We start from the raw sequence: 56,427 nt of genomic DNA, 5'->3' as shown, positions 1-56,427 counted from the left end.
GTTACGCCGGCTTCCGCGTGCTTTACCCGATCAACAAGGCCGACAAGCAGGACGAAATCATGACCCTGCTCGGGGCCAGCTACTTCCGCGTGGTCGGCAAGGGCCATGTGTACGGCCTGTCGGCCCGTGGCCTGGCGATCGACACCGCGCTGCCATCGGGCGAAGAGTTCCCGCGCTTCACCGAGTTCTGGGTCGAGAAACCCAAGCCGGCCGACAAGCACCTGGTGATCTACGCCCTGCTGGACTCGCCACGCTCCACCGGCGCCTACAAGCTGATCCTGCGCCCGGGCAGCGACACCGTGGTCGACGTGCAGTCGCGGGTGTTCCTGCGTGATCAGGTCAGCCGCCTGGGCATCGCCCCGCTGACCAGCATGTTCCTGTTCGGCCCCAACCAGCCGTCCAAGGTGCTGAACTATCGCCCGGCCCTGCATGACTCCGAAGGCCTGTCGATCCACGCCGGTAACGGCGAGTGGCTGTGGCGCCCGCTGAACAACCCGAAACACCTGGCCGTGAGCAACTTCAGTGTCGAGAACCCGCGTGGTTTCGGCCTGATGCAGCGTCAGCGCGCCTTCAGCGACTTCGAAGACCTCGACGACAACTACCAGAAGCGCCCGAGCGCCTGGATCGAGCCGAAAGGTGACTGGGGCAAGGGTACTGTCGACCTGGTGGAAATCCCGACCGCCGACGAAACCAACGACAACATCGTTGCCTTCTGGAGCCCGGAGAAGCTGCCTGAGCCAGGCAAGCCGTTCGAATACGCCTACCGCCTGCACTGGACCATCGACGAGCAGCAGTTCCAGGCCCCTGACCTGGGCTCGGTCAAGCAGACCCTGCGCTCCACCGGTGACGTCAAGCAGTCCAACCTGATCCGCCAGCCAGACGGCAGCGTCGCCTTCCTGGTCGACTTTGCCGGCCCGGCCCTTGCCGCCCTGCCGGAAGACACCCCGGTGCGCAGCCAGATCAGCGTTGGCGACAACGCCGAGGTGGTCGAGAACAACCTGCGCTATAACCCGGAGACCAAGGGCTGGCGCCTGACCCTGCGGCTGAAGGTCAAGGAAGCCAACAAGTCCACCGAAATGCGCGCTGCGCTGGTGCGTGACGTACCGGTCGAACCGGCCAAGCCTGCCGCTGAAGCCAAGCAGGAAAAGGCTGCGGCCAAGCACGCCAAGCATGAGAAGACCGCCAAGGCGGAACCAGCCAAGGCCGAACAACCTGCCGCCGATGCGGCGCCCACCAACGGGACCCCGGCCACCACTGAAAAAGTGCTGACCGAGACCTGGAGCTATCAGTTGCCTGCCGATGAGTAACTCAAGCGCAAGGCCAGAATCGCTTGGCGAATACCTGGCCCACCTCCCACTGAGCGATGAGCAGCGCGCGGAACTCGCCAGCTGCACCTCGTTCAGTGAGCTGCACCAACGCCTGGCGGCCAACCCGGCCGCCAACGCCACCGAGGCCGTGCAGGCCTCGGTCGGCCCGCGCCTGACCGTGGGCAGCGCCGCCGAACTGGAAGACGCCGAGATGCTCGGTGTCGACGGCAGCGGCCGCCTGTGCCTGAAGATCGCACCGCCGATCAAGCGCACCAAGGTCGTGCCCGAGCCATGGCGCACCAACGTGCTGATCCGCCTGTGGCGGCGCATGACGGGCCGCACCAACGCGCCGCAGCCACCCAAGCGCGAGCTGCCCGCAGCGCGCTGGCGCACGGTCGGTTCGATCCGCCGCTACATCCTGCTCGCCCTGATGATCGGCCAGACCATCGTCGCCGGCTTCTACATGAAAGGCATCCTGCCGTACCAGGGCTGGTCGTTCGTCGACCTCGACGAAGTGATCAGGCAGCCGCTGTGGGACACCGTGGTGCAGGTCTGGCCGTATGCCTTGCAGACGTCCATCCTGGTGCTGTTCGGCATCCTCTTCTGCTGGGTCTCGGCGGGCTTCTGGACCGCGCTGATGGGCTTCCTCGAGCTGCTCACCGGGCGAGACAAATACAAGATTTCGGGTAGCAGTGCAGGCAACGAGCCGATTGCGCCCGAGGCGCGTACCGCGCTGGTGATGCCGATCTGCAACGAAGACGTGCCGCGTGTGTTCGCAGGCCTCAGGGCGACCTTCGAGTCGGTGGCTGCCAGCGGCAACCTCGACCGCTTCGACTTCTTCGTGCTCAGCGACACCAACGACACCGACATCGCCGTGGCCGAGCAACAGGCCTGGCTGGACGTGTGCCGCGAGACCAAGGGCTTCGGCCGCATCTTCTACCGCCGTCGCCGCCGCCGCGTGAAGCGCAAGAGCGGCAACCTCGACGACTTCTGCCGCCGCTGGGGTGGCGAGTACAAGTACATGGTCGTGCTCGACGCCGACAGCGTCATGAGCGGCGAGTGCCTGAGCAGCCTGGTGCGCCTGATGGAGGCCAACCCGGACGCCGGCATCATCCAGACCGGGCCGAAAGCCTCGGGCATGGACACCCTGTATGCGCGCATGCAGCAGTTCGCTACCCGCGTGTACGGCCCGCTGTTCACCGCCGGCCTGCACTTCTGGCAGCTGGGCGAGTCGCACTACTGGGGCCACAACGCGATCATCCGCATGAAGCCGTTCATCGAGCACTGCGCGCTGGCGCCTTTGCCGGGCAAGGGGGCGTTCGCCGGGGCCATTCTCTCCCACGACTTCGTCGAAGCCGCGCTGATGCGCCGCGCCGGCTGGGGTGTGTGGATTGCCTACGACCTGCCGGGCAGCTACGAAGAGTTGCCGCCGAACCTGCTCGACGAGCTCAAGCGCGACCGCCGCTGGTGCCACGGCAACCTGATGAACTTCCGCCTGTTCCTGGTCAAGGGCATGCACCCGGTGCACCGTGCGGTGTTCCTCACCGGCGTGATGTCGTACCTGTCGGCACCGCTGTGGTTCCTGTTCCTGGTGCTGTCGACCGCACTGCTGGCGACCAACACGCTGATGGAGCCGCAGTACTTCATCGAGCCGTACCAGCTCTACCCGTTGTGGCCGCAGTGGCACCCGGAGAAGGCCGTGGCGCTGTTCTCCACCACCATCGTGCTGCTGTTCCTGCCCAAGCTGCTCAGTGTCATCCTGATCTGGGCCAAAGGCGCCGTCGAGTTCGGCGGGCGTATCAAGGTCACCCTGTCGATGCTGATGGAGATGCTGTTCTCCATGCTGCTGGCGCCGGTACGGATGATCTTCCACACCCGCTTCGTGCTGGCCGCGTTCCTCGGCTGGGCAGCGACCTGGAACTCGCCGCAGCGTGACGACGACTCCACCCCGTGGAGCGAAGCAGTGCGCCGCCATGGTCCACAAACCCTGCTGGGCTTCGCCTGGGCCGGGCTGGTGGCATGGCTGAACCCGGCGTTCCTGTGGTGGCTGGCGCCGATCGTTGGCTCGCTGGTGCTGTCGATCCCGGTCTCGGTGATTTCCAGCCGCACGCGCCTGGGCCTGGCGGCCAAGGACGAGAAGCTGTTCCTCATCCCCGAGGAATACGCCACCCCGCAAGAGCTGTTGGCGACCGACCAGTACACCCACGAGAACCGCTGGCATGCCCTGCATGACGGCTTCGTGCGTGCAGTGGTCGACCCGCGGCAGAATGCCCTGGCCTGCGCCATGGCCACTGCCCGTCACGGCCAGGCCGCGCCGATCGAGGCGCTGCGTGCCGAGCGCGTGGCCAAGGCGATCGAAGTCGGGCCGAAAGGGCTGGACCTCAATACCCGCCTGGCCCTGCTCAGCGACCCGGTGGCCTTGAGCCGCCTGCACGAGCAGGTCTGGGCCGAGCACAATGCGGCGTGGATCGATGTGTGGCGTGCTTCGATCAAGAACGACCCGCATTCGCCGCTGCTGCCACTGCATCCGGAGAATGAAGGCCAGCCGGCACTCGTCGGCGCCTGACAGGGCCTCTTCGCGGGCACGTCGGATCGCCGCACCGCCGCTCCCACAGGTACAGCGCATGCCTCAAAGGCTGTGCAGTACCTGTGGGAGCGGCGGTGCGGCGATCCGACGTGCCCGCGAAGCTTTTTAGGGCCCAGGCCGATTTTGGCCAACAAAGTCCCCCCCGGCTCTAGGTCCGAGCGCCGCCATGCGTTAGCATCCCTCTCCGATAATCCGCATCGGCCGGCACGGCCGTGCCAAGACAATAAGATTCGCTTCTTTACTTGCTAGGGGACGTGGTGATGATCAAGAAATACCTTTCGCGACTGCTGGTCGGTGTCACCGCCCTGGTCGCCGTAACAGCGGCCCAGGCCGGCGCCATCGATGACGCGGTCAAGCGCGGCACCCTGCGGGTGGGCATGGACCCAACCTACATGCCGTTCCAGATGACCAACAAGCGCGGCGAGATCATCGGTTTCGAGGTCGATATCCTCAAAGCCATGGCCAAATCCATGGGCGTCAAGTTCGAGGCTGTTTCCACCGCGTATGACGGTATCATCCCGGCCCTGCTGACCGACAAGTTCGACATGATCGGCAGCGGCATGACCCTGACCCAGGAACGCAACCTGCGCCTGAACTTCAGCGAGCCCTTCATCGTGGTTGGCCAGACCCTGCTGATCCGCAAGGAGCTGGCTGGCGAGATCAAGTCGTACAAGGACCTGAACAACGAGAAGTACCGCCTGACTTCCAAGCTCGGTACCACCGGCGAGATGGTTTCCAAGAAGCTGATCGGCAAAGCCAAGTACCACGGCTACGACAACGAGCAGGAAGCGGTGATGGACGTGGTCAATGGCAAGGCTGACGCCTTCGTCTACGACGCGCCGTACAACGTGGTGGCGGTGGAGAAGGCCGGTGCTGGCAAGCTGCTGTTCCTCGAAGAACCCTTCACCTACGAGCCGCTGGCCTTCGGCCTGAAGAAAGGCGACTACGACAGCATCAACTTCATCAACAACTTCCTGCACCAGATCAAGCATGACGGGACCTACGATCGTATTCACGACAAGTGGTTCAAGAACAAGGACTGGCTGAAGGAAATGGAATAAGGCCCAGGCCACAAGCCCGGCTTTTGACCCCGACGCGCAGGCAAACCCTGCGCGTTCGCATTTACGGAAGTACCCCACGTGATCAAACACAAGAAAGCCCAGTGGCCCTGGCACGGGTTGACCGCCCTGGTCCTGGTGGGCCTGGCGTTCAGCCTGTACATGGCCACCTCGATGATTTCCTACGAGTGGCGCTGGAACCGCGTACCGCAGTACTTCGCCTACAAGGCCGAGGAAGTTCAGCGCGCCGCCGGTTACGGCACCGTGCAGGAAATCGTCGTTTCCGGTGACACCGCGCGTGTCACGCTCAAGGACGAGAACGGCGAACAGCAAGTGCTCGACGTGGCCAAGGACAGCCTGCAACTGAGCCGCGGCGACGATGTTGCCGAAGGCGACCAGATTGGCGTGACCCGTCACTGGGCCGCGGGCCCGCTGGCCTGGGGCCTGTGGACTACCTTGTGGATCTCGGTGGTGTCCGGCGCGCTGGGCCTGGTGATCGGCCTGTTCGCTGGCCTGTGCCGGTTGTCGAACAACCCGACCCTGCGTGACCTGTCGACCGTTTATGTCGAGCTGGTGCGCGGTACACCGCTGCTGGTGCAGATCTTCATCTTCTACTTCTTCATCGGCACCGTGCTCAACCTGTCCCGCGAGTTTGCCGGGGTGGCGGCGCTGGCGCTGTTCACCGGCGCCTATGTTGCGGAAATCGTCCGGGCCGGCGTGCAATCCATCGCCAAGGGGCAGAACGAGGCGGCGCGCTCGCTGGGCCTGAACGCCGGCCAGTCGATGCGCCACGTGATCCTGCCACAGGCCTTCAAGCGCGTGCTGCCACCGCTGGCCGGGCAGTTCATCAGCCTGGTCAAGGACACTTCGCTGGTGTCGGTCATCGCCATTACCGAACTGACCAAGAGCGGCCGTGAGGCCATCACCACGTCGTTCTCGACCTTCGAGATCTGGTTCTGCGTGGCAGGCCTGTACCTGCTGATCAACCTGCCGCTGTCGCACATTGCCAGCCGGCTCGAGCGGAGGCTTGCACAAAGTGATTGAAGTCCGTGACCTGCTGAAAGTCTTCGACACCCGTGGCCATGTGGTACGGGCTGTGGATAACGTCACCACGCAAGTTGCCAAGGGCGAAGTGGTGGTAGTGCTCGGCCCGTCGGGTTCGGGCAAGTCGACCTTCCTGCGCTGTCTCAATGGCCTGGAGCATTTCGACGAAGGTCATGTGGCCATCGACGGCCTGCAACTGGCTGACCCGAAGACCGACATCAACGCCTACCGCCGCGAAGTCGGCATGGTGTTCCAGCACTTCAACCTGTTCCCGCACATGACGGTGCTGGAGAACCTGTGCCTGGCGCAGAAGGTGGTGCGCAAGCGCAACAAGGCCGAGCGCGAAGCCAAGGCCCGGGCGTTGCTGGAGAAGGTGGGCATTGCGCAGAAGGCCAACGAATACCCGTCGCGCCTCTCGGGCGGCCAGCAGCAGCGGGTGGCGATCGCCCGCGCCCTGGCCATGGACCCGAAGGTGATGCTGTTCGACGAGCCGACCTCGGCGCTCGACCCGGAAATGGTCGGCGAGGTGCTGGACGTGATGAAGACCCTGGCCCAGGAAGGCATGACCATGGTCTGTGTTACCCACGAAATGGGCTTTGCCCGCGAAGTGGCAGACCGCGTGCTGTTCTTCGACCACGGCAAACTGCTGGAAGATTCGGCACCGGCCGCGTTCTTCGCAGCGCCCAAGGACCCGCGCGCGCAGGCCTTCCTGCGCCAGGTGCTGTAACCACGCCGTCCTCTTCGCGGGCAAGCCCGCTCCCACAAGTCCTGCACCGCTCTCAAGGCTGGTGATTGACCTGTGGGAGCGGGCTTGCCCGCGAAGAGGGCGACTCGGTCTCAAAGGCTGAAGCGCCCCACCATCCCTCGCAATTGCCGCCCCAACTGCTCCAGCTCCCCGCTCGACGCCGCCGTCTGCTCACTGGCCGCACTGGTCTGGTCCGACACATCCCGCACACTGATCACGCTACGGTTGATCTGCTCGGCCACCACGCTCTGTTGCTCGCTGGCCGTGGCAATCTGCTGGTTCATCCCCTGAATGATCGATACCGTGTCGGTGATCTGCGCCAAGGCATGCCCGGCCCTGCGGCTCAGCTCCACACTCTGCTCGGTCAGGTTCTTGCTGTTGTCCAGCAAGCGGTTCACTTCGTCGGTACCGTTGTGCAGGCTGTCGATCAGTTGGCCAATCTCCTCGGTCGCCGTCGAGGTGCGTTGTGCCAGCCCGCGCACCTCATCGGCCACCACGGCAAAACCGCGCCCGGCTTCACCGGCACGTGCCGCCTCGATCGCCGCGTTAAGGGCCAGCAGGTTGGTCTGCTCCGACACTGATTTGATGACATCGAGAATGCTGCCGATGCGCAGGCTTTCGCCGGCCAGGTGCTGCATGGCGGCCAGGCAATGGTCCATCTGCCGCGCCAGCTGTTCGATACGGCCGATGGCTTCGGCCACCACCTGATCACCCAGTTGCGCTTGCTGGTCGGCGTTGGTGGCCGCCACAGAGGCTTGTTCAGCATTCTGCGCAACCTCTTGCACCGTGGCGCTCATCTGGTTCATGGCAGTGGCCACCTGGTCGGTTTCCTCGCGCTGCTGGTTGATGCGCAGCTTGGTGTCCTCGCTGCTGGCTGCCAGCTGTGATGCGGCCTGTGACAGCTGGCCGACACCGTGGTCGATGCCGCCGATCAGCTCGCGCAGGCTCACGGTCATTTCGCCCATGCGGGTCTGCAACTGGCCCATCTCGTCGCGGCGCTGCACGAGGTCGAGCTGGCTCAGGTCGCCTTTGGCGATGCGTGCGGCCAATGCCAGGGTCTGGCGCAGGGGTTGGGTGATCTGCTGGGTGATCAGCCAGCCGGCGACGATGCCGACGACCAGGGCCAGCAGCGCCACGCTGGTGAGCAAGGAGCGGGCGGCAACAGCCTCGCTGTCGCGTTGTGCCACCTTCCGTTCACCCAGCTCCAGGCTGGCCGCCCGGAGCTCGTTGCCCATCTGCTCCATTTCATTCTGCAGCTGTTCGACCTGCAGTGCCGTGCGGCGATACTGGTCCAGGCTGGTGCGGTACTTGCCCAGCTCGATGCCGGGCTGTTCGGTCAGCGTGCGTGGCAGGCCTAGCGGGGCGAGCCCCTGGAGCAGCTGGCCGAGGCTGGTATCGGCTGCGTTCAGCGCGGTATCACCGACCTTGGCGAAGTCCTCGAGGGGCGAGAACGTGTACGCCGGCACCAGGCTCTGCTGGTTGGCGGTGTCGACCTGGCGGCTCAGGGTGTCCATCATGCCCAGCACGCCCCCTTGGCTGTCAGCCGGCATCTTCAGCAGGGCCTGGGTCTGCAGTTCGTCGATGACGTCGTTCAGCTTCTGTTCCTGCGCCTGCATGCCTGCGCGCAGTGCGCGACGGGCAGCGACACTGCGCTGCAGGGTGATGAAGTTCTCGCGCAGGCGCTGCAGCAGTTGCAGCTTCTGGGTCAGCATCTGGCGTGAATCATCGACGCTGCTGCGCTGTTGCAGGGTGGTCAGCATGGCATCCAGCTGCTGCAGAATGCCGGCGATCTGTGCCTTGCTGGCGTCGTCCGCCAGCACCCGGTAGGTGATGCGCTCGGCGCGCAGGTCTTTGACCAGATCATTGATCCGGCCGATTTCGCTGAGTTGTTCCGAGCGGCTGATGGCACCGTCCAGGGCGCGCCAGCCAGTGACCGTGGTGGCCAGGGTGAGCGCGAGGACCACGGCGAAGCCGAGGGCGAGCTTGGCGCCGACACTGATATTGCCGAGCCTGTGATTGAGGTAGCCGAACATGGCAGGTCTCCGTCCTGTGGGTAGGGATGGGTGCTGGCGTGATGCCGGCATCCCATCCCTGCCCATCGGCTCAGGGCCTGTAGGACTTGACCTGAAAACTATGTAGGAAAATTCAGCACATGAAGTGAACTGTCAGAGCCGGAACCGCCCAACCAACCCTTGCAGGTGGGTGCCCAGGCGAGCCAGTTCGACGCTGGAGCTGGCAGTCTCCTCGCTCGCCGCCGAGGTCTGGTCGGAGATATCGCGCACGTTCATCACGCTGCGATTGATCTCTTCGGCCGTGGCACTCTGCTGCTCGGCGGCCGTGGCGATCTGCTGGTTCATGGCCTGGATCGACGACACCGTGTGGGTGATGGTTTCCAGCGAGTTGCCGGCGCGGCGGGTCAGTTCGACGCTGCTGTCGGTCAGCTGGCGGCTGGCGTCCATCACGCTGGCCACCCGCTGGGTACCGCTCTGCAGGCCTGCGATCAGCTCTTCGATTTCTTCGGTGGATTGCTGGGTGCGCTGGGCCAGGCTGCGCACTTCGTCGGCGACCACCGCAAAGCCTCGCCCTGCCTCACCGGCACGCGCCGCTTCGATGGCCGCATTGAGCGCCAGCAGGTTGGTCTGCTGGGCCACCGACTTGATCACGTCGAGCACGCTGCCGATCTTGTCGCTTTCGGCCTTGAGCTGGTTCATCGCTTCGCTGGAATTGACCACCTCGCTGGCCAGGCGCTCGATCTGCGCGACCGCCTCGCCAACCACACGGTCGCCCTCGCGTGCCTGTTGGTCGGCCATTGCCGCAGCTTCAGAGGCCTGCTCGGCATTGCGCGCCACTTCATGGACGGTGGCGGCCATCTCGTTCATCGCGGTCGCCACCTGGTCAGTCTCGACCTTCTGATTGTTGACTCCGGCGCTGGTCTGCTCGGTGACCGCAGAGAGTTCTTCGGCGGCGCTGGCGATCTGCGTCACGCCATCGCCGATACCCCCGATCAGCTCGCGCAGGCCCTGGGTCATGCGCTGCATGCTGGACTGTAGCTGGCCGAGTTCGTCGCGGCGGGTGGCATGCAAGTCCTGGCGCAGGTCGCCGTTGGCCACGCGTTCAGCGGCGGCCAGGGTCTGGCGCAGCGGGATGATGATCTGCCGGGTAATCGCCCAGGCGGCGAGCAGGCCCAGTACCAAGGCCAGGGCCGTGGCACCGCCGAGCATGACTTTGGCCTGGGCAGTGCCAGCATCGCGCACTTCGGTCTGCGAAACGGTCATCGCCTCACTGGTCTGCAACAGTACCGTGCCCTGGTCGGCCATGCGTTGCAGTGCCTGTTCGCTGGCGCTCTGGGCGGTGCCGAACTGGGTCACTGCATCACGGTAGGCGGCCAGTGCGGTGGCTGAATCATCAAGGCTGGCGGCGTATTCGGCGGGCAACCTGGCAGGCAGTGCCTTGAGCTCGGCCAGGGCCTGGTCGATGGCCGTCAGGGCTGTCTGCTGGTACTCGGCGTTGCCGCTGTAGGTGTAGCCACGCACCTGGAAGCGCGCCTGCTGCACCAGCGCGCTGACTGCCACGGCATTTTGGTACTGGCTGATATCGCCGCTTTGAAGCAGGCGCTGCTGCACCCGGCTGATCAGTTCGACGGCCTTGTCGGCGCTGTCGCCCAGTACGCCGCGAGCGGCCTCGCGGCGCTGGGCGGCTTGCTTGAGGTCGTTGAAGGCCTGCAGGTACTGGCTCACGGCCGCCTGTTGCTGTTGCAGGCGCTGCTGGTCGGTGGGTTGCTCGATCTGCCCGAGCATGAAGCTGATCTGGCGCTCGAGATTGCCCAGGGCCTTTTCCAGCTCGCCGATAGCCGCCTCGTTGCGGTCACGCTGGTAGTGCTGGCGGGCGATGCGCAGCTCCTGAGTGTACTGGTGGATCACCGAAATGTTGCCCAGCTTGTCGCCACGCGCGGTGACGCTGTCCAGGCCTTGCCAACCGGTGAAGGTGATGGCCAGGGTCAGCAGTAACACCAGGCCGAAGCCCAGTCCCAACTTGCGATTGACGCTTACATTCCCCAGCGATTGGGAAAACCATTGGTACATGTTCGACTCCCCGGCAACGTGGCAGCACGGATTATTGTAGTGTTGCCAACGCCATCGGCTTGCCGCGGGGAAACTTTATAGGAGGAACTTGACCCGCTCGTCAGAAAATCCTTGAGAGCAAGGCAGTTACAGCGGTTTCCACACGCAAGATGCGATCACCCAGCTGCACGGGTGCCAGGCCGGCCTTGCCGAGCAGGTCCACTTCATAGGGAATCCAGCCACCTTCCGGCCCGATCGCCAGGGTGACGGGCCCCTCGACGGCGCGTGGGCAGGCCGGGTAGGGGCCGGGGTGGCCGACCAGGCCGAGGGTGCCTTCGGCGAGGGCAGGCAGGCGGTCTTCGACGAACGGTTTGAAGCGCTTCTCGATGATCACCTCGGGCAGCACCGTGTCACGGGCCTGCTCCAGGCCGAGAATCAGGTTCTCGCGAATGGTTTCAGGGTTGAGAAAGGGCGTTTGCCAGAAGCTTTTCTCGACCTTGTAGCTGTTCACCAGGATCAGCCGCGGCACACCCAGGGTCGCCACGGTCTGGAACAGCCGGCGCAGCATCTTCGGTCGCGGCACGGCCAGCACCAGGGTCAGCGGCAGTTTTGCCGGGGGCTGCTGGTCGAAGGCGACCTGCAGCTCGGCTTCGTGCGCTTCCAGGCGCAGCACCGTGGCCTTGCCCATCAGGCCGTTGATGCGGCCCACGCGCAGCGTGTCGCCCACGGCGACCCGGTGGATGTCCTGCATGTGGGTGAAGCGCCGATCAGCGAGAACGACACGGTCGGCCGAAACGAAGTCGGCCTCTTCAAGGAGTAACAGGTTCACGGCTGGGTCGCTGGCGGCTGGTCGTTATGATCGTTGGTGGCTTCGTCTTCGGCATGGCTGCGCTTGCGGATCAGGCTGCCGCACAGCACGCCGATCTCGAACAGCAGCCACATGGGCACGGCCAGCAGCGTCTGCGAGAAGATGTCTGGCGGGGTGAGGATCATGCCGACCACGAAACAGCCGATGATCACGTACGGGCGAACCTTCTTCAGGTACTTCACGTCGACCACGCCGATCCACACCAGCAGCACCACGGCCACCGGGATCTCGAAGGCGACACCGAAGGCGAAGAACAGCGTCATGACGAAGTCGAGGTAGGCGGCGATGTCGGTCATCATCGCCACGCCTTCCGGTGTGGCCTTGGCGAAGAAGCTGAACATCAGCGGGAACACCAGGAAATAGGCGAAGGCCATGCCGGCGTAAAACAGCAGGATGCTCGACACCAGCAGCGGAATGGCGATGCGCTTTTCATGGCGGTACAGGCCTGGTGCGATGAAGCCCCAGATCTGCTGGAGGATGAACGGGATCGCCAGGAACAGCGAAACGATCATGGTCAGCTTGAACGGCGTCAGGAACGGCGAGGCCACGTCGGTGGCGATCATCGTCGCGTTGGCCGGCAGATGGTCACGCAGCGGCGCCGACACCAGGGTGTAGATCTGCTGGGCGAACGAGAACAGCCCGGCAAAGATCAGGAAAATGACCGCCACGCAGCGCAGCAGGCGGGTACGCAGTTCGGTCAGGTGCGAGACCAGCGGCATCGGCTGGTCGTGTTCCGGATTTTCGCTCATGGGGCTCGCGGCGGTTGAGGCTGTTCGGGCGGTGCAGGCGTGGCCGCCGGTGCTACCGGTGTTGCCGTCGGCGCAGCGGCAGGCTGGGTGGCGGTTGGCGACGGTGCAGGCGGTGTCTGCGGGTTGAGGATACGCTTGGCTTCCTCTTCCATCTGCAGGATGTGCTCGTTATGCAGCTGGCGACGGATATCGTCGGCGCCGATTTCGCGCTCGACCTCCATCTTGATCGCATTGAAGCTGCGTTTCAGCCGCCCGATCCACAGCCCCGCGGTACGCGCGGCACCCGGCAGGCGCTCGGGGCCGAGCACCAGCAGGGCGACCAGGCCGACGAGCAGCAGCTCGCTGAAGCTGATGCCGAACATGGCTCAGTCTTTCCGCTGCGGCTCTTGGACCGGCTGGGCCTGGCCCTCGATGGTGTGGCCTTGCTGCGGCTGGGCAGTGTTCTGCACCGGCGGCACTGGCTGGGCCGGTGGCGGGGTCTGCTCGGCCGGCTTGTTCTCTTCTTCGTTCATGGCCTTGCGGAAGCCCTTGATCGATTCGCCCAGGTCGCTGCCGAAGTTCTTCAGCTTCTTGGTGCCGAACACCAGGACGACGACGACCAGCAGGACGATCCAGTGTTTCCAGTCAAAAATACCCATTTCGTACTCCTGAAAAATGTGTGTTCAGCAAATCGTTCCGGCAACGCGGCCCCTGTGGAGGCGGGCCCAAAATACGTCAGGCCGAAGGCGTTCGCGCGGCCTTTTCATCGTGCCCGGAAAGCCCGAAACGGCGCTCCAGTTCATCCAGCACGGCTTGTGGATGCTGGCCCAGCGCGCTGAGCATGACCAGGCTATGGAACCACAGGTCTGCGGTTTCATAGATGACATCGCTGTAATCCTTGCTCACTGCGGCGTCTTTGGCCGCGATGATGGTCTCGACGGACTCTTCGCCGAGCTTTTCGAGGATCTTGTTCAGGCCCTTGTGGTACAGGCTGGCCACGTAGGAGCTGTCGGGCGCCGCTTGCTTGCGCGCTTCGAGCACTTCGGCCAGGCGGGTGAGGGTGTCGCTCATGTCAGTGTCCTGCGCTGTAGATGGCATCCGGGTCTTTCAGAACCGGGTCGACGGTGTTCCACTGGCCGTCTTCGTAGACGCGGTAGAAGCAGCTTTCACGGCCGGTATGGCAAGCGATATGGCCCAGTTGCTCGACCATCAGGATGATCACGTCGGCATCGCAGTCCAGGCGCATTTCATGCAGCTTTTGCACATGGCCGGACTCTTCGCCCTTGCGCCACAGCTTGCCACGGGAACGCGACCAGTAGATAGCGCGTTGCTCGGCGGCGGTCAGCGCCAGCGATTCGCGGTTCATCCAGGCCATCATCAGCACGCGTCCGGTCTTGTGGTCCTGGGCGATCGCCGGTACCAGGCCGTCGCTGTTCCACTTGATCTCGTCCAGCCAGTCTTTCATCGTCGACTCCAAAGCGGGCCCGCTCCTGTGCCGGGCCCTTTGCGCTAGTGTGCCAGCCAGCAGCGCGGCTGGCTATTGGCGCACGATCAGGTAAAGGCCAGCAGCCAGCATCAGCCATGCCGGCCAGGCGGCCGGAGCAGCCAGGCTGGCGGTTTCGGCGGCACCCGCGGCCAGCACCGCGCCGCCGCCCAGCAGGCCGGCGCCGAGCAGGCGCAGCGCCCAGCGGTCGCCCTGGCGACGGCGTTCCGGCAGTTGCGGGTCTTCCAGGTGCGGCTGCGACAAGCGCTCGAGCAGGTCGCGGGTCATGCCGGCCAGGTGGGGTAACTGTTCAGCCTGGCTGTACAGGTTGCCGATGACCGCCTTGGGGCTCATGCGCTCGCGCATCCAGCGCTCCAGGAACGGCTTGGCGGTGCTCCACAGGTCCAGGTCCGGGTACAGCTGGCGGCCCAGGCCTTCGATGTTGAGCAGGGTCTTCTGCAACAGCACCAGCTGCGGCTGGACTTCCATGTTGAAGCGCCGTGCGGTCTGGAACAGGCGCATCAGCACCTGGCCGAAGGAAATATCCTTTAACGGTTTTTCGAAGATCGGCTCGCACACGGTGCGGATTGCCGCTTCGAATTCATTGACCTTGGTGTGCGCCGGCACCCAGCCCGAGTCGATGTGCAACTGGGCAACGCGGCGGTAGTCGCGCTTGAAGAAGGCGATCAGGTTGCGCGCCAGGTAGTCCTGGTCCTCGGCGGTGAGGCTGCCGACGATGCCGCAGTCGATGGCGATGTACTGCGGGCTCCACGGCTTGACCGTGCTGACGAAGATGTTGCCCGGGTGCATGTCGGCGTGGAAGAAGCTGTCGCGGAACACCTGGGTGAAGAACACCTCCACGCCGCGCTCGGCCAGCATCTTCATGTCAGTACGCTGGTCGGCCAGGGTCGCCATGTCGGTCACCGGCACGCCGTAGATGCGCTCCATCACCAGTACCTTGGGGCGGCACAGGTCCCAGTACACCTGGGGCACGTACATCAGCTCGGAACCTTCGAAGTTGCGCCGCAGCTGGCTGGCGTTGGCCGCCTCGCGCAGCAGGTCGAGTTCGTCGTAAATGGTCTTTTCGTAGTCGCCGACGATTTCCACCGGGTGCAGGCGGCGGGCATCGGCCGAGGCGCGTTCGGCGGCCTTGGCGATCAGGAACAGCCAGGCCAGGTCCTGGGCGATCACTGGCTTGAGGCCCGGGCGAACCACCTTGACCACCACCTCTTCGCCAGTCTTGAGGCGGGCGGCATGCACCTGGGCCACCGAGGCCGAGGCCAGCGGCTCGACGTCGAAGCGGCTGAATACTTCGCCGACCTTGGCGCCGAGCTGATCTTCGATCATCGCCACGGCTTTTTGCGGATCGAACGGCGGTACGCGGTCCTGCAGCAGCATCAGCTCGTCGGCGATGTCGGTGGGCAGCAGGTCGCGGCGCGTGGACAGCAACTGGCCGAACTTGATGAAGATCGGCCCCAGGTCCTGCAGCGCCAGGCGCAGGCGCGCGCCACGGTTGAGCTCGGAAGGTTTGCGCGGCAGCCAGCGCCAGGGCATCAGCAGGCGCAGGCTGGCCAGCCACCAGGGCAGCAGGGGTTGATCGAACAACAGGTCATCGAGACGGTAGCGGATCACCACACGCTGGATGCGAAAAAGACGGCGGACGGCGAGCAGCTTCATGCGTTATCGCTGGTATCAAGGGATCGGGAGAGGCGCAGCAGGCGCGCCTCGAGGCGTTCGATATCGAGCTTGAGGGTGTCGAGCTCGCTGAAAGCGGCTTCGGCTTCGCGCTGGCCCACCAGGGTGCGTGATTCCTCGGCCAGGTACTCGGACAGGTTCTGGCTGAAACGTGCCAGGCCCTGACGGGTCCAGCGTGCACGCAGGCGGATATGGCCGGCGAGCATCGCCATGGCCACCGGCCCGAGCCAGCGCTGCAGTTCGTGTTCCCAGTCCAGCTCCAGGTCCTGCAGCACGCCGAACAGGTCCAGCAGTACGGCGCTGTCGCCATGCAGTTCGACCTGCGGGCTGTGCAGCACGGCGGTCTTGTCACTGGCCACGGCCAGTTGCACCAGGCTGCCAGCCGGGGCGCGCAGGCTGCAGTCGACCTCGCCCTCCCAGTGGGCGGCGAGCATCAGGCCTTCTTCATCGGGCAGGATGAACACCTGCAGGGCCGGTTGGCGGCAGTCGATCTCGATGACCTTGCCTTCCAGCGCGGCCAGCCGCGGCAAGGCCGTGCTGTCCATGCGCAGGACGCGGTTCAGGCCATGTTCGACACTGGCGAGCAGCCCGGCCAGCAGCATCAGGGCTTGATTCCCCGGTGCACGGCAACGATGCCGCTGGTCATGTTGTGGTAGGTGACGCGGTCGAAACCGGCCTCGACCATCATGCTCTTGAGGGTTTCCTGGTCCGGGTGCATGCGGATCGACTCGGCGAGGTAACGGTAGCTTTCCGAATCATTGGTGATCAGCTTGCCGGCCAGCGGCATGAAGGCGAACGAGTAGGCGTCGTAGGCCTTGGACATCAGCTTGTTGGTCGGCTTGGAGAACTCCAGGATCAACAGGCGCCCGCCCGGTTTGAGCACACGCAGCATCGAGCGGATGGCTTCGTCCTTGTGGGTGACGTTGCGCAGGCCGAAGGCGATGGTCACGCAGTCGAAGTGGTTGTCAGGGAACGGCAGCTTCTCGGCGTCGGCCTGGACGAATTCGATGTTGCCGGCCACGCCGCGGTCGAGCAGGCGGTCACGGCCGACCTTGAGCATCGAGTCGTTGATGTCGGCCAGCACCACCTGGCCCGTCGGGCCGACCAGGCGCGAGAACTTGGCGGCCAGGTCGCCGGTGCCACCGGCGATGTCCAGCACGCGGTTGCCGGCGCGCACGCCCGACAGCTCGATGGTGAACCGCTTCCACAGGCGGTGCATGCCGCCGGAGAGCACGTCGTTCATCAGGTCGTACTTGGCGGCCACCGAGTGGAATACTTCTGCGACTTTCTTCGCCTTCTGGCTTTCAGGGACGTCCTGGTAGCCGAAATGGGTGGTGGGTTCGGCGTGGTCGCCTTTGCGCTGGTCGTTCATATCGCTTCACCGGAAAAAATTACCGCCATTCTAGGGCGAACGGGCGGATTTGTCTTGGCGGGGTGTGCCATGGGGCAGGGGCGGGCATAATGCAGATTATGTCTACATACCCAGGAACGCCCGCATGACCCAGATCAGCGTCGAACGCAAACACTCCCTCGGCCGCGATGCCGCCCGCGCCAAGGCCGAAGCGCTGGTCGACAAGCTCAGCCGCGAATACGACCTCAAGGCCACCTGGAACGGTGACCGGGTCGACGTGGCGCGCAGCGGCGCCAACGGCAGCGTGCACATCTTTGACGACAGCATCCGCGTGGAGCTGAAGCTCGGCATGATGCTGTCGATGATGAGCAGCACCATCAAGGGCGAGATCGAGCGCGCCCTGGACAAGGCCCTGGCGTGAAGCGGCTGCCCTTGCCTTAGGGTGAGGATTCTAATTTTCCTCTTTACCTTGTGCTCAAGCCCAACCTCCATGGGCGCATCCTCCCTCCACTCATGAGCATGAGGTACAGAGCATGGCCAAAGTGACTGTGAAGAAAAAGGAAGACGCCCAGAGCACCCTGGGCGAGGTGCGCGGCTACGCGCGCAAGATCTGGCTGGCGGGCATCGGCGCCTATGCGCGTGTTGGCCAGGAAGGTTCCGACTACTTCCAGGAGCTGGTGAAAGCCGGTGAAGGCGTCGAGAAACGCGGCAAGAAGCGTATCGACAAAGAGCTCGATGCCGCCAACAACCAGATCGACGAAGCCACTCAGGAAGTCAGCCGCGTCCGCGGCAAGGTCGAAGTTCAACTCGACAAGATCGAAAAAGCTTTCGACGCACGGGTAGGTCGCGCCTTGAATCGCCTTGGCATTCCGTCTAAACATGACGTTGAGGCGTTGTCCATCAAGCTTGAACAGCTGCATGAGCTGCTCGAGCGCGTCGCGCACAAACCATAAGGAGAGCAGGATGGCTGGCAAGAAGAATTCCGACAAAGAAGGCAGCTCCTGGATCGGCGGGATCGAGAAGTACTCCCGCAAGATCTGGCTGGCGGGGCTGGGTATCTATTCGAAAGTCGACCAGGACGGTCCGAAGCTGTTCGACTCGCTGGTGAAGGATGGCGAGAAGGCCGAGAAGCAAGCCAAGAAGACCGCTGAAGACGTGGCAGAAAGCGCCAAGTCGTCGACCACTTCACGCGTTTCCGGCGTGAAGGACCGTGCCTTGGGCAAGTGGAGCGAACTCGAAGAAGCCTTCGACAAGCGCCTGAACAGCGCCATTTCGCGCCTGGGCGTACCGAGCCGCAACGAGATCAAGGCCCTGCACCAGCAGGTCGACAGCCTGACCAAGCAGATCGAGAAACTGACCGGCGCTTCGGTCACCCCGATCTCCTCGCGTGCTGCAGCGGCCAAGCCGGCAGCGAGCAAGGCGGCGGCCAAGCCATTGGCCAAGCCCGCGGCGAAAACGGCGGCGGCCAAACCGGCAGCAGCCAAACCGGCAGCAAAAACTGCCGCGGCCAAGCCTGCAGCCAAGACCGCAGCGGCCAAGCCAGCGGCAAAACCAGCTGCCAAGCCTGTTGCCGCCAAGCCTGCCGCTGCGAAGAAGCCAGCGGTGAAGAAGGCCCCTGCCAAGCCGGCAGCCGCCAAACCGGCAGCGCCAGCGGCCAGCGCCGCGCCGGCCGCTACCGCAGCGCCGGCACCTGCCGCTATCCCGGCCAGCAGCACCCCGTCGGCACCGGCGGGCACCGGTACCCTGATCTGATACCGGGTCGCCTTCTTCGGGGGCATGTCGGGGCGCCGAACCGCCGCTCCCACAGGTACAGCGCAGATCGGAAAGTCAGCGCGGGCCCTGTGGGAGCGGCGGTTCGGCGCCCCGACATGTCCGCGGAGGCCCCTGCGCCGAAGCAACAGGCCTACCCCTCCAGATACCGTACCGCCAACGCCTCGGCTGCCCCCCGTGCCTGCACCTCAAGATGCGGCGCCACCAGCATCATCACCTGATACACCACGATCCCCACGTCGCCTTCGCGCCCCAGCACCCGCTGGTAGTCCAGCGAGAACATCAAGGTCAGGGTGATCTGTTCCACCAGTTGCCCCAATGCTTCTGTCTCACTGACCACTTGCCCCTGGCCCTTGAGGCTGGCCAACAGTGCCGCCAGCGTGCGCTTGAGTGCATTGATCAGGCTGCGCATGCCCCGTGCCAGCTTGGGCAGGCGCCCGGTCAGGTTGGACAGGTCCTGGAACAGAAACCGGTACTGGGCCATGCGCTCGACGATCAGGTGCAGGAACAACCAGTAGTCCTCGGCCTCCAGGCGCACTTCCAGCGGTGGGTCGAGCAACGGCATCAGCGCTTCTTCGAAACGGTCGAACAGCCCGTGAATCAAGGGCTCCTTGCCGTGGAAGTGGTAGTACAGGTTGCCCGGGCTGATGCCCAGTTCGTTGGCGATCTCCAGTGTCGATACATTGGGTTCGCCCTGTGAGTTGAACAGCTGCAGGGCGCATTCGAGGATACGGTCGCGGGTCTTCATCCAGTCGTGGTGCTCATCGGGTCAGGACATAGGTGCCTGGCGCAGGGCCCAGCGGTGGATAGGTGGCGTTGCCCAGCTCCGTGCGTGGCGCCTTGAGCGGGCCGGAGCGCGGCGTGATCCACTCCAGCCATAGCGGCCACCAGCTGCCGTCGCGGCGCTGTGCGTCATGGAACCAGGCGCGTGGGTCACTCGAAAGCTTGGGGTTTTCCAGGTAGTAGGCCTTGGGGTTGCCGGGCGGGTTGATGATGCTCTGGATGTGCCCGCTGTTGGCCAGCACGAACTGCCGGTCGCCACCGAGCAGCAAGGCCGAGCGATACACCGCGTCCCATGGCGTGATGTGGTCGTTGCTGCCGGCCACGGTGAAGCTGTCGAGGTCGACCTGCTTGAGGTCGATCGGTGTGCCGCACACCTCAAGGCCAGCGGCATGGGTCAGCGGGTTGACCTTGAAGAAGTCCAGCAGGTCGCCATGCAGGGCGGCCGGCAGGCGGGTGCTGTCGGCATTCCAGTAAAGGATGTCGAAGGCCGGCGGGGTCTTGCCGAGCAGGTAGTTGTTGACCCAGTAGTTCCAGATCAGGTCGTTGGGCCGCATCCAGGCGAAGATCCGCGCCACTTCGCCACCGTCCAGCACGCCGCGCTGGTACGAACGGCGCTTGGCCGCCTCGATGGTCTGCTCGTCGGCGAACAGGCTGGCGGGGCTGTCGAACTTGCTGTCGAGCAGGCTGACCAGGTACGTGGCGCTGCGTACCCGGCGCAGCTGGTGCTTGGCCTGCAGGTGGCCCTGCAGCGCGGCCATGGTCAGCCCGCCGGCGCAGGCGCCCATCAGGTTGGGGTCGCGGTTGCCGCTGATGCTGCGGCAGGCGTTGAGCGCTTCTTCCAGCGCCTGTACATAACTCGACAGGCCCCACTCGCGGTGGCGTGGGTCGGGGTTGCGCCAGCTGACCATGAACACCTGCAAACCGTTCTTGAGCATGTACTGGACGAAGCTGTTGGTCGGCTGCAGGTCGAAGATGTAGTACTTGTTGATCTGCGGCGGCACCACCAGCACGGGTCGGGCGTGCTGCTTCTCGCTCATGGGCTTGTACTGGATAAGCTCCAGCTGATCGTTGCGGAACACTACCGCGCCGGGCGTGGCGGCCAGGTTGCCGCCGACTTCGAAGGCGCGCTCGTCCACCTGGCGCGGCAGGCCGTCGTTGTGGCGCAGATCATCGAGCAGGTGGGCGACACCGCGTACCAGGCTTTGCCCGCCAGTGTTGAACAGCTCCTTGACTGCCAGCGGGTTGAGCAGCGAATTGCTCGGGGCCAGGGCGTCGTTTATCAGGTTGAAGATGAAGTGCGCACGCGCCCGGTCGTCGTCGCTCAGGTGGCTTTCCTCGATCCACAGGCGGGTTTGTTTCTGCCAGGCCAGGTAGGCCTGCAGGCCGCGCCGGTAGAACGGGTTCTGGCTCCACGTCGGATCGCTGAAGCGTGTATCGCGCGCGCTCGGCTGATACGGCGTGTCGCCGAGCATCACCCGGCCCAGCTGGCCGCTCAAGGCCAGCAGGTGGCGGGCGGTGTGCAGCGGGTTGCGCAGGCCATGGCGCCCGACGCTGCGCAAGGTGGAAATCAGGTCGCGACCGCGCACGCCGAGGATGGCGTTCTGCACGTTCATGCTGGTGGCGGGGAGCGTTGACGTTCCTTTGGCCGGTTTTTCTGTCATGGCAACAACTCCCTTGTCAGGCCACGGTTGGGTTCATGCAACAGCAAGCAACCATTCAGCCACCAGAGGCTGGGCTGGGGTGCATGACCGCGCGCTGACGTTCTTGCTGGAGAAACTTCATGATGATGGGGGCGACGGCCTCGGCCCGGGTGATCAGGAACAGATGACCGTCGTCGATAATATGTAGCTGGGCATTGGGAATTCGCCAGGCCAGCAGGCGCATGTTGATCAGCGGGATCAACGGGTCGTCGTCGCCGGCCAGCACCAGGGTCGGCTGCTGGATCTTGTGCAGCCAGTGGATGCTGGTCCAGCCCAGCCCGGCGAACAGCTGCCAGTAGTAGCCCAGCTTGCCACCGGAGCGCACCTTGGCCGCGTGGTGCATGGCCAGGTCCGGGTCGCGGCGAAAACCGCCGCCATAGATCAGCGGCGCGATGCGGATGACATGCGATGGCTGCACGTAGCGCCGGGGGCTTGCCATCATCCACAGCACCTTGGGTTTGCCCGGCACCATCACCGCACCGGCAGCGGTGGCCGCCAGCACCAGCTTCTTGCAGCGCTCGGGGTAGTCGTGGGCGAACTGCTGGGCCAGGGCGCCACCCCAGGACACGCCGATGACATTGACCTGGCCGTAGTCCAGGTAGTCGAGCATGCGTGCGGTCAGCTTGGCCAGGCCGGGAAAGCGGTACGGGTGGCGCGGGGTGGACGAGCCCCCCACGCCGGGGACGTCGAAGGCGATGACTTCAAGGTCCGGGTCCAGTGCCTCGATGAACGGGAACACCAGCTCAAGGTTGGCGCCGATGCCGTTGAAGATCAGCAGCGGGGTCAGGTGCGGCTTGCCCGGGCGCACCGCAGTACGGATGGATTGGTCGTCCAGCTCGACGGTGCGGAATATGTAGGGTAGCGGCATGCGCGTGGCTCTGTGGCTTGAAAATGTACCGTGGCACGCTCCAAGCGGCCACGGCATTGCGACTCAACGCTCGTGGACGTACGTCCCCGGTGCCGCCTCGCCGGCGGCATAGGCACGGTTGCCCAGGCGCGTCGGGGCCTTTTTCAGCTCGCCGGCGCGCTCGCCCAGCCAGGTCTGCCAGTGCAGCCACCAGGAGTCGGCATGCTTTTCGGCGTTCTCCTGCCAGGCCACCGGGTCGCCCGGGCGGTCGGCGCCGGTCATGAAGCGGGCCTTGGGGTTGCCTGGCGGGTTGAGGATGCTCTGGATGTGGCCGCTGTTGGACAGCACGAACTCGATCTTGCCGCCGAACAGGTGCGCCGAGCGGTAGCACGACTGCCACGGGGTAATGTGGTCGGAGGTGCCGGCGACGCTGAAGATGTCGCACTGGACGTTCTTCAGGTCGATGGCAGTACCGCACACTTCCAGGGCATCCGGGCGGGTCAGCGGGTTGTTCTTGAACAGTTCGATCAGGTCGCCGTGGAAGGCCGCGGGCAAGCGCGTGGTGTCGTTGTTCCAGAACAGGATGTCGAACACCGGTGGCTCGTTGCCGAGCAGGTAGTTGTTGACCCAGTAGTTCCAGATCAGGTCGTTGGGGCGCATCCAGGCGAACACCTTGGCCATGTCACTGCCTTCGAGCACCCCGGACTGGTAGGAGTGGCGCTTGGCCGCTTCGAGCGTCTGTTCGTCGACGAACAACGCCACCTCGGTGTCCATCGTGGTGTCGAGCACGCTGACCAGCAGGGTCAGGGCGTTGACCTTCTGCTCGCCCAGCGCGGCGTAGTGGCCGACCAGGGCGGTGCAGGTGATGCCGCCGGAGCAGGCGCCGAGCATGTTCAGGTCTTTGCTGCCGGTGATCGCCAGTACCGCGTCGACCGCTTCCTTCAGCGCATCGATGTAGGTGGACAGGCCCCACTCGCGCTGGGCCTTGGTCGGGTTGCGCCAGCTGATGATGAAGGTCTGCTGTTGCGAGCGCAGGCAGAAGCGCGCCAGGCTCTTTTCCGGGCTCAGGTCGAAGACGTAGAACTTGTTGATCTGCGGGGGCACCACCAGCAGCGGGCGGGCATGCACCTGCTCGGTGATCGGGCTGTACTGGATCAACTCCAGCACATCGTTGCGGTAGACCACGGCGCCTTCGCTGGTGCCAAGGTTCTTGCCGACCTCGAACGCGTCCATGTTGACCTGGCTGGGCATGCCGCCGTTGTTGACCACGTCCTTGGCCAGGTTGGACAGGCCGTCCAGCAGGCTCTTGCCGCCGGTTTCGAAGAAGCGTTTGACCGCCGCCGGGTTGGACAGGGTGTTGGTCGGCGCCATGGCTTCGGTCATCAGGTTGATGACGAACTGGCCGCGGCTGATGTCCTGGGGCGACAGGTCGCTGCTGCCGATCCACTCCTGCAGCTCCTTGCGCCAGGCCAGGTAGGTCTGCAGGTAACGGCGGTACAGCGGGTTCTTGCTCCAGGCCGGGTCCTGGAAGCGACGGTCGTCACCTTCCGGGGCGAGGCTGGACTTGCCCAGCAGCACGTTCTTCAGCTCCACGCCGAAGTGCGCGACATGCTTGGCGCTGTGCAGCGGCTGGCGCACGGCCTGACGCAGCACGGTACGCGCAGAGCTCAGCAGGTCCTTGCGGCGGATGCCGATGACCGGGTTCAGCCCCAGGGTGTTTTCCGAGGCTTGCCGCTGCAACTCATCGTTGTTCTTGTTACTCATCTACGACGCTCCGTTGTCCTGAGACGAGTACCGGATTGCTGTGGCGCAACGCACAGCGGACAGCCCGGTACTGCTACTCGGGTGACCAGTGATAAGGAACAGCGGTGCTGCGGGCCGGATGCATTCGGCGATGAGCTGCGGGGGATTCTGCGTGTGAAGACAGCCTGCTTTCGCTCGCGACCTCTACATACCGGCCAGTGCCTGATTGCCCTCAAGGCAATGCAGGGAACTTGCCAGCTCCATTGGTTACCCGACTTTCATGTAATGCGCAAGACAACCGGTTGAAGAGTTGTCTGTAAGGCATTCAAACAGATGAGATTAGAAAATGCGCTCTAAAGCATGGAAGGCTTGAGTTAGAGCATGAGTTTGACCACCGATTCGGCCGGGTCGCGGGACTTGCCGGCCTTGTGCAGTTCATCGAGGTACTCGGCCCACAGCTGCTCCTGGCGCAGGCACAGCTGCTCGAGGTATTCCCAGGTGAACAGGCCGCTGTCATGGCCGTCGTCGAAGGTCAGTTTCAGTGCATATTGGCCGGCAGGTTCCAGGCCTGCGAGGCCGACGTTGATCTTGCCGAACTGCAGGATGGGGTTGCCGTGGCCCTGGACCTCGGCGGAAGGCGAGTGCACGCGCAGGAATTCGGCGGGCAGGTGATAGACCTCGCCGGGGGCGTAGGTGAGGCTGAGGGTCTTGGAGGCTTTGTGCAGGTTGATGGCGGTGGGCAGGCGGGCCATGGTCTGGAATCTCTCGGGAGCTGATGGTGCAAGCTTCCAGCTTCCTGAGAAGGTATTCAAGGGCCCATTCGCGGGCAAGCCCGCTCCCACAGGTGATCACATAACCTGTGGGAGCGGGCTTGCCCGCGAAGAAGACGACGCCGCTCTTACAGGATGTAGCGCGACAGGTCTTCGTTCTGTGCCAGTTCACCCAGGTGGCCATTCACATACGCCGCATCGATGAGGATCGGTGCTTCGTCGTGGGTGCTGGCCAGGTCACCGGCGCTGAACGATACCTCTTCGAGCAGGCGCTCGAGCAGGGTGTGCAGGCGGCGGGCACCGATGTTCTCGGTCTTTTCGTTGACCTGGTAGGCAATCTCGGCCAGGCGCTTGATGCCGTCGGCGGCGAACTCGATGTTCAGGCCTTCGGTCTTCAGCAGCGCACTGTACTGCTCGGTCAGCGAGGCGTGCGGCTCCTTCAGGATGCGCTCGAAGTCTTCCGGGGTCAGTGCCTTGAGTTCGACACGGATCGGCAGGCGGCCTTGCAGCTCCGGCACCAGGTCGCTCGGCTTGCTCAGGTGGAACGCACCGGAGGCAATGAACAGGATGTGGTCGGTCTTGACCATGCCCAGCTTGGTGTTGACGGTGCAGCCTTCGATCAGCGGCAGCAGGTCGCGCTGCACGCCTTCACGGGATACATCGGCACCGCCGACGTTGCCACGCTTGGCCACTTTGTCGATTTCGTCGATGAACACGATGCCGTGCTGCTCGACCGCTTCCAGGGCTTTGCCCTTGAGCTCTTCCTCGTTGACCAGGCGGCTGGCTTCCTCGTCGCGCACCATCTTCAGCGCTTCCTTGACCTTCAGCTTGCGCGTCTTGCGCTTGCCCTTGCCCATGTTGGCGAACAGGCTCTGCAGCTGGTTGGTCATTTCTTCCATGCCGGGTGGCGCGGCGATTTCGACGCCCATGTTCTCGGCCACTTCGATCTCGATTTCCTTGTCGTCCAGCTGGCCTTCGCGCAGGCGCTTGCGGAACAGCTGACGGGTGTTGGAATCGGTGCTGGTCTGTGCGGCCTCCTCGCTGAAGCTGCTGACCCGCGCCTGCGGCAGCAGGGCGTCGAGGATGCGGTCTTCGGCGGCGTCTTCGGCGCGGTGGCGCACGCGGACGATTTCCTGTTCGCGGAGCATTTTCAGCGCGGCATCGGCCAGGTCACGGATGATCGACTCGACGTCGCGGCCGACGTAACCCACTTCGGTGAACTTGGTCGCTTCGACCTTGAGGAACGGCGCGTTGGCCAGCTTGGCCAGGCGGCGGGCGATTTCGGTCTTGCCGACGCCGGTAGGGCCGATCATCAGGATGTTCTTCGGCGTCACTTCGGCACGCAGCTCGGCGGGGAGCTGCATGCGCCGCCAGCGGTTGCGCAGGGCGATGGCGACGGCGCGTTTGGCGTCGTCCTGGCCGATGATGTGGCGGTTGAGTTCGTGGACGATCTCGCGGGGGGTCATGGACATGATCAATACGGTCCTGAAGCAGAATGTGTCAGCGTGGAAAAGCCCCACCGCCGGGATGGGGCGCCAGAACAGCTGATCACTCGGCCAGGTCCTGCTCCTCGATGGTCAGGTTGTGGTTGGTGAACACGCAGATGTCACCGGCGATGTTCAGGGCAGCCTCGGTGATTTCCCGGGCCGACAGGTCGGTCTTGTTCAGCAGGGCGCGGGCTGCGGCCTGGGCATAGCCGCCACCGGAGCCCATGGCGATCAGGCCGTCTTCCGGTTCGACGACGTCACCGTTGCCGGTGATGATCAGCGATGCGTCCTTGTTGGCCACCGCCAGCATGGCTTCCAGGCGGCTCAGGGAGCGGTCGGTACGCCATTCCTTGGCCAGCTCGACGGCAGCACGCACCAGGTGGCCGGAGTGTTTCTGCAGCTGGGCTTCGAAGCGCTCGAACAGGGTGAAGGCGTCGGCGGTGGCACCGGCGAAACCGGCGATCACTTCGCCGTTGTACAGGCGACGAACCTTCTTGGCGTTGCCTTTCATCACGGTGTTGCCGAGGGATACCTGGCCGTCGCCGCCCATGACGACTTTGCCGTTACGGCGGACAGAAACGATGGTGGTCAAGGGGAGAGTCTCCACGCAGCGGGGCAAAATTGCCTGATGCAGACTCATATGGGGGTGGGGGGAAGGATTTCAACCGGGGGGGATGAATGGTCGCGCTCGACGGGGCTATCGAGGTTGGCCCATTCGCGGGTAAACCCGCTCCCACAGGTTGCTCACAAGGCCATGGCTTGCGGTGATCCTGTGGGAGCGGGCTTGCCCGCGAAGAAGGTTACTCAGGCCTCGTGGCAGACGTGCCCATCGACCAAGGTATAACGCACGGCAGCCGGCAGGCAGTGGCCGATGAACGGGCAGTTGTCGCCGCGCGACAGCCATTGTTCGCCGGCAATCGTCGAGGCCTTGGCGTCGAACAGCACCAGGTCGGCGGCGCCGCCGACTTTCAGCTCACCGGCCGGCAGGCGCATGGCCTTGGCCGGGCCGCTGCTCAGGCGGGCGAGCAGGGTCGGCAGGTCGAGCAGGCCGTCCTCGACCAGGGTCATGGCCAGCGGCAGCAGCAGTTCGACGCTGCTGATGCCCGGTTCGGTGGCGCCGAACGGAGCCAGCTTGGCATCGCGCTCGTGGGGCTGGTGGTGGCTGGAGATCGCCTGGATCACCCCCGATTTCACCGCCGCGCGCAGGCCGTCGCGGTCGGCGGCGGTGCGCAGTGGCGGCTGCACGTGGTACAGGCTGGAGAACTCACGCAACGACTCGTCGGTGAGGATCAGCTGATACAGCGCCACGTCGGCCGTCACCGGCAGGCCCAGCTGCTGGGCCTGCTCGATCAGCCGCGCGCCACGGGCGCTGGTGATCTGGGTGAAGTGCGCACGCACGCCGGTCTGTTCCACCAGCAGCAGGTTGCGCGCCAGGGCCACGGTCTCGGCGGTTTCCGGGATGCCCGGCAGGCCGAGGAAGCTGGCCATGGCGCCTTCGTGGGCCAGGCCACCCTGGGCCAGGTCGCGGTCCTGGGAGTGGAACACCACGGTCAGGTCGAAGGTGGCGGCGTATTCCAGGGCGCGGGCCAAGGTACGGTTGTTGGGGATTTCCTTCAGGCCGTTGCCGAAGGCCACGCAACCGGTGTCACGCAGGGCAACCAGTTCGGCCAGCTGTTCGCCCTCCAGGCCCTTGGTCAGGGCGCCGATCGGGTAGACCTTGCTGTTGGCGGCTTCGCGGGCACGGTCGAGGATCAGTTCGGCCACTGCCGAGGTGTCCAGCACGGGCTTGGTCTGCGGTGGGCAGCACAGGCTGGTGACGCCGCCAGCCACGGCGGCGCGGGTTTCACTGGCGATGGAACCCTTGCGGCTGTAGCCCGGCTCGCGCAGCGAGACGCCGAGGTCGACCAGGCCGGGCGCGGCGATCAGGCCGTGAGCCTCGATCGTGCGGCTGGCGCTGAAACCGGCCGGGGCGGCGCCGATGGCGGCGATGCGCCCGCCGTCCAGGTGCAGGTCGGTGACCTGGTCCAGGCCGCTGACAGGGTCGATGACCCGGGCGCCAAGAATGCTGATGGTCACTGGGCGTTCTCCTGGTCGAATTGACGTTGCGCGTTCTGCCCGCTCATGGCCATGGACAGCACGGCCATGCGCACGGCGATGCCGTAGGTGACCTGGTTGAGAATCACCGAGTGTTTGCCGTCGGCCACTGCCGATTCGATTTCCACGCCGCGGTTGATCGGGCCCGGGTGCATCACGATGGCATCGGGCTTGGCGCCGGCCAGGCGTGCGGTGGTCAGGCCGAACAGGCGGTAGAACTCGCCTTCGCTGGGCAGCAGGCCGCCCGCCATGCGCTCACGCTGCAGGCGCAGCATGATCACCACGTCGACGTCCTTCAGGCCTTCGGCGAGGTCGGTGTAGACCTTCACGCCGTACTGCTCGATACCGATCGGGATCAGGGTCTTCGGGCCGATCACGCGGATATCCGGGCAGCCCAGGGCCTTCAGCGCGAGCATGTCGGAGCGGGCCACGCGCGAGTGCAGGATGTCGCCGACGATCGCCACCGAGAGGTTCTCGAAGCTGCCCTTGTGGCGGCGGATGGTGAGCATGTCGAGCATGCCCTGGGTCGGGTGTGCGTGGCGGCCGTCACCGCCGTTGATCACGGCGACGTCCGGGCACACGTGCTCGGCGATGAAGTGCGCGGCGCCGGAGTCGGAGTGGCGCACGACGAACATGTCGGCAGCCATGGCTTCGAGGTTGCGCAGGGTGTCGAACAGGGTCTCGCCCTTGCTGGTCGAGGAGGTCGACACGTTCAGGCTGATCACGTCGGCAGACAGGCGCTGGGCGGCCAGTTCGAAGGTGGTGCGGGTGCGGGTCGAGTTCTCGAAGAACACGTTGCACACGGTCTTGCCGCGCAGCAACGGGACTTTCTTCACGGCCCGGGCGCCGACTTCGAGGAACGAGTCGGCGGTGTCGAGGATCTCGGTGAGCAGTTCGCGGGGCAAACCGTCGAGCGAGAGAAAGTGGCGCAGCTGGCCCTGATCATTGAGCTGCAGCGGGCGCTTGGCGTCGATTGGCGTCATCGCGAGGGGACTCTTAAAGGGCAGAAGCGGTGGCGAGGTCCTGGCGCTCGAGGGCGAGCGGTGCGGGTCCGGTCAATTTTACCCGTTCATGGGCGGCCAGCGACAGGGTGGCGCCAAGCACATTGGGGCGGATGGGCAGTTCGCCGGCATCCAGGTCGAGCAGGCAGACCAGGGTGACGCTGGCCGGGCGGCCGTAATCGAACAGTTCGTTGAGTGCGGCGCGAATGGTGCGACCGCTCATCAGCACGTCGTCGATCAGCACCAGGTGCTGGCCTTCGACCTCGAATGGCAGCTCCGAGGGGCGCACTTGCGGGTGCAGGCCGTTCTGGCTGAAGTCATCGCGATAGAACGACACGTCCAGAGTGCCCAGCGGGGTCTGGTCGGCCATTTCCTGCTGCAGGGCCTGGGCAACCCAGACGCCGCCGGTGCGGATGCCGATGAAGCGCGGCTCGGTGATGTTGCGGCGGGCCAGATGGGCACGAAGGTCGACAGCCATCTGCCGGATCAGGTCGGCGGGATTGGGTAGGCTCATTGCGTATCTCCTGGGGGCGCCCGGGGCGCTTTGATGGCCCCGACGCAAACGCGGAAAGATCAGGTATTGGCCTCCAGCCAGCCTTGCAGCAGCAGGGCGGCGGCGATGGCGTCGACTGGGTTGTCACGGTAGCTGCCGCGCTGGCCGCCACGGGCCAGGCGTTCGCCCTTGGCCTCGAAGGTGGTCAGGCGTTCGTCGTGGGTGTGCACGGGCAGGTTGAAGCGGCCATTGAGGCGGCGTGCGAACTTTTCTGCGCGCTCGCTCATCTCGCTCGGTGTGCCGTCCATGTTCAGCGGCAGGCCGACGACGATGGCATCGGGCTTCCATTCAGCTATGAGCTTTTCCACCTGGGCCCAATCCGGCACGCCGTTCTGCGCCTTCAGGGTGCACAGCTCGCGGGCCTGGCCGGTCACCACCTGGCCGACGGCCACGCCGATCTGTTTGGTGCCGTAGTCGAAACCCAGCAGTAAGCGCAACTCTTGGTGGAGTGGTGCCATCAGGCGTGCCCCGCCTGGCTGGTCAGCAGGCTGAGGTTGATGCCCAGGCTGCGGGCCGCGGCGCCCAGGCGCTGTTCGCTATCCATGGCGAAGAGGATGTCCGGGTCGAACGGGCAGTTGAGCCAGGCGTTGTCGGCCAGTTCGGCTTCCAGCTGGCCGGCTTCCCAGCCGGCATAGCCCAGGGTGATCAGGCTTTGCTGCGGCCCTACGCCTTCGGCGATGGCGAACAGCACGTCCTGTGACGTGGACAGCGACAGGCCCTGCAGCTCGACGGTGGCCTGGTAGCTGCATTCGCTGCTGTGCAGCACGAAACCTCGGTCGGTCTGCACCGGGCCACCCTGGTAGATGGGCACCTGCAAGGTGCTGGCCGGTGGTACCTCGTTCGGGCGCAACTGCTCGAGAATGTCGGCCAGGTTCAGCTCCTGCGGTCGGTTGACCACCAGGCCCATGGCGCCATTGGCGTTGTGCTCGACGATGTACGTGAGGGTCTGGGCGAAGTTCGGATCGGCCATGTGCGGCATGGCGATCAGGAACTGATGCTTGAGGTAGCTCGGTGTGAGGGTTTTCATGGGGGATAGTGTGGCGCCAGGTGGCGAGACTGACAAGGTGCGGATTTGTGTCGTTTTTGCCGGCCTCTTCGCGGGCGCGCCCGCTCCCACAGGGTCACCGCAAGCCTGGCAATTGCGGGGTCCTGTGGGAGCGGGCTTGCCCGCGAAAGGGCCGTCGGATCAGTTACTGGACAGGCGGTCGCCGCGGGCAAAGCGCCAGGTGCGGATGATCTCCAGCCGGTCAAACTCGGCCAGGTCCCCGGTAAACGGCGCAAAGGGCGCCGCCAGCCGCACGATACGCTGCGCCGCCTGGTCCAGCACCGGTTGCCCGGACGACTCCAGCACCAGCACCTCATACAGCGAGCCATCGCGGTTGATCGACACCATCATCCGCAAGTTGCCGTAGATCTGCTGCCGGCGTGCCTCGTCCGGGTAGTTCAGGTTACCCACCCGCTCGACCTTCTTGCGCCACTCTTCCTTGTACCAGGCACCCTTGTCGCGCATGGTCGATGCCGCATTCAGGCGGTGAATGCGCGGGCGCTTGGCGTACATCTGCTGTTCGTTGGAAAGCTCCGCCTCGAGGCTGGCGATCTGGCTCGACAGTTGCGAACTGTCGAAGTCCGGCGTGGCCGCCGCTGGCTTGGGCTGGGGCTTGCTTTCCTTCGGCTTGGGCTCGACCTTCTGCGCTTTTGGCGCCTTGGTCGCCACTGCGGACTTCTCTGGCGTGGGCGGCGGTGCCACCTCGGGCTTGGCCGCAGGAGGCGGGGTGACCTTGTTGATCTTGCTGTCCTGGAATGGCGCCACTTCTGTTGTGGTGGGTACCGCCTTCTTTTCCAGGGTACCGCTGCCTTGCTGGTTGTCCTGAGCCTGGAAATCAGCCTTCTGCGGCGCTTTCTCGCTTTTGAAGGTGGCCAGGGTGATGTCCATGGTCTGGCGGATTTCCGCAGGTTTGACCACGGTAAAACCGACGCCAAGGATCAGCGCCAGGTGCACCAGGGCAGCCAGGAACAGGGTAAAGCCAAGCCGGTCCACCGGGCGAACGCGCGGGGGCAGCAGGTCGGCGGGGATGTCGGCAGGCAGCGTCATCGGGTATCCAGCAACCGCAGGGCGGGGCAGCAGCTCAGTCGAAAAGGACCGGCATCATACCCCACTCCGCGCATTTGCTCCGCGTCGGCGGTCAGCGCGCCTTGAGCTGGCGATCAATGGCATCCATCAGCTTGCCACCGATATCGGTGTTGTAGGCCGCGTCGATCTCGCGGATGCAGGTGGGGCTGGTGACGTTGATTTCCGTGAGGTAGTCGCCGATCACGTCGAGGCCGACGAACAGCAGGCCCTTTTCACGCAGGGACGGGCCGACCTGGGCGGCGATCCAGCGGTCGCGCTCGGTCAGCGGGCGGGCTTCGCCGCGGCCACCGGCAGCCAGGTTGCCACGGGTTTCGCCACTGGCGGGGATACGGGCCAGGCAGTAGTCGACCGGCTCACCGTCGATCATCAGGATACGCTTGTCGCCGTCGACGATCTGCGGCAGGTATTCCTGGGCCATGATCTGCTGGGTGCCGTGCTGGGTCAGCGTCTCCAGGATTACCGACAGGTTGGGGTCGTCCTTGCGGTGGCGGAACACCGAGGCACCGCCCATGCCGTCCAGCGGCTTGAGGATCACGTCGCCACGGCTGTTGGCGAACTCGCGCAGGATGTCGACGCGGCGGCTGACAAGGGTCGGAGCCATGCACTGCGGGAACTGGGTGGCGAACAGTTTTTCGTTGCAGTCGCGCAGGCTCTGCGGGCGGTTGACCACCAGCACGCCTTCGCGCTCGGCCTGCTCCAGCAGGTAGGTGCTGTAGACGAACTCCATGTCGAAGGGCGGATCCTTGCGCATCAGCACCACGTCCAGCTCGGCCAGGGCGCTGTCTTGCTCCTCGCCCAGCTCGAACCAGCGCGCCGGGTCGGCGAACACCTTCAGTGGGCGCATCTGGGCGCGGGCCTGGCCGGCGCCCAGGTAGAGGTCGCGCTGCTCCATGTAGAACAGCTCCCAGCCGCGGGCCTGGGCGGCCAGCAGCATGGCCAGCGAGCTGTCCTTCTTGTAGGAGATGGACGCGATCGGGTCCATGACAATGCCGAGGCGAACGCTCATGGGGTGGTTCCTCTTGGCGGCCCGTGGCCGCGGTGAATCGAAAGAAAAGTGGCTCAGGGTGGCGCTGTGAACGCCGCGGGTCAAGGGGGCGGCAGATGGAATGGGCCCCCGGAGTGTGCTAAAAATGCCCTCAGCTTCAAGCTGCAAGCCATCAGCGGCTTGCCGCCCACACCGTGCAGCGATGGTAGCGCAACTTATGGAACAGCCCCTGAAGGTGATGGTGATCGACGATTCCCGCACGATCCGCCGCACCGCGCAGATGTTGCTCGGCGAAGCGGGCTGCGAGGTGATCACTGCCAGTGACGGCTTCGATGCCCTGGCCAAGATCATCGACCACCAGCCGCAGATCATCTTCGTCGACGTGCTGATGCCGCGTCTGGACGGTTATCAGACCTGTGCGGTGATCAAGCACAACAGTGCCTTCAAGGACATCCCGGTGATTCTCCTGTCGTCTCGCGATGGCCTGTTCGACAAGGCCCGCGGCCGGGTGGTCGGTTCCGACCAGTTCCTGACCAAACCATTCAGCAAGGAAGAACTGCTCGACGCGATCAGGGCCCATGTGCCCGGTTTCGCCGCGCCCGAACAACCCGCACCCTGACCGCGCCGCGCAGGCGCGGCCTTCAATTTCCTGATGGGGAAACAGCATGGCCCGAGTTCTGATTGTCGACGACTCGCCGACAGAGATGTACAGATTGACCGAATGGCTGGAAAAGCACGGTCACCAGGTGCTCAAGGCCAGCAACGGTGCCGACGGCGTGGCCCTGGCCCGCCAGGAAAAGCCCGATGCGGTGCTGATGGACATCGTCATGCCCGGCATGAACGGCTTCCAGGCCACCCGCCAGCTGAGCAAGGACCCGGAAACCAGCGCCATCCCCGTGGTGGTGGTGACCACCAAGGACCAGGAAACCGACCGCATCTGGGCCACGCGCCAGGGCGCCCGTGACTTCCTGACCAAACCGGTGGAAGAAGACGCGCTGATCGCCAAGCTCAAAGAAGTACTGGGCGCTTGACCACCCGCCCGCAGGGCGCGTCGCTGACCGCCTTCGAGCTGTTGCTGGACATCGACCGGCGCTGCCGCCTGCTGGTGGCCGACCAGCCGCCGCAGGACACCCGCCTGCAGCAATGGAGCGGCATCGGTTTTCGCATCGCCGGGCAGTGGTTTGTCGCGCCCATGGGCGAGGTCGCCGAAGTACTGCGCGAGCCGCGCAGCAGCCGCGTGCCTGGCGTGCAGCCGTGGGTATGCGGCGTGGCCAACCTGCGCGGCCGGTTGCTGCCGGTGATGGACCTGAGCAGTTTCTTCGGCCTTGGCCCTGCCGCGCCAGGCAAACAGCGGCGGGTGCTGGTGCTGGACCACGAAGACCTGTTCGTCGGCCTGCTGGTCGACGAGGTGCTGGGCCTGCAGCATTTCGCCCTGAGCAGCCTGGAACTGTCGCCACCGCAACCGCTGTTGCGGGCGGCTGCCCGCTTCGTGCAGGGGCACTTCCCGCGTGAACGCAACTGGGCGATCTTCAGCCCCTTCGCCCTGGCCCAGGCGCCGGGTTTTCTTGACGTGGCGCTATAGGACTTTCGAACGTGAACAAGCCGGCCACCCCCGTCGCCCCCGCCAGCATGACCCCACGCACGCGCAGCATCGTGCAGATCACCGTGCTGTTCGTGATCCTGATCCTGTCGATCATCCTGCTGTTCGCCAACTTCGCCTACCTCAACACCCAGGCCAACCACGACAAGCAGTACATCGGCCACGCCGGCGAGCTGCGGGTGTTGTCCCAGCGCATCGCCAAGAACGCCACCGAGGCGGCGGCGGGCAAGGCCCTGGCGTTCAAGCTGCTGTCGGATGCGCGCAATGATTTCGAGCGGCGCTGGGGCTACCTGCGCGAAGGCGACAAGTCCACCGGCCTGCCGGCGGCGCCGGCCGCGGTCCGCGATGAAATGGAAGCGGTGCGCCAGGACTGGGATAACCTGCGCAAGAACACCGACACCATTCTGGCCAGTGAACAGACCGTGCTGTCGTTGCACCAGGTGGCGGCGACCCTCGCCGAAACCGTGCCGCAGCTGCAGGTCGAGTACGAAAAGGTGGTCGAGATCCTGCTGCAGAGCGGTGCTCCGGCCAACCAGGTGGTGGTGGCCCAACGTCAGCTTCTGCTGGCCGAACGCATTCTCGGTTCGGTCAACACCGTGCTGGCCGGCGACGATACGGCGGCGCAGGCTGCCGATACCTTCGGCCGCGATGCCAGCCGCTTCGGCCAGGTGCTCGAGGGCATGCTGGGCGGCAACCCGGCGATCCAGGTGACCCGCGTCGAGGATGCGGACGCCCGCGCCCGCCTGGCGGAAATCGCCGAACTGTTCCAGTTCGTGGCAGGTTCCGTCGATGAAATCCTCGAAACCTCGCCCGAGCTGTTCCGCGTACGCGAAGCGGCCGGCAACATCTTCAGCCTGTCGCAGACCCTGCTCGATGAAGCCTCGCATTTGGCCAACGGTTTCGAGAACCTGGCCAGTGGCCGCACCCTGGATACCGTGGGCGGTTACGCGCTGGGCCTGCTGGCGCTGGCTTCGATCATCCTGATCGGCCTGGTGATGGTCCGCACCACCCACCGCCAGTTGCAGGAAACCGCGGAAAAGAACGAGCGCAACCAGCAGGCGATCATGCGCCTGCTCGATGAAATCGAAGAGCTGGCCGACGGCGACCTGACCGTCACCGTGTCGGTAACCGAAGACTTCACCGGCGCCATCGCCGACTCGATCAACTACTCGGTCGACCAACTGCGTGACCTGGTGGCCACCATCAACCACAGCGCCGAGCAGGTCGCCGCTGCGGTGCAGGACACGCAGAACACCGCGCGCCAGCTGGCCAAGGCCTCGGAACACCAGGCCGAGCAGATCAGCGAGGCGTCGGAGGCGGTTGGCGACATGGTCGAGTCGATCGACCGGGTATCGGCCCACGCCTATGAGTCGGCCAAGGTCGCCGAGCGTTCGGTGGCAATCGCCAACAAGGGCAACGAGGTGGTGCACAACACCATCAACGGCATGGACAACATCCGCGAGCAGATCCAGGACACCGCCAAGCGGATCAAGCGCCTGGGTGAGTCCTCCCAGGAAATCGGCGACATCGTCAGCCTGATCGACGACATTGCCGACCAGACCAACATCCTTGCCCTCAATGCGGCGATTCAGGCCTCGCTGGCGGGTGAAGCCGGCCGCGGCTTTGCCGTGGTCGCCGACGAAGTGCAGCGGCTGGCCGAGCGCTCGTCTTCGGCGACCCGGCAGATCGAAGCACTGGTGCGGACCATCCAGGCGGACACCAACGAGGCGGTGATCTCCATGGAGCAGACCACCGCCGAGGTGGTGCGCGGCGCGCGCCTGGCCCAGGATGCCGGCGTGGCATTGGCCGAGATCGAAGGCGTATCGCAGAACCTCGCCGAACTTATCCACAGCATCTCGGATGCCGCCCAGTTGCAGACCTCCTCGGCGGGGCAGATTTCCCACACCATGGCGGTGATCCAGCAGATCACCGCACAGACCTCCGCCGGCTCCGGCGCCACCGCTGACAGCATCCGCCACCTGGCGCGGATGGCCAGCGAGATGCGCCGCTCGGTCTCCGGTTTCACCCTGCCGGCTCCGGCCGGGCGAAGCTGAGGAAAACCCATGGCTTCTGCCGTCGTAAGCCCCGAGCGCCACGATACCGTGGCCCTGGCCTGGACCCGGGCCGCCATCCTTGATTGCCTGAGCCAGGCCCGTCAGGCCCTGGAGCGCTTTGCCGGCGAGACCGACAACCTGTCGATGCTGGCTTTCGTTGTGGACAACCTGCATCAGGTGCATGGCTGCCTGCGCATGCTCGAGCTGCGCGGGGCCACGCGCCTGGCCGAAGAGCTGGAGCTGCTGGCCAAGGCCATGGCCGAAGGCCAGGTGAGCCCGCGTGGCGACTGCCTGGGGCCGCTGTTCCGGGGCCTGGAGCAACTGCCGTCCTATCTGGAGCGGTTGCGCGGTGCCCGCCATGACCTGCCCCTGGTGATGCTGCCGCTGCTCAACCAGCTGCGCGCCTGCCGTGGCGTCGAGCCGTTGGCCCAGGGCAGCCTGATCAGCGGCGCTGCGCAGCGCTTTGCCGGTTCCGATGACCTGGCCAACCTCGACCTGTCGCTGGGCAACTGGCGGGAACAGATGCAGGCCGGGCCGGGGCGTGATGCCCTGCGCTCGGTGATCAGCGCCCTGTGCGACGACCTGATGCGGATCAAGGAGCGCCTGGACCAGTTCGTGCGCGGCGACCGTCAGCACAGCGAGGAGCTGGAAGCGCTGCTCGCGCCGTTGCGCCATGTTGCCGATACCCTGGCAGTGCTGGGCTTCCAGCAACCGCGCCGGGTGATCATCGACCAGGTGCTGGCGCTGCAGGCCCTGGCCCAGGGTGAGCGCGCGGTGGACGACGCGGTATTGATGGATGTGGCCGGTGCCCTGCTGTACGTGGAGGCCACGCTCAACGGCATGGTCCTGCCCCTGGAGGAAGGCGGGCAGGGCGGCCTGCCCGGTTCCGACCTGGCCGAGATTCGCCAGATGGTGCTGCACGAATCACTGTCCGTGCTGCAGCAGGCCAAGGACCTGATCGGCGATTGCCTGGAATCCGGTTGGCCGCGCCAGCGTCTGCAGCCATTGCCGGGGCTGTTGCAGCAAGTGTACGGCGCGTTGGCGATGCTGATGCTGCCGGCGGCCGCCGAGGTGTTCGCCGGCTGCGCGGGCTATGTGCAGGGCTGGCTGCAGCACCTGGAGGTGGAGCCACCGGCGGATGAGCTGACCCACCTGGCCGAGGCCCTCAGCGCCGCCGAGTGCTACTTGCAGTGGCGGGTCGCCGACCCGCTGGCCGATGCTCAACCGTTCCTCGACATGGCCCGTGCCAGCCTGACCAGGCTGGGTGTGCAGTGCACCCATGCAGGCCCACCCGAGGCGCAGGATGGCAGCGATGGCATCGACGATGAACTGCGTGAGGTGTTCCTCGAAGAAGCCGGCGAGCTGCTGCCGGAGATCGAACGGCACTGGCTGCGCTGGCGCGCCGACAACAGCCTGCGCGACGCCCTGGTCGAGGTGCGCCGTGACCTGCATACGCTCAAGGGCAGCGGGCGCATGGTGCATGCCGAAGCGGTGGCTGAGCTGGCTTGGGGCGGTGAGCACTTGCTCAACCGGGTGCTGGAGGGGCGCATCGCCCTGACCCCGGAGGGCGCGGTGGCGCTGCAACAGGTGTTCGTCCATCTGCCCGACCTGCTGGCCGACTTTGCAGCTGGCCAGTTGCCGCAATTGACCGAGGTCGAACAACTGGCGAGCCATCTGCACGCCCTGGCCGAGAACGACACCCCGGTCAGCACCGACATCGATGGCCTCGACCCGCAGCTGCTGGATATCTTCCGCAATGAAGCACAAGGCCACCTGGCCAGCCTGGAAGGCTTTCTGCAGGGCGCCGATGGCCAGGGCAGTGAAGTCAGCGACAGCCTGCAGCGCGCGTTGCACACCCTCAAGGGCAGCGCTGCCATGGCCGGGGTCATGCCGATCGCCGAGCTGGCCACCGCCTTCGACCGCCTGGTGCGCGAGTACCGGGGGCACCAACTGCCGTTGCAGGCGGCGGAGATGCATTGGCTGCAGACAGCCCATGGCCTGTTCCTGCAAGGCGTGGCGCAGCTGGGCAGTGCGCCGTTGGCAGCCATTGCGGGTGCGGCCCAGTTGATCGAGCAGGTTGGTGAAGCAGTGGACTTGCGCCTGGCCAGCCTGCATGCCGAGCCGCAGCACGGCCGCCAAGGCAAGCGCGATCCGCAGCTGATCGCCAGTTTCCTCGCCCAGGCCATGGACATCCTGCTGGATGCCGAGTCGCTGCTGTCGCGTTGGCAACAGCAGCCCGGGCAGCGCGAACCGCTGGATACCTTGCTCGATGAGCTGACCAGCCTTGGCCATGCGGCGCATTTGGCCGATCTGTGGCAGATGGATGCCGTCTGCGAGGCGCTGCTTGACGTCTACGGCGCCGTGGAAGAGGGCAGCCTGGGCGCCAGCCCGCGCTTCTTCGCCGTTGCCCAGCAAGCCCATGAGGCCCTGCTGGACATGCTCGACGAAGTGGCTGCCGGGCAGGAACTCAGCCCGCGGCCTGACTGCGTCGACGCCCTGCGCGAACTGTTGGATGGCGCACTGGCTCCGGATGCCACCGGCTTGGTCAGCCCTGAGGCGGTGACGCCGCTGTCGGGTTCACTGGAGCAGGATGATGAACCCACCAGCCCAGGCGACAAGGAGCTGCTGGAAGTCTTCCTCGAAGAAAGTTCGGACATCGTCGAGAGCGCCGCCGCCGCCCTGGCGCGCTGGCAGGCCGACCCGCGCAGCAGCGTCGAGGTGGAGAACCTGTTGCGTGATCTGCACACCCTCAAGGGCGGTGCGCGCATGGTCGAGATCAGCGCCATCGGCGACCTGGCCCATGAACTGGAATTCCTCTACGAGCTGCTCGCTGCAGGGCGCCTGCCGCCGAGCGGGCCGTTGTTCGCGTTGCTGCAGAACTGTCATGACCGCCTGGCGCACATGCTCGACGCCGTGCGCCTTGGCCAGCCGTTGCATGCCGCTACCGCGCTGATCGACTACATCCGCAACTTCAGCAGTGCCGCGCTGACCGACAGCGCGGCCGGCCAGGCCCCGGCCGACACCGCGCCTGCCGAAATACCGGCAGCGGCACCGGAGCGCGCGCCAGGCGACATGGTCAAGGTCGACGCCGAGCTGCTTGACGACCTGGGTAACCTGGCCGGTGAGCATTCGGTCATTCGTGGCCGTATCGAACAGCAGGTCAACGACGCCCAGTTCGCCCTCAACGAGATGGAAACCACCCTGGAGCGCATGCGCGACCAGCTGCTGCGCCTGGACATCGAGACCCAGGGGCGGATCAGCAGCCGGCAGGCGTTCGAGGGGGATGCCTACGAAGACTTCGACCCGCTGGAGATGGACCGCCATTCGCAGCTGCAGCAGCTGTCGCGGGCACTGTTCGAGTCGGCCTCGGACCTGCTCGACCTCAAGGAAACCCTTACCCAGCGCGCGCAGGAGGCCTATAGCCTGCTGCAGCAACAGGCGCGGGTGAACAGCCAGTTGCAGGAGGGCCTGACCGCGACCCTGATGGTGCCGTTCGAACGCCTGGTGCCGCGCTTGCAGCGGGTGGTGCGCCAGGTGGCCAGCGAGCTGGGCAAGCAGGTCGAGCTGGTGGTCGGCAACGCCGAGGGCGAGCTGGACCGCAGCGTGCTCGAACGCATGGTCGCGCCACTGGAGCACATGTTGCGCAATGCCGTCGACCATGGCCTGGAAGCGCGCGAGGCACGCCTGGCCGCGGGCAAGCCGGAGCAGGGCACCATTCACCTGAACTTGCTGCATGAGGGCGCCGACATCGTCATCGAGATGACTGACGACGGCGCCGGCGTGCCACTGGAGGCGGTACGGCGCAAGGCGATCAAGCGCGGCCTGCTGGACCCGCAAGCGCACCTGAGCGATCACGAGATCCTGCAGTTCATCCTGCGCCCAGGCTTTTCCACGGCAGAGAAGATCACTCAGATTTCCGGGCGCGGCCTGGGCATGGACGTGGTGCACGAGGAGGTCAAGCAGCTGGGCGGCTCGATGACCATCGAGTCGGCCCAGGGCAAGGGCGCGCGCTTCCTGATCCGCCTGCCGTTCACCGTGTCGATCAATCGGGCCTTGATGGTGCACCTGGGCGAAGAACAGTACGCCATTCCGCTCAACACCATCGAGGGCATCGTGCGTGTACCACCGGCCGAACTGGCCGCCTGTTATCAGCTGGATGCCCCGCGTTACGTGTACGGCGGCCATGCGTATGACCTGCGCTACCTGGGCGAATTGCTGCAAGGTCTGCCACGCCCGGTGCTATTGGGGCAGAGCGTGCCGCTGCCAGTGTTGCTGGTGCATTCCCAGGAGCAGTCGTTCGCCATCCAGGTGGACAGCCTGTCGCCGAGCCGTGAAATCGTGGTGAAGAGCCTCGGCCCGCAGTTCGCCGCTGTGGCAGGCCTGTCGGGGGCGACCTTGCTCGGTGATGGCCGGGTGGTGCTGATCCTTGACCTGCTGGGCCAGTTGCGCGGCCAGCAGCGGCGGCTGGCGCGTCTTCCCGGCGGCAGCGGGGTGCAGCGCACCTTGTTCGGCCCGGCACCGCGGCGGGCCACGCTGGTGATGGTGGTGGACGATTCGGTCACCGTGCGCAAGGTCACCAGCCGGCTGCTGGAGCGCCATGGCATGAGCGTACTGACCGCCAAGGACGGAGTGGATGCCATGGCCCTGCTGGAAGAGCACCGCCCGGACGTACTGCTGCTGGACATCGAGATGCCGCGCATGGACGGTTTCGAAGTAGCCACCCGCATCCGCCGCGACGAGCGCCTGAAAGACCTGCCGATCATCATGATCACCTCGCGCACCGGGCAGAAGCACCGCGACCGGGCCATGGCCATTGGCGTCAACGATTACCTGGGCAAACCCTATCAGGAGTCGGTGCTGCTGCAGAGCATTGCCCACTGGAGCCATACCCATGCTTGAACTGATTGCAGGGCAGCGCAGCAGCCTTACCGGCCTGCTGTTGCCGTTGGGCGACCGTACCTTGGTGTTGCCCAACGTCGCCGTGGTCGAGCTGATCGGCCAGCGTAACCTGGTGTGCCAGCCGGGTGACCCGGCCTGGCATCTGGGCTGGATCGACTGGCGTCAGCAGCATTTGCCGTTGATCGGCTTCGAGGCGGCCTGTGGCGGTGAAACGCCGTGTGGCGAGAGGGCGCGGATCGTGGTGCTCAATGCCTTGGGGGATACCGGTTTGCGCTACCTGGCTGTGCTGCTGCAGGACATCCCGCGTTCGTGCAAGCTCGACAGCCAGCTCAACTATGTGGATGTGCCGCTGGGCAGCCTGGAGCTGGCCGCCGTGCAGGTGGGCGAACAGGTGGCGCGGGTGCCGGACCTGGCCGGGCTGGAAAGATTGGTGCGTGACGCTGAACTGCAACCTGCCCTTGGGTAGGATGTGAAGCCAAAGGCGGGAACAGGCTTGTTCAGGAACCCAGCCCACTTCAGGAGGTCTGTGTTTGCATGTACTACGGTGAACGCTTCAATGCCTGGACCCACCTGGTCGGTGCCGTCCTGGCCTGTATCGGTGCGATCTGGCTGATCGTCGTCGCGGGCCTGCAGGGTGACCCCTGGAAGATCGTCAGTTTCTCCATCTACGGCAGCACCTTGCTGTTGCTCTACAGCATTTCCACCCTCTACCACAGCACCCGCGGGCGGGCGAAAGTGATCATGCGCAAGCTCGATCACCTGTCGATCTACCTGCTGATCGCCGGCAGTTACACGCCGTTCTGCCTGGTCAGCCTGCGCGGGCCCTGGGGCTGGAGCCTGTTCGGCGTGGTCTGGGGCCTGGCGGTGATCGGCATGCTGCAGGAAATCAAGCCGCGCTCGGAGGCGCGCATCCTGTCGATCATCATCTATGCGGTGATGGGCTGGATCGTGCTGGTGGCGGTCAAGCCCCTGCTGAACAGCCTTGGCACTGCCGGCTTCACCTGGCTGGCGGCCGGCGGGGTGTTCTACACCGTGGGCATCATCTTCTTCGCCTTCGACAGCCGCTTCCGCCACTGGCATGGCATCTGGCACCTGTTCGTGATTGCCGGCAGCCTGATGCACTTCGTGGCGGTGTCGCTGTACGTGCGTTAGCTTTTTGCTTACGAAAAATCACCCCACAGCTGCTGCGCCACCGACAGCGCCACCACGGGGGCGGTCTCGGTGCGCAGCACCCGCGGCCCGAGGCGTGCAGCGTGGAAGCCAGCGGCCTTGGCCTGCTCGACTTCCGCGTCGCTCAGGCCCCCTTCAGGGCCGATCAGGAAGGCCAGTGTCGCCGGCTTGTCATGGCTGGTCAGTGGCTCGGCCACCGGGTGCAGGACCAGCTTGAGGTCGGCTTCGGTGCCCTTGAGCCATTCGGCCAGGGTCACCGGCGGATGAATGACCGGCAAGGTCGAGCGGCCGCATTGTTCACAGGCACTGATCGCCACCTGGCGCCAATGGGCCAGGCGCTTGTCGGCGCGTTCGTCCTTCAGGCGCACTTCACAGCGTTCGCTGACGATCGCGGTGATGGCGTTGGCACCCAGCTCGGTGGCTTTCTGGATCGCCCAGTCCATGCGCTCGCCGCGGGACAGGCCCTGGCCGAGGTGGACGTGCAGCGGCGAGTCAGGCTGGCCGGCGAGGGCCTGGTCGAGGCTGACGCGCACGGTCTTCTTGCCGACTTCGAGCAATTGGCCGAGGTATTCCTGGCCGCTGCCGTCGAACAGTTGCACGGCGTCGCCGGGTGCCATGCGCAGGACACGGCCGATGTAGTGGGCCTGGGCTTCGGGCAGGTCGTGCTCGCCGAGGCTCAGGGGGGCGTCGATGAAGAAGCGGGACAGTCTCATGGTTCAGCTCGGTATAGGGTTGTACGCAGTCCCCTGTGGGAGCGGGCTTGCCCGCGAAGCAGGCACCGCGGTGTCTGGCGAGGGCTTTGCCCTCGTTCGCGGGCAAGCCCGCTCCCACAAGGAAGGAGGTGCGGCGACTAGCCCGGGTCGCGGAAGTCGGGGTGGAAGTTGGCCGGTACGGCGACGCTGACGCTGTCACGGGTGGCGAGGTCGATGCCTTCGCTGGCCACTTCGGCGAGGAAGTCGATCTGCTCCGGGGTAATCACGTACGGCGGCAGGAAGTACACCACACTGCCCAGCGGGCGCAGCAGGGCACCGCGGGTCAGGGCGTGCTCGAACACCTTCAGGCCACGACGCTCCTGCCACGGGTAGGCGGCCTTGGTGGCCTTGTCCTGAACCATCTCGATGGCCAGGGCCATGCCGGTCTGGCGAATCTCGGCGACGTGGGCATGGTCGGCCAGGTGCGCGGTGGCGCTGGCCATGCGCGTGGAGAGGGCCTTGTTGGCCTCGATCACGTTGTCCTGCTCGAAGATGTCCAGTGTCGCCAGGGCGGCGGCGCAGGCCAGCGGGTTGCCGGTGTAGCTGTGCGAGTGAAGGAACGCGCGCAGGGTAGGGTAATCGTCGTAGAAGGCCTGGTACACCTTGTCGGTGGTCAGGCAGGCGGCCAGCGGCAGGTAGCCACCGGTCAGGGCCTTGGACAGGCACAGGAAGTCCGGGCGGATGCCGGCCTGTTCACAGGCGAACATGGTGCCGGTGCGGCCGAAGCCGACGGCGATCTCGTCGTGGATCAGGTGCACGTCATAGCGGTCGCAGGCTTCGCGCAGCAGCTTGAGGTACACCGGGTGATACATGCGCATGCCGCCGGCACCCTGGATCAGCGGTTCAATGATCACCGCCGAGAGGGTTTCGTGGTGCTCGGCCAGGGTCTGCTCCATGGCGGCGAACATGTTGCGCGAGTGTTCTTCCCAGCTCATGCCTTCGGGGCGCAGGTAGCAGTCCGGGCTTGGCACCTTGAGGGTGTCGAGCAGCAGCGCCTTGTAGGTTTCGGTGAACAGCGGCACGTCACCCACCGACATCGCGGCAATGGTTTCGCCGTGGTAGCTGTTGGTCAGCGTGACAAAGCGCTTTTTCGCCGGTTTGCCGATGTTCTGCCAGTAGTGGAAGCTCATCTTCAGCGCCACTTCGATGCACGACGAGCCATTGTCGGCGTAGAACACCCGGTCGAGCCCGGCCGGGGTCATGGCCACCAGGCGCTCGGACAGCTCGATCACCGGCTGGTGGCTGAAGCCGGCGAGAATCACGTGCTCCAGCTGGTCGACCTGGTCCTTGATGCGCTGGTTGATGCGCGGGTTGGCATGGCCGAACACGTTGACCCACCAGCTGCTCACGGCATCCAGGTAGCGCTTGCCGTCGAAGTCCTCGAGCCATACGCCTTCGCCACGCCTGATCGGGATCAGCGGCAACTGCTCGTGGTCTTTCATCTGGGTGCAGGGGTGCCACAGGACCTTGAGGTCGCGTTGCATCCACTGATCGTTGAGGCCCATGGGCGCTTCTCCTGGCTTGCTGCCTGCTTTGAACGCGTAAGCCTAAGCAATGCCAGGGGGCAGGACAACCGCTAGTGGTCAATGGCGGCAGGTGCGAGTCCATTCCAGCTTGCGGATATGAACGGTGCCGGCCTGTGAAGTGGATATGGTCAGGCGTCGGAACGGCCCTTCGATGACTTGATGGTAGGGTTGCGTGGAAACCGGGCCCGGCCTGAAATCGGTATAGCCGCTGCCAGAAAGGGTGAGCCAGTAGAAGTTGCGCGGGGCAGGAGCGATCAGGTCCCGATCGTAGCCGTCGGTATCCAGCAGCATCTGCATATCGTCGTAATGGTGGTCGCTGACGACGTAGTACTCCAGGCGCAGCCTTTCGACTTCCTGATTGAAGGTGATCTCCACGTCGCTATGCTCGCCAATCACCAGCTCGGTACCGTCAACGCCTTTGAAGGCTTCATGCAAACCGGTCCATGACGTGGCGTTGGAACGGATCTTCAGGCCGGAGGGGGTCAGGACCGTCTGGTTGTGCCACAAGAATTGCCTCTCTACCTGTGCGAAATGCTCCTCATAGGTCATGGCGCAGCTCCTTTTGTCGGTTTTCTCAGCCACTTTCGGCAGCTTCACCCAATGGTCGCAAGCCTGGCTACTGACAAAAATGCCAGTTGCCAAAGGCACTTGATGTCGCTGTGCTGGCAGGGTCTGGATACCTGACGTATTCTTAGCGCATCGACTCTCGGGGCGTTCCCGCCTCTTCCCATCCCTGCAATTTCAACTCGGAGTTCGCCGACATGGCTGCTGCTTGGGTGCGCCTGTGCGCGTTGGTATTGATCGGTGTGTCCAGCGGCGCCGCGCTGGCAAAGGACAAGACACCTTCGGCAATCGTGGTGGGTGGCGGCCTGGCGGGCCTGACGGCAGCCTATGAGCTGCAGAACAAGGGTTGGCAGGTCACCCTGCTGGAGGCCAAGTCGGGCATGGGCGGCCGTTCGGGCCTGGCCACCAGCGAGTGGATCGGCAATGGCAAGGCTCAGCCGGTGCTGAACCAGTACCTCGACCGGTTCAAGCTCGACACCCTGCCCGCACCCGAGTTCGTGCGCACCCCTGGCTACCTGATCGACGGGGAGTACTTCAGTGCCGCCGACCTGACCACCAAGCAACCGGCCACTGCCGAGGCGCTCAAGCGGTACGAGAAGACCCTCGACGACCTCGCCCGTTCGATCGATGACCCGCTCAACCCGCAGGCGAACAGCACCCTGTTCGCCCTCGACCAGATCAACGTGTCCACCTGGCTCGACAAGCTGCAATTGCCGACCACCGCCCGTCAGTTGATCAACCAGCAGATCCGCACCCGCTATGACGAGCCATCGCGCCTGTCGCTGCTCTACTTCGCCCAGCAGAACCGCGTCTACCGTGGCGTCAGTGATCGCGACCTGCGTGCCGCGCGCCTGCCTGGCGGCAGCCCGGTGCTGGCCCAGGCCTTCGTCAAGCAGCTGAAGACCATCAAGACCAGCTCGCCGGTCACGGCAATCGTGCAGGACAAGGATGGCGTCACCGTCAAGGTCGGCAGCACGGACTACAAGGCCGATTACCTGGTGATGGCCGTGCCGCTGCGGGCGCTGGCCAAGATCCAGATCACCCCGGGCCTGGACACCCAGCACGTGGCAGCGCTCAGGGGCACCAACTACGGCTGGCGCGACCAGCTGATGCTGAAGTTCAAGCAGCCGGTATGGGAAAGCCGCGCGCGCATGTCGGGCGAGATCTTCAGCAACGCCGGCCTCGGCATGCTGTGGATCGAGCCGGCGCTCAAGGGCGGTGCCAACGTGGTGATCAACCTGTCGGGTGACAATGCGCGCCTGCTGCAGGCCTTCGGCGACAAGCAGATGGTCGACCAGGTGCTGATCCGCCTGCATGCGTTCTATCCACAGGCCCGTGGCGCGTTCACCGGTTACGAGGTCAAGCGTTACAGTGTCGACGCCGGTACCGGTGGTGCCTACCTGGCCTACGGCCCGGGGCAGATCAGCAAGTACTGGCGCCTGTGGGAGCGCCCGGTGCAGCGCATCACCTTTGCCGGTGAGCACACCGATGCGCTTTACCCAGGCACCCTCGAAGGCGCCCTGCGCAGTGGCCAGCGTGCCGCCAGCCAGGTGCAGGACCTGTTGGCAGGCAAGTCGTTCGACCCGGCCAAGGCCGCAACCGTCGCGGCAGCGGCAACGGCGGGCGCAGCGGTGGCGAAGAAGGACAGCGGCGGGTTCTTCTCACGCCTGTTCGGTGGCGGTGCTGACAAGCCTGAAGTGAAGGCTGCGCCGGTTGCCAAGGCCGAGGAAGTTGCCCCGGCGCCGGCGCCGGCGCCTGCAGCCGCCCCTGCTACCCCTGCACCTGCAGAAGTCGCCAAGGAAGAGCCGGCCAAACCCACCGCGACCAAGGCTGCACCGGCCAAGCATGCCCCGGCGCACAAGCCCGCGGCCAAACAGGCGAAAAAGCCGGTCGAGGTGAAGAAGGCCACGGTCAAATCCGAGCCGGTGAAGAAGCCGTTGGCCGATACCCAGGCCAAGGCAAACTAAAGCCTGTTCTGGCCTCTTCGCGGGCACGCCCGCTCCCACAGCTACAGCGCATTCCTTTGTGGGAGCGGGCGTGCCCGCGAAGAGGCCGGCACTGGAAACCGCTAACTCTCCAACTATTGTTAATGTTTCCTTAATAGGAAACTCGCACACTAACTATCGGATTTATCGATAATCCAGAGCAATTTTTTAAGCTTTTATTCGATACGTTACGCGTTAGTCTGTGCACAGCTTTCACGGGGAATCACGTCATCATGCAACTGCGCAATACACCTTCTCGCTATGGCGTGGTCAGCATCGTCCTGCACTGGGGCGTTGCACTGGCAGTCTTCGGCCTGTTCGGCCTGGGCCTGTGGATGGTCGGTCTCGACTACTACGACCCTTGGCGCAAGGCCGGCCCGGACCTGCACAAGAGCATTGGTCTGGTGTTGCTGGCAGTGATGCTGCTGCGCGTGGTCTGGCGCTTCATCAGCCCGCCACCTCCGGCACCGGCCAACCACGGGGCATTCACCCGCGTGGCGGCCAAGCTGGGGCATCTGGCGCTGTACCTGGGGCTGTTCGCGGTAATGATCGCCGGTTACCTGATCTCCACTGCCGACGGCGTCGGTATCCCGGTGTTCGGCCTGTTCGACGTGCCGGCGCTGATCAGCGACCTGCCTGATCAGGCAGACGTGGCCGGCGTGATTCATCTGTGGTTGGCATGGGGCCTGGTGATCTTCGCCGTGCTGCATGCCCTGGCCGCCCTGAAACACCATTTCATCGACCGTGACGCGACCCTGACCCGCATGCTGGGCCGCAAAGCTTGACTCTCAACCTCAATTGCATAGGAAGGAAGTAAGGATGTTGAAAAAGACTTTTGCCGCTCTGGCGCTCGGTACCGCTCTGTTCTCCGCCGGCCAGGCCATGGCTGCCGAGTACAAGATCGACAAGGAAGGCCAGCACGCGTTCGTCGACTGGAAGATCAGCCACCTGGGCTACAGCTTCATCCACGGTACCTTCAAGGATTTCAGCGGCGACTTCTCCTGGGACAGCGCCAAGCCTGAGGCCAGCAAGATCAGCGTCGACCTGAAGACTGCCAGTGTCTGGTCGAACCATGCCGAGCGTGACAAGCACATCGCCAGCAAGGACTTCCTGGACGTCGCCAAGTACCCGGACGCCAAGTTCGTCTCCACCGCCGTCAAGTCGACTGGCGAGAAGACTGCTGACGTGACCGGCGACCTGACCCTGCACGGCGTGACCAAGCCGGTCACCTTCAAGGCCACCTTCAACGGTGAGGGCAAGGACCCGTGGGGCGGCGAGCGCGCTGGTTTCAACGCCACCACTACCCTGAACCTGAACGACTTTGGCATCAAGGGCCCAGGCCCGACTTCGCAGACGCTGGACCTGGACATCAGTGTCGAAGGCGTGAAGCAGAAGTAAGCATTGCCCAGGCAATAAAAAACGCCGCCCATCGGGCGGCGTTTTTTTATGCCTTGTGCGCGACTCAGCCCTTGCGGGTGAGCAGTGCCGGGCGCTCACCGCGTGGGCGGCTCGGCAGGTCGTCCAGCTGCTCGGGCGTCGGGTAACGGTCGAGCTTGGATTCCTTGCGGATGATCACTGGCTGGTGTTGTTCGCGGGTGCTGCGCACTGCCGGTTCCTGACGCGATGCATCGTCACGGCCGGCCGAACGGCCGCGGCCACCGCCATTGTTGTCACGACGGGCGCCGCCACCGTTGTTGTTGCGTGGGCGCTTGTCGCCGCTGGCGCTGCGCTGCTGGCCGCCTGCATTGCGACCCTGGCCCTGGCCACCGCCATTGTTGCTGCGCTGGCCGCCCTGGCTTTGGCCCTGGCCTTGACCTGCACCACCCGGACGGCGGTTGCGGCCTTGGCCTTTGCCGTTCTGGTAAGGGCTGACGTAGTCGGCGCGGTTACCGAAGTTGTCGATATCGTCGTCCAGGAACTCTTCCGGATCACGGTCGGCAGGTGCTTTTGGGACCGGGCTGTTGCTGGCCTGTTGCTGCTGGCGCGGCTTCTTGTCACGTGGCTTGCGCTGTTGCTGCTGCTTGTCGCCGGACTTTTCCTTGTCGGCCGGTTTTTCCGCAGCTTGCTGCTTGGCCTTGCCTTTGTCCTTGCCTTTGTCTTTGCGGCCGCCGTTGGCGTCTTTGCCGCCTTCGCCACGGGCCTGCTGCTGATTGCGGCCACCGCGGCCATTGTTCTGCTGGCGCTCGCGCACTTCAGGCTTTTCGGCTTCCACCTGGCTGGCATCGAAGCCCATCAGGTCGCCGTCCGGGATCTTCTGCTTGGTGACCCGCTCGATGCTCTTGAGCAGCTTTTCCTCATCCGGCGCGACCATGGAGATGGCTTCGCCCGAACGCCCGGCACGGCCAGTCCGGCCGATGCGGTGCACGTAGTCTTCCTCGACGTTCGGCAGTTCGAAGTTGACCACGTGGGGCAACTGGTCGATGTCCAGGCCACGGGCGGCGATGTCGGTGGCCACCAGCACGCGTACGCTGTTGGCCTTGAAGTCGGCCAGGGCTTTGGTGCGGGCGTTCTGGCTCTTGTTGCCGTGGATCGCGGCGGCGGTCAGGCCGTGCTTTTCCAGGTACTCGGCCAGGCGGTTGGCGCCGTGCTTGGTACGGGTGAACACCAGCACCTGCTCCCAGGCACCCAGCGTGATCAAGTGCGCCAGCAGGGCGCGCTTGTGGCTGGCGGGCAGGCGGTAGACGCGTTGCTCGATACGTTCGACGGTGGTGTTCGGCGGGGTGACCTCGATGCGCTCCGGGTTGTGCAGGAGCTTGTCGGCCAGGTCGGTGATGTCCTTGGAGAAGGTCGCCGAGAACAGCAGGTTCTGGCGCTTGGCCGGCAGGCGGGCGAGGACCTTCTTGACGTCATGGATGAAGCCCATGTCGAGCATGCGGTCGGCTTCGTCGAGGACCAGGATTTCCACGTGGGCCAGGTCGACCTTGCCTTGGCCGGCCAGGTCGAGCAGGCGCCCCGGGCACGCGACGAGCACGTCGACACCCTTGGCAATGGCCTGGATCTGCGGGTTCATGCCGACGCCGCCGAAGATGCAGGCGCTGACCAGTGGCAGGTCGCGGGCGTACACCTTGAAGCTGTCGTGTACCTGGGCGGCGAGTTCGCGGGTCGGGGTCAGGACCAGTACGCGCGGCTGGCGCGGGCCATGACGCTGGGATTTGTCGGGGTGGCCGGCCGGGAACAGGCGCTCAAGGATCGGCAAGGCAAAGCCGCCGGTTTTACCAGTACCAGTCTGTGCGGCAACCATCAGGTCGCGGCCTTGCAACACGGCGGGAATGGCCCGCTGTTGCACCGGGGTCGGCTGGGTGTAGCCCGCTGCCTCGATAGCGCGGACAAGAGCCTCGGAGAGACCGAGGGAAGCAAAGGACATGGGCAATCCTGTTCTCGTGGGGGCTGGGCCCGTTGGGATATTCTGCCTGGCGCGACGGGCATCGAAGGGATGCGATCGCGTCCGGTCCAGCTGGGCTTTCACTGCACATCCGGGAAGCGGAAGGTGGACGCCAAGGGGCGTCTATGCCGATCGGGATGCCTGTTGCGAGGCCGAGCGTCCGGGCGTGAGCCGGGCGGGAAGGCCCGAGTATAACAGAGCTAACGCAGCGTGCTGCGTTCCTGCTGCTCAACGGCGCCGGCAAGATCGCCAGTGTCGCCGATGTAGTGTTCGATAATCGCCTCGAATGCCGGCTCCTGCTTGAAGCGGCGCAGTTCTTCGCTGAACGCCTGAGCCAGCGCTTCATGCCCCGGTTTGCGTGCCAGGCCCAGGTATTGCGCCTGGCGGCTGATGACCAGGGGCAGCTCCTCGACCTGCTGTTCAAGGCCAAGCTGGCGGCGCAGGTAACGCCCGACCAGGCGGTCGGTGACCAGCAGATCGATGCGCCCGCGGATGAGTTTGCCGAAATTGGCTTCGTGGCTCGGGGCGGTCTCGCGGCGGAAACCCGAGGATTCGCTGAACGCCGTGTCGTAGGCGTAGCCCGGCGACGTGCCGACGGTCAGGCCGGCCAGGTCTTCCAGCTGGTGCACGGCATGGCGCCGGTCGCTGGCCTGATACAGCACGAACTGAACATCAGACATGGGTTCTGCCGGGTAGACCATGTAGGTCTTGCGCGACTCGACCTGGAAAATGTCCATCACCCCGTCAGCCTGGCCTTGCTCCACCAGAGCCAGGCAGCGCTTCCATGGCAGGAACTGCCAATCCACTTCGACACCCAGGCGGCGAAACACCTCGGTGGTGACTTCATAGTCGATCCCTCTGGCCTGGCCACCCTCGCGATACACATAAGGCGCCCAGTCGTCGCTGACCAGACGCAGCCGCTCGCCCAGCGCCATCGGGCTCAGGCAGGCGAGCAGCAGGATGCACAACAATTGGGCGATGTGGGGCATGGCGCGAGATTACGCGCTCACCAGGGGCAAGGCCAGTGAAGATGGCTGCCCCCGGTGCGGGCCTCAACGATGGGCAGAACGCAGCAGGTGCGCCTCGACATCCTTGCGCCGGCTGCCCAGTGACAGGCGCAGGCTTGGGTGGCGCAGGCACTGGCGCAACTGCTCGGGTTCGATTCGCCCGTAACGTTCGTTGAGGTTCTCCAGTGCCTTGTCCCACCAGGCCGGTGCGCAAGCGCGGTCGAACTCGTTGGGGTAGGGGTAGCAGCCATACAGCAGCTCGCGCACGAACTGACGCTCGCGGCTGGGCATGGTCAGGCTCAAGGCCTTGTAGCCCAAACGTTGCAGGGTCGGCGGGCGTGGCAGCTGGTCGTTGACCAATACCACGTCGGCTAGCGCCGCCGCCCCCAGTGGGTTGTCGCCGTGCTTGCGTAGCCAGGCCTGGATCTTGGCGCGGAACTGGGCCTTGCGGCTCCAGTAGTGGTGAATGACGTCGGTGCATTGGGCCAGGTCCAGCTTGCGGTAGGCGGCCACCGCCAGGCAGAACTCTTCCAGGGTATAGGCAGTGCGGGCCAGCGGATAGAACTCGTCCATCATGGCAATGGAACGGTCCAGGACATCGGCGTCCTCGGCGCACAGGCCGATCACGCCCGAGTTGACCAGCGGCATCTGGCAGTCGGCCAGGCCGCGTGACTGGAGAATGCTGAGCAGGTTCGTGTACAGCAGGCACTTCTGGTTCTCGCCATAGCGCGCGCCAATGGCGTTGCACAGCAGTGTGCCGGGCTTGACCCGCTGGAACAGTTGCAGCGGTGACTTGCGGAAGAAGGTATCGGTGTCGATCAGCACGGCCTGAGGGTGTTGCTGCAGCACTTGGCGCATCAGCACATGCTTGCTGCGAAAGTGATAGCCGTGGGGCTGGTTCCAGGCCTTGCGGGTTGCCTCGTCGAGCAGATGAACGGTCACCGGCAGTTTGCCGTAAGGCTCGGCATTGTCGGTATAGACCTGGATATCGATGGCCGGGTTGGCGATGTCGCCCAGGCGGGCCAGCGCGCTGACGATGCTGAAGCAGGCTTCCTGGTGGTAGGTGGCCGGGCCAAACGCCAGGTACACGAGCTGGGGACGTGATGGCAGGAAATGTTGCATTGCAGACGACACCTGTCAGATCCAGAAAAAAGTAAGGCTTTAGTCTACGACTAAAGCCCTATGCATTTCAGAATCCGTTGATGCCAAATAGTTTCAGCGTGGCAGCTTCAGGTTGTTCCAGATCGCCAGGCTCGCCTCGGCCTGGTTGAGGGTATAGAAGTGCAGGCCCGGTGCGCCGCCTTGCAGCAACTGCTCGCACATGCGGGTGATGACTTCTTCGCCAAAGGCCTGGATGCTCGCCGTATCGTCGGCATAGGCTTCCAGCTGCTTGCGGATCCAGCGCGGGATCTCGGCGCCGCAGGCATCGGAGAAACGCGCCAGTTTGCTGTAGTTGGTGATCGGCATGATGCCGGGCACCACCGGAATGTCCACGCCCAGTTTCTGCGCGCGCTCGACGAAGTAGAAGTAGCTGTCGGCGTTGAAGAAGTACTGGGTGATGGCACTGTCGGCACCGGCCTTGACCTTGTGCACGAAGTTGCCCAGGTCGGCCTCGAAGTTGCGCGCCTGTGGGTGCATTTCCGGATAGGCGGCGACTTCCAGGTGGAAGTGGTCACCGGTTTCCTGGCGGATGAACGCGACCAGGTCGCTGGCATAACGCAGTTCACCACTGGCCATGCCCATGCCCGACGGCAGGTCGCCACGCAGGGCGACGATGCGCTTGATGCCGGCAGCCTTGTACTCGGCCAGCAGGGCGCGCAGCTCGTCCTTGGTGTCGCCGACGCACGACAGGTGTGGCGCGGCCGGCACCTTCACTTCGTTTTCCAGCTGCAGCACGGTGTTCAGCGTGCGATCGCGGGTGGAACCCCCGGCACCATAGGTGCAGGAGAAGAAGTCCGGGTTGTACGCGGCCAACTGGCGGGCAACGCCCATCAGCTTTTCGTGACCGGCGTCGGTCTTGGTTGGGAAAAACTCGAAACTGTAACGGCGATCTTGGGACATCAGGCGTTCCTCAAGCAGCAAGCCTCAAGCAGCAAGCTGCAAGTAAAAGCCAGATCGGTGAAGGCCGATCTGGCTTGGGCATCGTTCAGGTTTCGGCGTTGGAGCGGGTTGGCTCCAAGCCTGCCGCTTAGTAGCGGTAGGCGTGCGGCTTGAACGGGCCTTCGACGGTCACGCCGATGTATTCGGCCTGTTGCGGGGTCAGCTGGGTGACCACGCCACCGAAGCCACGGACCATTTCCAGGGCCACTTCTTCGTCGAGTTTCTTCGGCAGCACTTCCACGGTCAGGCGCTCGGCCTTCTTGGCGGCTGGCAGTTCGGCGAACTTCTGCTCGAACAGGAAGATCTGCGCCAGCACCTGGTTGGCGAACGAACCGTCCATGATGCGGCTTGGATGGCCAGTGGCGTTGCCCAGGTTCACCAGGCGGCCTTCGGCCAGCAGGATCAGGTAGTCGTCGTTCTGCGGGTCGAAGGTACCTGCGCCGGTGCGGTGGATCTTGTGAACCTGCGGCTTGACCTCTTCCCATGCCCAGTGCTTGCGCATGAAGGCGGTGTCGATTTCGTTGTCGAAGTGGCCGATGTTGCAGACCACGGCACGCTTCTTCAGGGCCTTGAGCATGTTGGCGTCGCAGACGTTGACGTTACCGGTGGTGGTGACGATCAGGTCGATGCGGCCCAGCAGGTCGGCGTTGATGCCGGCTTCGGTACCGGTGTTGATACCGTCCTTGAACGGCGAAACGACTTCGAAGCCGTCCATGCAGGCCTGCATGGCGCAGATCGGGTCGACTTCGGTGACCTTGACGATCATGCCTTCCTGGCGCAGCGACTGGGCCGAGCCCTTGCCCACGTCACCGTAGCCGATCACCAGGGCCTGCTTGCCCGACAGCAGGTGGTCGGTGCCACGCTTGATGGCATCGTTCAGGCTGTGACGGCAGCCGTACTTGTTGTCGTTCTTGCTCTTGGTGACCGAGTCGTTGACGTTGATCGCCGGGACTTTCAGCTCGCCCTTGGCCAGCATGTCCAGCAGGCGGTGCACGCCAGTGGTGGTTTCTTCGGTCACGCCGTGGATTTTCTCCAGCATGGCCGGGTATTTCTTGTGCAGGATCTCGGTCAGGTCACCGCCGTCGTCCAGCACCATGTTGGCGTCCCAAGGCTGGCCATCCTTGAGGATGGTCTGCTCGATGCACCACTCGTACTCCTGCTCGGTTTCACCTTTCCAGGCGAACACCGGGATACCGGCGGCGGCGATGGCGGCGGCGGCCTGGTCCTGGGTGGAGAAGATGTTGCACGACGACCAGCGGACTTCGGCGCCCAGGGCGACCAGGGTCTCGATCAGCACGGCAGTCTGGATGGTCATGTGGATGCAGCCGATGATCTTCGCGCCCTTGAGCGGTTGCTCGGCTTGATACTTGCGGCGCAGGCCCATCAGTGCGGGCATTTCCGATTCGGCGATGATGACTTCCTTGCGGCCCCAGTCGGCCAGGGAAATGTCGGCGACCTTGAAGTCGGAAAAACCAGCAGGCGTGTTTACAGCGCTCATGAGAGCCTCCATTCGTAGTGTGCGAATGGGCGCCGTTGTGCGTTGAGCGTCCGCTTCAGCGGACAACGCCCCAACCGAGCCTGACAGGCCGAGCCTGCTGCAGCGCCCCTCGGATGGGTGGCGGGATGGCTGCCACTGCGGGCAGCCATGTGAATCGGCAGCGATTATAGCCGTGGCTGTGTGACACACCCAAGGCTTTCTGTCGATTTATCGCGACGATAGTCGATGTTCAATGGAGCGCTGGCGGCCGCTCTGCCATCATTACTTCACGTTAGCCAAGCAGGTCAGGAGCACAGATGAACTTTCACACCCGCAAATGGGTAAAACCCGAAGACCTCAACCCCAACGGCACGTTGTTCGGCGGCAGCCTGCTGCGCTGGATCGACGAAGAAGCGGCGATCTACGCCATCGTCCAGCTGGGCAACCAGCGGGTGGTGACCAAGTACATGTCGGAGATCAACTTCGTCAGTGCCTCGCGCCAGGGCGACATCATCGAACTGGGTATCACCGCCACCGAGTTTGGCCGTACTTCGATCACCCTGCGCTGCGAAGTGCGCAACAAGATCACCCGCAAGAGCATCCTCACGGTAGACCGCATGGTCTTCGTCAACCTGGGCGAAGACGGCTTGCCGGCAGCTCACGGGCGGACTGAGATCAAGTATGTCCAGGACCAGTTCCCGGATTCTGCTGTGGAGTGATGATGCTGGGGCCGCGAAGCGGCCCCGGCATTCTCAAGGCTGAGCGCTAACTTTGCGCACTACTCCCCCAATGCTCAAGCCCTGCACCAGGATCGACGACAACACCACGATGTAGGTGATCGACAGCAGCAGGTCACGCTCGTCGCCCATGGGCAGCGACAGCGCCAGGGCCACCGACACGCCGCCACGCAGGCCTCCCCAGGTCAGTACACGGATGGTGCCCTGGGGCACCGTGCGCCAGCGGCGCAGCAACAGGATCGCCGGTGCCACGGTCAGCAGGCGCGAGGCCAGCACCGCCACCGCCAGCACGCCACCCGCCGCCAGGTGCAGCCAGTTGAACGGCAGCAGCAACAGCTCCAGGCCGATCAAGGCGAACAGCAGGGCATTGAGCATGTCGTCGA

The 56,427-nt window shown here is 64.8% G+C and carries 52 protein-coding genes, 2 pseudogenes and 1 riboswitch (2 of these 55 running past the window's edge); of the genes and pseudogenes, 19 read left to right on the top strand and 35 right to left on the bottom strand.

The window, feature by feature from the left end:
- From CAF78_RS06750 to CAF78_RS06730, 5 genes are all read left to right on the top strand, one after another.
- Positions 1–1,307, top strand: partial view of a glucan biosynthesis protein G gene (locus CAF78_RS06750; RefSeq protein ID WP_218189740.1) — the 3' portion only. It extends 430 nt beyond the left edge of the window; 1,307 of the gene's 1,737 nt are visible here — the last part of the coding sequence; the start codon falls outside the window, past its left edge; it ends in the stop codon at positions 1,305–1,307.
- Positions 1,300–3,873: a glucans biosynthesis glucosyltransferase MdoH gene (gene mdoH, locus CAF78_RS06745; RefSeq protein ID WP_085677995.1), complete on the top strand. Its 2,574-nt coding sequence runs from the start codon at positions 1,300–1,302 to the stop codon at positions 3,871–3,873. Before CAF78_RS06750 ends, mdoH begins: the two co-directional genes overlap by 8 nt.
- A 284-nt stretch (positions 3,874–4,157) precedes the next feature.
- On the top strand, positions 4,158–4,955 hold the full coding sequence (locus CAF78_RS06740) for a transporter substrate-binding domain-containing protein (protein ID WP_025752328.1): 798 nt from the start codon (positions 4,158–4,160) through the stop codon (positions 4,953–4,955).
- Positions 4,956–5,033: 78 nt separating this feature from the next.
- Positions 5,034–5,996, top strand: coding sequence for an amino acid ABC transporter permease (locus CAF78_RS06735; RefSeq protein WP_085677996.1), 963 nt, complete (start codon positions 5,034–5,036; stop codon positions 5,994–5,996).
- Complete coding sequence (locus CAF78_RS06730) at positions 5,989–6,723, top strand: amino acid ABC transporter ATP-binding protein (RefSeq protein WP_085677999.1); 735 nt, start codon at positions 5,989–5,991, stop codon at positions 6,721–6,723. Before CAF78_RS06735 ends, CAF78_RS06730 begins: the two co-directional genes overlap by 8 nt.
- A gap of 110 nt (positions 6,724–6,833) precedes the next feature.
- Here the strand turns inward: CAF78_RS06730 and CAF78_RS28990 are convergent, their stop codons facing one another.
- The 12 genes and pseudogenes from CAF78_RS28990 to ubiE form a co-directional block, all read right to left on the bottom strand.
- Positions 6,834–7,538, bottom strand: coding sequence for a methyl-accepting chemotaxis protein (locus CAF78_RS28990; RefSeq protein WP_371856899.1), 705 nt, complete (start codon positions 7,536–7,538; stop codon positions 6,834–6,836).
- Between the two features lie 198 nt (positions 7,539–7,736).
- Positions 7,737–8,774, bottom strand: a pseudogene (locus CAF78_RS28985) (methyl-accepting chemotaxis protein); the annotation flags it as partial.
- A gap of 132 nt (positions 8,775–8,906) precedes the next feature.
- Positions 8,907–10,823, bottom strand: coding sequence for a methyl-accepting chemotaxis protein (locus tag CAF78_RS06720; protein ID WP_085676662.1), 1,917 nt, complete (start codon positions 10,821–10,823; stop codon positions 8,907–8,909).
- A 100-nt stretch (positions 10,824–10,923) separates the two neighbouring features.
- Positions 10,924–11,631: a 16S rRNA (uracil(1498)-N(3))-methyltransferase gene (locus CAF78_RS06715; protein ID WP_085676663.1), complete on the bottom strand. Its 708-nt coding sequence runs from the start codon at positions 11,629–11,631 to the stop codon at positions 10,924–10,926.
- The gene (tatC, locus tag CAF78_RS06710; protein ID WP_085676664.1) at positions 11,628–12,419 is read right to left on the bottom strand and encodes a twin-arginine translocase subunit TatC; all 792 of its coding nucleotides are present in this window, start codon (positions 12,417–12,419) and stop codon (positions 11,628–11,630) included. Before tatC ends, CAF78_RS06715 begins: the two co-directional genes overlap by 4 nt.
- Positions 12,399–12,781: pseudogene (gene tatB / locus CAF78_RS06705) on the bottom strand (Sec-independent protein translocase protein TatB); the annotation flags it as partial. The gene tatC and the pseudogene tatB, both read right to left, overlap by 21 nt.
- A 3-nt stretch (positions 12,782–12,784) precedes the next feature.
- Entirely contained in the window at positions 12,785–13,057 is a 273-nt protein-coding gene (locus CAF78_RS06700) for a twin-arginine translocase TatA/TatE family subunit (RefSeq protein ID WP_085676666.1), read from the bottom strand.
- Between the two features lie 76 nt (positions 13,058–13,133).
- The gene (locus CAF78_RS06695) at positions 13,134–13,469 is read right to left on the bottom strand and encodes a phosphoribosyl-ATP diphosphatase (RefSeq protein ID WP_085676667.1); all 336 of its coding nucleotides are present in this window, start codon (positions 13,467–13,469) and stop codon (positions 13,134–13,136) included.
- Position 13,470: 1 nt separating this feature from the next.
- On the bottom strand, positions 13,471–13,863 hold the full coding sequence (hisI, locus tag CAF78_RS06690; protein WP_085676668.1) for a phosphoribosyl-AMP cyclohydrolase: 393 nt from the start codon (positions 13,861–13,863) through the stop codon (positions 13,471–13,473).
- A 72-nt stretch (positions 13,864–13,935) separates the two neighbouring features.
- Complete coding sequence (ubiB, locus tag CAF78_RS06685) at positions 13,936–15,558, bottom strand: ubiquinone biosynthesis regulatory protein kinase UbiB (protein WP_085676669.1); 1,623 nt, start codon at positions 15,556–15,558, stop codon at positions 13,936–13,938.
- A complete protein-coding gene (locus CAF78_RS06680; RefSeq protein WP_085676670.1) occupies positions 15,555–16,178 on the bottom strand; it encodes an SCP2 domain-containing protein in 624 nt (207 codons plus the stop codon). The genes ubiB and CAF78_RS06680 overlap by 4 nt, the downstream gene beginning before the upstream one ends.
- Positions 16,178–16,948, bottom strand: coding sequence for a bifunctional demethylmenaquinone methyltransferase/2-methoxy-6-polyprenyl-1,4-benzoquinol methylase UbiE (gene ubiE / locus CAF78_RS06675; protein ID WP_085676671.1), 771 nt, complete (start codon positions 16,946–16,948; stop codon positions 16,178–16,180). Before ubiE ends, CAF78_RS06680 begins: the two co-directional genes overlap by 1 nt.
- A 124-nt stretch (positions 16,949–17,072) precedes the next feature.
- On the opposite strand from ubiE, the gene CAF78_RS06670 reads away from it, so the two are divergent.
- The 3 genes from CAF78_RS06670 (at position 17,073) to CAF78_RS06660 (ending at position 18,679) form a co-directional block, all read left to right on the top strand.
- Positions 17,073–17,348 carry a polyhydroxyalkanoic acid system family protein gene (locus tag CAF78_RS06670; RefSeq protein WP_085676672.1) on the top strand — a complete coding sequence of 92 codons (276 nt, stop codon included), beginning with the start codon at positions 17,073–17,075 and terminating at the stop codon, positions 17,346–17,348.
- Between the two features lie 112 nt (positions 17,349–17,460).
- Positions 17,461–17,880, top strand: coding sequence for a phasin family protein (locus CAF78_RS06665; protein WP_085676673.1), 420 nt, complete (start codon positions 17,461–17,463; stop codon positions 17,878–17,880).
- A 10-nt stretch (positions 17,881–17,890) separates the two neighbouring features.
- On the top strand, positions 17,891–18,679 hold the full coding sequence (locus tag CAF78_RS06660; protein WP_085676674.1) for a phasin family protein: 789 nt from the start codon (positions 17,891–17,893) through the stop codon (positions 18,677–18,679).
- Between the two features lie 151 nt (positions 18,680–18,830).
- On the opposite strand, the gene CAF78_RS06655 is transcribed toward CAF78_RS06660, so the two are convergent.
- The 14 genes from CAF78_RS06655 to gshB form a co-directional block, all read right to left on the bottom strand.
- Positions 18,831–19,445: a TetR/AcrR family transcriptional regulator gene (locus CAF78_RS06655; protein ID WP_085676675.1), complete on the bottom strand. Its 615-nt coding sequence runs from the start codon at positions 19,443–19,445 to the stop codon at positions 18,831–18,833.
- A gap of 13 nt (positions 19,446–19,458) precedes the next feature.
- Positions 19,459–21,141, bottom strand: coding sequence for a class II poly(R)-hydroxyalkanoic acid synthase (phaC, locus tag CAF78_RS06650; protein ID WP_085676676.1), 1,683 nt, complete (start codon positions 21,139–21,141; stop codon positions 19,459–19,461).
- Positions 21,142–21,196: 55 nt separating this feature from the next.
- A complete protein-coding gene (phaZ, locus tag CAF78_RS06645; protein WP_060509739.1) occupies positions 21,197–22,048 on the bottom strand; it encodes a poly(3-hydroxyalkanoate) depolymerase in 852 nt (283 codons plus the stop codon).
- Positions 22,049–22,111: 63 nt separating this feature from the next.
- Positions 22,112–23,791 (bottom strand): class II poly(R)-hydroxyalkanoic acid synthase, encoded by a 1,680-nt coding sequence (gene phaC / locus CAF78_RS06640; RefSeq protein ID WP_085676677.1) that lies wholly within the window; start codon positions 23,789–23,791, stop codon positions 22,112–22,114.
- A gap of 353 nt (positions 23,792–24,144) precedes the next feature.
- Entirely contained in the window at positions 24,145–24,522 is a 378-nt protein-coding gene (locus CAF78_RS06635) for a gamma-butyrobetaine hydroxylase-like domain-containing protein (RefSeq protein WP_079229991.1), read from the bottom strand.
- 146 nt (positions 24,523–24,668) lie between these two features.
- Positions 24,669–26,012 carry an ATP-dependent protease ATPase subunit HslU gene (gene hslU, locus CAF78_RS06630; protein ID WP_085676678.1) on the bottom strand — a complete coding sequence of 448 codons (1,344 nt, stop codon included), beginning with the start codon at positions 26,010–26,012 and terminating at the stop codon, positions 24,669–24,671.
- Between the two features lie 76 nt (positions 26,013–26,088).
- Entirely contained in the window at positions 26,089–26,619 is a 531-nt protein-coding gene (gene hslV, locus CAF78_RS06625) for an ATP-dependent protease subunit HslV (protein WP_027920652.1), read from the bottom strand.
- A gap of 212 nt (positions 26,620–26,831) precedes the next feature.
- Complete coding sequence (locus CAF78_RS06620; protein WP_085676679.1) at positions 26,832–28,103, bottom strand: dihydroorotase; 1,272 nt, start codon at positions 28,101–28,103, stop codon at positions 26,832–26,834.
- The gene (locus CAF78_RS06615) at positions 28,100–29,104 is read right to left on the bottom strand and encodes an aspartate carbamoyltransferase catalytic subunit (protein ID WP_008099987.1); all 1,005 of its coding nucleotides are present in this window, start codon (positions 29,102–29,104) and stop codon (positions 28,100–28,102) included. The genes CAF78_RS06620 and CAF78_RS06615 overlap by 4 nt, the downstream gene beginning before the upstream one ends.
- A 13-nt stretch (positions 29,105–29,117) precedes the next feature.
- The gene (gene pyrR, locus CAF78_RS06610) at positions 29,118–29,636 is read right to left on the bottom strand and encodes a bifunctional pyr operon transcriptional regulator/uracil phosphoribosyltransferase PyrR (protein ID WP_079229988.1); all 519 of its coding nucleotides are present in this window, start codon (positions 29,634–29,636) and stop codon (positions 29,118–29,120) included.
- 59 nt (positions 29,637–29,695) lie between these two features.
- Positions 29,696–30,133, bottom strand: coding sequence for a Holliday junction resolvase RuvX (gene ruvX, locus CAF78_RS06605; protein ID WP_085676680.1), 438 nt, complete (start codon positions 30,131–30,133; stop codon positions 29,696–29,698).
- Positions 30,133–30,702 (bottom strand): YqgE/AlgH family protein, encoded by a 570-nt coding sequence (locus CAF78_RS06600; RefSeq protein ID WP_085676681.1) that lies wholly within the window; start codon positions 30,700–30,702, stop codon positions 30,133–30,135. The genes ruvX and CAF78_RS06600 overlap by 1 nt, the downstream gene beginning before the upstream one ends.
- A 159-nt stretch (positions 30,703–30,861) precedes the next feature.
- Entirely contained in the window at positions 30,862–31,767 is a 906-nt protein-coding gene (locus CAF78_RS06595) for an energy transducer TonB (protein ID WP_085676682.1), read from the bottom strand.
- A 91-nt stretch (positions 31,768–31,858) separates the two neighbouring features.
- Positions 31,859–32,812, bottom strand: coding sequence for a glutathione synthase (gshB, locus tag CAF78_RS06590; protein ID WP_085676683.1), 954 nt, complete (start codon positions 32,810–32,812; stop codon positions 31,859–31,861).
- Positions 32,813–33,008: 196 nt separating this feature from the next.
- Between gshB and CAF78_RS06585 the strand changes: the two genes are divergently transcribed.
- The 7 genes from CAF78_RS06585 to CAF78_RS06555 all read left to right on the top strand — a co-directional run bounded on the left by CAF78_RS06585 (position 33,009) and on the right by CAF78_RS06555 (position 42,496).
- The gene (locus tag CAF78_RS06585) at positions 33,009–33,410 is read left to right on the top strand and encodes a PleD family two-component system response regulator (protein ID WP_060509720.1); all 402 of its coding nucleotides are present in this window, start codon (positions 33,009–33,011) and stop codon (positions 33,408–33,410) included.
- 46 nt (positions 33,411–33,456) lie between these two features.
- Positions 33,457–33,822, top strand: a complete 366-nt coding sequence (gene pilH, locus CAF78_RS06580) for a twitching motility response regulator PilH (RefSeq protein ID WP_085676684.1) — start codon at positions 33,457–33,459, stop codon at positions 33,820–33,822.
- Positions 33,819–34,373 carry a chemotaxis protein CheW gene (locus tag CAF78_RS06575; RefSeq protein WP_008094837.1) on the top strand — a complete coding sequence of 185 codons (555 nt, stop codon included), beginning with the start codon at positions 33,819–33,821 and terminating at the stop codon, positions 34,371–34,373. Before pilH ends, CAF78_RS06575 begins: the two co-directional genes overlap by 4 nt.
- A gap of 47 nt (positions 34,374–34,420) precedes the next feature.
- The gene (locus CAF78_RS06570) at positions 34,421–36,445 is read left to right on the top strand and encodes a methyl-accepting chemotaxis protein (RefSeq protein WP_256573881.1); all 2,025 of its coding nucleotides are present in this window, start codon (positions 34,421–34,423) and stop codon (positions 36,443–36,445) included.
- Positions 36,446–36,454: 9 nt separating this feature from the next.
- Positions 36,455–41,344: an Hpt domain-containing protein gene (locus tag CAF78_RS06565; RefSeq protein WP_085676686.1), complete on the top strand. Its 4,890-nt coding sequence runs from the start codon at positions 36,455–36,457 to the stop codon at positions 41,342–41,344.
- The gene (locus CAF78_RS06560) at positions 41,337–41,810 is read left to right on the top strand and encodes a chemotaxis protein CheW (RefSeq protein WP_085676687.1); all 474 of its coding nucleotides are present in this window, start codon (positions 41,337–41,339) and stop codon (positions 41,808–41,810) included. The genes CAF78_RS06565 and CAF78_RS06560 overlap by 8 nt, the downstream gene beginning before the upstream one ends.
- 68 nt (positions 41,811–41,878) lie before the next feature.
- Positions 41,879–42,496, top strand: a complete 618-nt coding sequence (locus CAF78_RS06555) for a hemolysin III family protein (RefSeq protein ID WP_085676688.1) — start codon at positions 41,879–41,881, stop codon at positions 42,494–42,496.
- A gap of 8 nt (positions 42,497–42,504) precedes the next feature.
- Here the strand turns inward: CAF78_RS06555 and CAF78_RS06550 are convergent, their stop codons facing one another.
- From CAF78_RS06550 to CAF78_RS06540, 3 genes are all read right to left on the bottom strand, one after another.
- Positions 42,505–43,227 (bottom strand): 16S rRNA (uracil(1498)-N(3))-methyltransferase, encoded by a 723-nt coding sequence (locus CAF78_RS06550; protein WP_085676689.1) that lies wholly within the window; start codon positions 43,225–43,227, stop codon positions 42,505–42,507.
- Positions 43,228–43,364: 137 nt separating this feature from the next.
- Complete coding sequence (locus tag CAF78_RS06545; protein WP_085676690.1) at positions 43,365–44,771, bottom strand: adenosylmethionine--8-amino-7-oxononanoate transaminase; 1,407 nt, start codon at positions 44,769–44,771, stop codon at positions 43,365–43,367.
- A 78-nt stretch (positions 44,772–44,849) separates the two neighbouring features.
- On the bottom strand, positions 44,850–45,341 hold the full coding sequence (locus CAF78_RS06540; RefSeq protein WP_085676691.1) for a hypothetical protein: 492 nt from the start codon (positions 45,339–45,341) through the stop codon (positions 44,850–44,852).
- A 212-nt stretch (positions 45,342–45,553) separates the two neighbouring features.
- On the opposite strand from CAF78_RS06540, the gene CAF78_RS06535 reads away from it, so the two are divergent.
- The 3 genes from CAF78_RS06535 (at position 45,554) to CAF78_RS06525 (ending at position 48,739) form a co-directional block, all read left to right on the top strand.
- The gene (locus CAF78_RS06535; RefSeq protein ID WP_085676692.1) at positions 45,554–47,323 is read left to right on the top strand and encodes a flavin monoamine oxidase family protein; all 1,770 of its coding nucleotides are present in this window, start codon (positions 45,554–45,556) and stop codon (positions 47,321–47,323) included.
- 251 nt (positions 47,324–47,574) lie between these two features.
- Positions 47,575–48,126, top strand: a complete 552-nt coding sequence (locus CAF78_RS06530) for a cytochrome b (RefSeq protein ID WP_085676693.1) — start codon at positions 47,575–47,577, stop codon at positions 48,124–48,126.
- Between the two features lie 34 nt (positions 48,127–48,160).
- Positions 48,161–48,739 carry a YceI family protein gene (locus CAF78_RS06525; protein WP_085676694.1) on the top strand — a complete coding sequence of 193 codons (579 nt, stop codon included), beginning with the start codon at positions 48,161–48,163 and terminating at the stop codon, positions 48,737–48,739.
- Between the two features lie 64 nt (positions 48,740–48,803).
- On the opposite strand, the gene CAF78_RS06520 is transcribed toward CAF78_RS06525, so the two are convergent.
- The 5 genes from CAF78_RS06520 to ahcY form a co-directional block, all read right to left on the bottom strand.
- Positions 48,804–50,705: a DEAD/DEAH box helicase gene (locus tag CAF78_RS06520; protein ID WP_177408503.1), complete on the bottom strand. Its 1,902-nt coding sequence runs from the start codon at positions 50,703–50,705 to the stop codon at positions 48,804–48,806.
- A gap of 218 nt (positions 50,706–50,923) precedes the next feature.
- Positions 50,924–51,712 (bottom strand): ABC transporter substrate-binding protein, encoded by a 789-nt coding sequence (locus tag CAF78_RS06515; RefSeq protein ID WP_085676695.1) that lies wholly within the window; start codon positions 51,710–51,712, stop codon positions 50,924–50,926.
- Between the two features lie 63 nt (positions 51,713–51,775).
- Positions 51,776–52,852, bottom strand: coding sequence for a hypothetical protein (locus tag CAF78_RS06510; RefSeq protein ID WP_085676696.1), 1,077 nt, complete (start codon positions 52,850–52,852; stop codon positions 51,776–51,778).
- Positions 52,853–52,945: 93 nt separating this feature from the next.
- A complete protein-coding gene (gene metF / locus CAF78_RS06505) occupies positions 52,946–53,791 on the bottom strand; it encodes a methylenetetrahydrofolate reductase [NAD(P)H] (RefSeq protein ID WP_085676697.1) in 846 nt (281 codons plus the stop codon).
- Between the two features lie 127 nt (positions 53,792–53,918).
- On the bottom strand, positions 53,919–55,328 hold the full coding sequence (gene ahcY, locus CAF78_RS06500) for an adenosylhomocysteinase (protein WP_085676698.1): 1,410 nt from the start codon (positions 55,326–55,328) through the stop codon (positions 53,919–53,921).
- A gap of 20 nt (positions 55,329–55,348) precedes the next feature.
- Positions 55,349–55,445: riboswitch (S-adenosyl-L-homocysteine riboswitch) on the bottom strand.
- 179 nt (positions 55,446–55,624) lie between these two features.
- Here ahcY and CAF78_RS06495 point away from each other — a divergent pair.
- Entirely contained in the window at positions 55,625–56,026 is a 402-nt protein-coding gene (locus tag CAF78_RS06495) for an acyl-CoA thioesterase (protein WP_085676699.1), read from the top strand.
- 33 nt (positions 56,027–56,059) lie between these two features.
- Here CAF78_RS06495 and CAF78_RS06490 read toward each other — a convergent pair whose 3' ends face one another.
- Positions 56,060–56,427, bottom strand: partial view of a sodium:proton antiporter gene (locus CAF78_RS06490; RefSeq protein WP_085676700.1) — the 3' end only. It continues 868 nt past the right edge of the window; the window shows 368 of its 1,236 coding nt (coding positions 869–1,236); its start codon lies beyond the right edge, outside the window — the gene reads right to left on this strand; the stop codon is at positions 56,060–56,062.

The sequence above is a fragment of the Pseudomonas sp. R28(2017) genome (genome assembly GCF_002112505.1).
Classification (GTDB): domain Bacteria; phylum Pseudomonadota; class Gammaproteobacteria; order Pseudomonadales; family Pseudomonadaceae; genus Aquipseudomonas.
Note: the sequence above shows the minus strand (reverse complement) of the source record. Positions and strands in the feature narration are given on the sequence as shown.

Coding starts and splice junctions, on each gene's coding strand:
- CAF78_RS06565 (WP_085676686.1), top strand. CDS start 36,455: ATGGCTTCTGCCGTCGTAAGCCCCGAGCGCCACGATACCGTGGCCCTG.
- ruvX (WP_085676680.1), bottom strand. CDS start 30,133: ATGGCACCACTCCACCAAGAGTTGCGCTTACTGCTGGGTTTCGACTAC.
- CAF78_RS06570 (WP_256573881.1), top strand. CDS start 34,421: ATGACCCCACGCACGCGCAGCATCGTGCAGATCACCGTGCTGTTCGTG.
- CAF78_RS06600 (WP_085676681.1), bottom strand. CDS start 30,702: ATGAAAACCCTCACACCGAGCTACCTCAAGCATCAGTTCCTGATCGCC.
- CAF78_RS06670 (WP_085676672.1), top strand. CDS start 17,073: ATGACCCAGATCAGCGTCGAACGCAAACACTCCCTCGGCCGCGATGCC.
- hisI (WP_085676668.1), bottom strand. CDS start 13,863: ATGAAAGACTGGCTGGACGAGATCAAGTGGAACAGCGACGGCCTGGTA.
- CAF78_RS06545 (WP_085676690.1), bottom strand. CDS start 44,771: ATGGGCCTCAACGATCAGTGGATGCAACGCGACCTCAAGGTCCTGTGG.
- pyrR (WP_079229988.1), bottom strand. CDS start 29,636: ATGAGCCTACCCAATCCCGCCGACCTGATCCGGCAGATGGCTGTCGAC.
- ahcY (WP_085676698.1), bottom strand. CDS start 55,328: ATGAGCGCTGTAAACACGCCTGCTGGTTTTTCCGACTTCAAGGTCGCC.
- CAF78_RS06510 (WP_085676696.1), bottom strand. CDS start 52,852: ATGCAACATTTCCTGCCATCACGTCCCCAGCTCGTGTACCTGGCGTTT.
- phaZ (WP_060509739.1), bottom strand. CDS start 22,048: ATGCCGCTACCCTACATATTCCGCACCGTCGAGCTGGACGACCAATCC.
- CAF78_RS06615 (WP_008099987.1), bottom strand. CDS start 29,104: ATGACGCCAATCGACGCCAAGCGCCCGCTGCAGCTCAATGATCAGGGC.
- tatC (WP_085676664.1), bottom strand. CDS start 12,419: ATGAGCGAAAATCCGGAACACGACCAGCCGATGCCGCTGGTCTCGCAC.
- CAF78_RS06555 (WP_085676688.1), top strand. CDS start 41,879: ATGTACTACGGTGAACGCTTCAATGCCTGGACCCACCTGGTCGGTGCC.
- CAF78_RS06560 (WP_085676687.1), top strand. CDS start 41,337: ATGCTTGAACTGATTGCAGGGCAGCGCAGCAGCCTTACCGGCCTGCTG.
- phaC (WP_085676677.1), bottom strand. CDS start 23,791: ATGAGTAACAAGAACAACGATGAGTTGCAGCGGCAAGCCTCGGAAAAC.
- ubiB (WP_085676669.1), bottom strand. CDS start 15,558: ATGAAGCTGCTCGCCGTCCGCCGTCTTTTTCGCATCCAGCGTGTGGTG.
- CAF78_RS06585 (WP_060509720.1), top strand. CDS start 33,009: ATGGAACAGCCCCTGAAGGTGATGGTGATCGACGATTCCCGCACGATC.
- CAF78_RS06515 (WP_085676695.1), bottom strand. CDS start 51,712: ATGCCCCACATCGCCCAATTGTTGTGCATCCTGCTGCTCGCCTGCCTG.
- CAF78_RS06660 (WP_085676674.1), top strand. CDS start 17,891: ATGGCTGGCAAGAAGAATTCCGACAAAGAAGGCAGCTCCTGGATCGGC.
- metF (WP_085676697.1), bottom strand. CDS start 53,791: ATGTCCCAAGATCGCCGTTACAGTTTCGAGTTTTTCCCAACCAAGACC.
- CAF78_RS06700 (WP_085676666.1), bottom strand. CDS start 13,057: ATGGGTATTTTTGACTGGAAACACTGGATCGTCCTGCTGGTCGTCGTC.
- ubiE (WP_085676671.1), bottom strand. CDS start 16,948: ATGAACGACCAGCGCAAAGGCGACCACGCCGAACCCACCACCCATTTC.
- CAF78_RS06495 (WP_085676699.1), top strand. CDS start 55,625: ATGAACTTTCACACCCGCAAATGGGTAAAACCCGAAGACCTCAACCCC.
- CAF78_RS06535 (WP_085676692.1), top strand. CDS start 45,554: ATGGCTGCTGCTTGGGTGCGCCTGTGCGCGTTGGTATTGATCGGTGTG.
- CAF78_RS06550 (WP_085676689.1), bottom strand. CDS start 43,227: ATGAGACTGTCCCGCTTCTTCATCGACGCCCCCCTGAGCCTCGGCGAG.
- CAF78_RS06525 (WP_085676694.1), top strand. CDS start 48,161: ATGTTGAAAAAGACTTTTGCCGCTCTGGCGCTCGGTACCGCTCTGTTC.
- phaC (WP_085676676.1), bottom strand. CDS start 21,141: ATGACAGAAAAACCGGCCAAAGGAACGTCAACGCTCCCCGCCACCAGC.
- mdoH (WP_085677995.1), top strand. CDS start 1,300: ATGAGTAACTCAAGCGCAAGGCCAGAATCGCTTGGCGAATACCTGGCC.
- hslU (WP_085676678.1), bottom strand. CDS start 26,012: ATGTCCATGACCCCCCGCGAGATCGTCCACGAACTCAACCGCCACATC.
- gshB (WP_085676683.1), bottom strand. CDS start 32,812: ATGAGCGTTCGCCTCGGCATTGTCATGGACCCGATCGCGTCCATCTCC.
- CAF78_RS06720 (WP_085676662.1), bottom strand. CDS start 10,823: ATGTACCAATGGTTTTCCCAATCGCTGGGGAATGTAAGCGTCAATCGC.
- CAF78_RS28990 (WP_371856899.1), bottom strand. CDS start 7,538: ATGAGCGCCACGGTGCAAGAGGTTGCGCAGAATGCTGAACAAGCCTCT.
- CAF78_RS06665 (WP_085676673.1), top strand. CDS start 17,461: ATGGCCAAAGTGACTGTGAAGAAAAAGGAAGACGCCCAGAGCACCCTG.
- CAF78_RS06530 (WP_085676693.1), top strand. CDS start 47,575: ATGCAACTGCGCAATACACCTTCTCGCTATGGCGTGGTCAGCATCGTC.
- CAF78_RS06540 (WP_085676691.1), bottom strand. CDS start 45,341: ATGACCTATGAGGAGCATTTCGCACAGGTAGAGAGGCAATTCTTGTGG.
- pilH (WP_085676684.1), top strand. CDS start 33,457: ATGGCCCGAGTTCTGATTGTCGACGACTCGCCGACAGAGATGTACAGA.
- CAF78_RS06655 (WP_085676675.1), bottom strand. CDS start 19,445: ATGAAGACCCGCGACCGTATCCTCGAATGCGCCCTGCAGCTGTTCAAC.
- CAF78_RS06680 (WP_085676670.1), bottom strand. CDS start 16,178: ATGCTGCTGGCCGGGCTGCTCGCCAGTGTCGAACATGGCCTGAACCGC.
- CAF78_RS06595 (WP_085676682.1), bottom strand. CDS start 31,767: ATGACGCTGCCTGCCGACATCCCCGCCGACCTGCTGCCCCCGCGCGTT.
- CAF78_RS06695 (WP_085676667.1), bottom strand. CDS start 13,469: ATGAGCGACACCCTCACCCGCCTGGCCGAAGTGCTCGAAGCGCGCAAG.
- CAF78_RS06520 (WP_177408503.1), bottom strand. CDS start 50,705: ATGTCCTTTGCTTCCCTCGGTCTCTCCGAGGCTCTTGTCCGCGCTATC.
- CAF78_RS06635 (WP_079229991.1), bottom strand. CDS start 24,522: ATGGCCCGCCTGCCCACCGCCATCAACCTGCACAAAGCCTCCAAGACC.